Genomic DNA, 55,525 nt, shown 5'->3' with positions numbered 1-55,525 from the left:
GCGTGGCCGCTCTGCTGGGCACGCTCGTCGGGCTGGGTGTCTACCTGGTTGGCCGCGACCTGCTGCACCGACCGGACGCGCAAGGTCAACTGGCCCTGCCCACCGATGTGCTGCCGTCGACCGGCGCGCTGGCCGGCGTGGTGTTCGGTCTGCCGGTCGTGGCGGCGCTGGCCACCGCCCTGATGCTGCGTACGGTCACCACCAGCCCGCTCGGGGTGAGTCGTAAGGCCGCCCGCGAGCGTGGTCCGGGTCCTTGGGCGGGGCTCCTGATCGGGTTCGGCGTGGTCTCGTTTGCGCTGATCCGCCCGGTGGTCTACCGGTTCGCCGACGACGACGAGTTGATGGCCTGGCTGGTGCCGGTGTTGTTCGCGGTGGGCGCGCTCGCGGCGATGATCGGGGTGGTGATCGGCACCGGCTGGTTGTCGTACCACTGCGGGCGGTTGTTGCGTCGGCACGCCCGCGGTCCGGCTGCCCTGCTCGCGGCGGGCCGGCTGATGGCCGACCCGTGGGCGGGTAGCCGCACCTTCGCGGCGCTGCTCGCCGCCCTGATCTTCGGCGGGGGCGCGGCCGCCCAGCGGGCCTACTTCGGGACCAAGGACCAGCTTGAGCGGGAGCAGAGCCGGTTCGCCGGACTGGATGGCGGCACCAACCCGTTCTATCTGTCCACGATGGATTATGTCGATGGCGCGATCGCCGTGGCCATCCTGATCGCGACGGGCGGGCTGATCGTCGCGCTGGTCGAGGGGATCGTCGCCCGTCGACGCGCCTACGCCGCGTTGGTCGCCACCGGGGTGCCCCGCGCCACGCTGAGCCGTTCGGTGGCCTGGCAGGCGTTGGCGCCGGCCGTGCCGGCGATCCTGCTCGCGCTCACCGTGGGCACGTTGCTCGGCCGAGGTCTCGTCGCGGAGGTGTCGGCGGGCGGCGGGTCGGCGACGATCTGCGAGGCCACGGCAGCGCTCTGTGAGGACCCTGCCACCAGCGCACAGTACAACCGGATCGTGTACTACCCCGAGGTGCAGCGAGCCGTTCCCGTACCTCTGGAGCACCTCGCGTGGCTCGGTGCCGGCGCCCTGGCCGCGGTGCTGGTGACGGTCGGTGTCGGCCTGCTCTTCCTGCGCGCCAGCACAGCCCTGGACGAGCTACGGACGACCTGATCCGAAACTGCCCCGCCGGCTGGCCTGACCCACGAGGCCGGGTCAGGCGGCGAGCAGGCCGGAGGAGAGTGCGATCAGGGTGCCGACCACGGCCGAACAACAGCAGACCAGCAGGCCGGCGACCACCGCGAGGATCAGCCAGACCCGGCGGTCCCGTGCCACCGCCGCCACGCTCGGTCGGCGGACCTCCTCGGCGGCGTCGCCGTCACCATCCGTAGCCCCGGTCACCCCGGAAGTCTAGGCCGTGACATCCGCCGCAACCCCGAAAGGCCAGGCCGCGCATACGCGACCCGGCCATGATCGCGCCCGATCACGGGTGGTCTCCTCGAGCCGCCGAGGGGACCACTCCCACCACCGGGCGCGATCATGGCGAGCCGACGGTCAGGCGTGGCCGATGCGGTCCAGGATCCAGGCGTTGATGAACGCCTCCTCGCGCCAGGAGTCGTAACGACCGCTCGGGCCGCCGTGCCCGGCACCCATCTCGGTCTTCAGAAGGTAGTCGCCGCCCGGGGCCACCGCCCGCAGCCGGGCGATCCACTTCGCCGGCTCCGAGTAGAGCACCCGGGTGTCGTTGAGGCTGGTCACCGCGAGGATCGCGGGATAGTCCACGGCGGCCACGTTCTCGTACGGCGTGTAGGACTTCATGTACGCGTACACCTCGGGGTCCTCCAGTGGGTTGCCCCACTCCTCCCACTCGGTGACGGTCAGCGGCAGCGACGGGTCGAGGATCGACGTGAGCGCGTCCACGAACGGCACCTGCGCCACGATCCCGGTGAACGCGTCAGGTGCCAGGTTGGCCACCGCGCCCATCAGCAGGCCACCGGCCGAGGCGCCCCGGGCGACCAGCCGGTCGCTGGCCGTCCAGCCGGCCTTGACCAGGTGCCGGGCGCACGCCACGAAGTCGGTGAAGGTGTTCTTCTTGGCCAGCAGCTTGCCCTGGTCGTACCACCGTCGGCCCAGCTCACCGCCGCCCCGGGTGTGCGCCACCGCGAAGACCACGCCCCGGTCCAGCAGGGACAGGCGGGCCACCGAGAACCACGGGTCCATGCTGGCCTCGTACGAGCCGTAGCCGTACAGCTCGCAGGGTGCCGAGCCGTCCCGGGGGGTGCCGACGCGGCAGACCAGTGAGATCGGCACCCGGGTGCCGTCGTCGGCGAGCGCCCAGTCGCGGTGCTGATCGTACTCGGCCGGGTCGTACGGTCGCCCGTCCGGCCCGGGCAGCACCGGCTTCTGCTTGAGCAGCACCATCTGCCGGGTGACCAGGTCGTAGTCGTACACCGAGTCGGGGGTGATCAGCGAGGAGTAGCGCAGCCGGACCTGGCCGGTGCGGTACTCCGGGTTGGCGTCCAACCCGACGCTGTACAGCGGCTCGGGGAAGTCGATGTCGTACCCGTCGTCACTGCCCACCGGCAGCACCCGCAGCCCGGTGAGCCCGTCGGTGCGCAGCGACACCACCAGGTGGTTGGCGAAGGCGTCGACGGCCTCCAGCCGGGTGCCGGGGGTGTGCTCGATCAGCGGCACCCAGTCGCCCGGTACGTCCGCCGAGGTGAACGCCAGCGCGAAGTCCTCCGCGCCGTCGTTGTGCAGGATCAGGAAACGGTGGCCGTGGTGCTCCACCGTGTATTCGACGCCCTGCCGGCGAGGGGCGATCACGGCCGGCGCGCCGGTCGGGTTGCCGGCGGGGATCACCAGCACCTCGCTGGTCACCTTGCTGTGCACGTCGATGAGGATGAACTTCTCCGACCGGGTCAGCTCCACGCCAACCCAGAACCGCTCGTCGTCCTCCTGGTGGACCACCACGTCGTCGGCGGCGGCGGAGCCGATGGTGTGTCGCCAGACCCGGTTCGGCCGCCAGGCGTCGTCCACCGTCACGTAGAACAGGACCGAGGCGTCCGAAGACCAGGCGGTGCCGTAGAACGTGTCCGGCACCTCGTCCGGCAGCAACTCGCCGGTGGTCAGGTCCTTCACCCGCAGGGTGAAGCGCTCGTCACCGGAGAAGTCGGTGGAGTAGGCCAGCCAGCGACCGTCCGGGCTGACGTCGAACGCACCGAGCGAGAAGAAGTCGTGCCCCTCGGCCAGCAGGTTGCCGTCGAGGAGCACCTCCTCGCCGTCGAGCGGGGCGCCGTCCGCGCTGACCGGCGGGTCCGTCTCACCGTCGCGGACCGCCCGGCGACACTGCACTCCGTACTGCTGTCCCTCGACCGTCCGGGTGTAGTACCAGTGCCCGCCCTTGCGGGTCGGCACGGACAGGTCGGTTTCCTGGGTGCGCCGGCGGGTCTCCTCGAACAGGTCGGCGCGCAGGTCTGCCAGGTGGGCCGTACGCGCGTCGGTGTACTCGTTCTCGGCGGTCAGGTAGGCGATCGTCTCCGGGTCGTCCTTGGCGGCGAGCCAGGCGTACTCGTCGATGACGGTGTCGCCGTGGTGGGTGCGCTCGCTGGGCACCCGCTTCGCCGCGGGCGGGGCAGTCTCGGTGGTCACGGCGGCCACGTTACCGGCCGGCAGGCGCAGCGCGCCGGACCAGCGGCATCCCGATACTCACCACCACCGCTTTCGAACACATGTACGATGGCCGGCATGGCGGCAGCAGCGAGTTCCCTCGGCCGGTCCGGAGCCCTCGAGATCACCCGGCGGTTGGCGGCGATCTGCGGTCCACCGTTCTCCCGGCTGGCCGGGCCGGCCGACGAGGTGGCGGGGCGACCAGCGCGTTGGGTGGCCGTTCCGGGCGGCCCGCACGCCGCCGCCGAGGTGCTGCGGCTGGCCGCCGTGCACGATCTGGCGGTGGTGCCCCGAGGTGCGGGCACGAAGATCGACTGGGGGGCCGCCCCCGTTCAGGTCGACATCCTGCTCGACACCGGCCGGCTGGCCGGCATCGGTCACGAGCCGGTCGACTCGCTGGTGACCGACGTGGGGGCCGGCACTCCACTGCGGGCGGTGCAGGCCACCCTGGAGCGCACCGGGCAGCGGCTCGCGATGGACGCCCCCTCGCCCGGCGCCACAGTGGGCGGCGTGCTGGCCGCTGGCGAGGCCGGCCCGCTGCGCCACCGCCACGGCAGCCCCTGCGACCAACTGCTCGGTGTGCGTTACCTCGCCGCCGACGGCGAGCTGATCAGCGTCGGCGGTGGCGCGCCCGGGCTCGACCTGGCCCGCCTGCTCTGCGGCTCCCAGGGCGCGCTCGGCGTGCTGGTGTCGGCGAGCCTGCGGGTGCAGCCGGTGCCGGCGAGCAGGCTCTGGGTGTCCCGCCCGGTGTGGACGCCGTTGGAGGTGCACGACCTGGTCCGGACGATCCTCTCCGCTCGGCTGGAGCCGTCGGCCATCGAGCTGGACCTGCCCGGAGGCACCCCCCGCCCACGTACGCCGTACCCGCCCGGTCATCCGGCGGCCGTCGCCCGGGAGCGTCATCCGTCGATGTCCGGCCGAGCCGGTGCCCCGTCCCGGGCCGGCAGCCTGGTGGTGCTGCTGGAGGGCGGCCCCGCCGACGTCACCGAGCGTGCCGAGCGGCTGGTCGGCCTGCTGCACGGGGAGGCGACGATCGCGCACTCCGCGCCGACGTGGTGGCGCCGCTACCCGTTCGCTCCCGGTGACACGGCGCTGCGCCTGGAGGTGCCGATCGGCGACCTGCACGCCGCCGTCTACGCGCTACGTGACGCGGCCGGAACGCCGGTGCCGGTGCGTGGGTCCGCCGGGCTGGGCGTGGTGCACGCGGCGCTGCCGGGGGCACTGGCAGCCGATCGGGTGGCGTCTATTCTGGCCGCCGTCCGAGGGGTGCTGTTGGCCCGGCAGGGCCGCTGCGTGGTGGTCTCCGCTCCGGCGGCGGTCCGCCAGGCGGTCGACCTCTGGGGAGAGCTGGCCGGCCTGGCCCAGTTGCGGGCCGCGAAGCGGCACCTGGATCCGGAGCACCGCCTCGCGCCCGGGCGGCTTCCCGGCGGCCTGTGAGGCCTGGCAGCCATATGAGCCGTCGGAACGGCCGGGTGAGCCCGTCGGCCGGTGCGGCCCGGCCCAGGTCAGTCCAGCCACCACCGGTGCATGTCCAACAGTGGCGGGGTGAGACGGGCCACCAGCACCAGCAGGCTGCCGACCGCGCCGGCCAGCAGCAGTGACCGGGTCGCCCGGGGCAGGGCCTCGCGCTCCCGGGCGACCAGCACCACCGCGACGATCGCCAACGGCAGCCCGAGCGCCGCACCCGCCAGGTAGAGCACCGCCACCACGGGGTGCAGCACCCCGAAGAAGGCCACGTCCTTCGGGTCGTACGCGCCGGTCAACATCTCGGCCGGGCCGACGCCGGCGCTCGTCATCCGACCGACGTAGAGCAGCAGCACGGTGAGGAAGGCGCCGATGGTCGCGAACTGCGCGACGATCAGGGCCCGGACCGCCCGCCGGGGGTACGACGTGACCTGCGCGACGCTCGTCATGGCCGTCAATGTACCGAGCGGACCCGATGGCCGGGGGCCGCGCAGCGCTCAGGTCGCGTCGTTGCGGAGCACCAGGACGGCGATGTCGTCCCGGGGTGGCTCGACCGAGAAGTTGATCGCCGCGGCGCGCAGCCGTGCCGCCACCACGTCGGCCGAATATCCGGCCAGGGGCGCGGCGGCGTCCCGCAGTCGGTCGGTGCCGAACAGCTCCCGGCCACGCCGCCGCTCGGTGACGCCATCGGTGTAGAAGATCAGCGAATCGCCCGGTGCGAGCGTGATGTCCGCCGCCGGCGAGGTGATCGTGTCGAGCAGGCCGAGCGCGGTGCCGCCGGTGCCGACGAACCCGGCGCCGCCCGCCGCGGCCAGCAGCACCGGCCGGTCGTGCCCGGCGAGGTGCAGCGAGACGTCCAACTGGTCACCCCTGCCCTGCCCGACCGCTGCCAGCGCCAGCGTGCAGTAGCGGCCACCACCGCGCTCGACAAGTGTCTCGTTGAGTCGCGCCAGCGCCTCCGGTAACGGTTTGCCGTCGCCGACCAGCACCCGGATCACGTCCCGGACCAGCCCGGTCACCGCGGCGGCCTGGACACCCTTGCCCGAGACGTCACCGATGACCACCAGCCAGCGCCCGTCGGGCAGCGGCACCACGTCGTAGAAGTCGCCGCCCACCTCGGCGTCGTCGCCGGTCGGGACGTACTCGGCGGCGAAACCGATCCCGTCCACCAGTGGCAGCACCGGCGGCAGCAGAGACTGCTGGAGCGTCTGCGCCACCCGACGGCGTTCGGCGTGGATGCGGGCGTTCTCGATGGCCAGCGCGGCCCGCCGGGCCACGTCCTCCAACACGGCCACCTCGTCCGGGTCGTGCCGGTGCCGCTGGTGCCGCCCCACCGCCAGGGTCCCGAGCCGCTGCCCGCGGGCGATCAGCGGGACGGCGAAACCCTCCATCGGCCCGCCCAGGGGAATCTGCGCCGCGCTGCGGGACGCCTCGCGGAGGCGGGCCTGGATCGAATCCGGCCCGGTCTCCGCCAGCACCTTGTGCAACTGCGGAAGCATCGACTCGTCGGCGTGGCTGGCCGCCGACAGCCGGAGCCGGCCCCACTCGTCGGTGGTGTGCACCGCGCACCACTGGCCGAGTCGCGGCACCACCAACTGCGGCACCAGCGCCATGGTCAGGTCGACGTCGAGCGACTGGGCCAGCAGTTCGCTCGCCTCGGCCAGGAACGTCAGCCACACCTGCCGGCGGAGGTCGGCCCGGCGCAGCCGGTCGTTTTCCAGGTGCAGCGACAGCCGCTCGGCGGTGAGCACCGCCAACGGTTGGGCGTACGCCGACGGCGCGGCGTCCAACTCCAACTCCCCGGCGTACGGGCGTTGCACCGTCAGTGGCACCCGGAGCAGGTCGCTGCCGGGGCGGGGCGGCCGACCGAAGCGGGCCAGCACCTGACTGCCCTGCCCGTCGCCCCGGTCCAGGCGGATCGTGCCGCCGGCCGCGCCCACCATTTCGGCGACCCGGCTGAGCAGGCTGGTGGCGAAGTCGGGCAACGGGTCGTCCCCGTACAGGTCGGGGGCGGTCTGCATGAGTTCGCTCATCGCGCTGGCGCTCGGCGCGGACCCGTCGGTGCTCGTCCGGGGGCCGGCGTTGGCCGGTGTCGATTCGCCGATGGTCCCGCTCAAGGGCTGGTCGGCGCCGGGGCGGTCCAGCCGGAACCAGACGCCCTTCCCGGTGGGCAGGTACGTGGTGCCCCAGCGGCTGGCGAAGTGGTCGACCAGCAAAAGGCCCCGGCCCCGCACGGAGACCTCGTTGATCTCGGTGGAGTCGTTGCGGTCGCCGACGGTCAGCTCGTCGCCGGAACCGGGGGCGAAGTCGGAGACGGTGACGGTCAGCCCGACCTCGTCCGCGACGACCTCGATGTCCAGTTCGGTGCGGGCGTGCTCGACGGCGTTGGTGGTCAGCTCGGTGGTGAGCAGCAGCGCCTCGTTGGCCAGTTCGTCCAGGTGTGACTCGGTCAACACCGAGCGGACCACGGCGCGGGCGGCGGCCGGCGTACGGCGGTCGGCGGGCAGCCGGACACGCCGGACGGCCCCGTCCCGGGCCCCGGCCGTCGCGGGCCCCGCCTCGGCTGACACCCCCGTATCCTCCACCGTCCCCCTGCCGGGTGCCAAGCCGATCACCGATCGTGGGCTGTCGCGTCGGTCAGCGGCACCGGCGGCAGGAAGCGGGTCGACGCATCGAAACGACCGGTCTGTGAGCCCGGCGAGGTTTGCGGCGGGCCGTGTCGGCTCGACGCCGATCGGGCGGGTCGACGGGCCGATCGATGCCACCTGGCGGGTCGCGCACCCTGGCACCACGGCGCGCGCGGGCACAATATGGGGTGCCGGTGTGTCCGCACGGACCGGCGCCCCCGAGTTGAGCGAGGAATGATGACCACGTCGAAGCAGTCGGTGGCGGATCCGTCCGCGTCCGACCACGAGGCGCTCCTCGGTGAGTTGGCCGAGGCACTGCGACGGATCGGGCGCGGCGACCTGAAGGTCCGGCTTCCCCGCCGGGCCGGCGCAGCCGGTGAGGTGGCGGACGCCTTCAACGAGGTGGTCTCGCTCCAGGAGCGGCAGTACCTGGACCTGCGGCGGATCAGCCGGATCGTCGGTCGGGACGGCCGGCTCACCGAGCGGCTCGACGACGAAGGGCTGGACGGCTCCTGGGCGGAGGGGCAGCGGGCGATCAACTCGCTGATCGACGACCTGGGTCGACCGACCACCGAGATCGCCCGGGTGATCGTGGCGGTCGCCGACGGTGACCTGTCCCAGCACATGGCGTTGGAGATCGACGGTCGGCCGCTGCGTGGTGAGTACCTGCGCATCGGGCGCACCGTGAACACGATGGTGGACCAGCTGTCGTCGTTCTCCAACGAGGTGACCCGGGTGGCCCGTGAGGTGGGCACCGAGGGCAAGTTGGGTGGCCAGGCCGACGTGCGGGGCGTCGCCGGCACCTGGAAGGACCTCACCGACTCGGTGAACACCATGGCGTCGAACCTGACCGGCCAGGTGCGGTCCATCTCGCAGGTGGCGACGGCGGTGGCCAAGGGCGACCTGTCGCAGAAGATCACGGTCGGCGCGCGTGGTGAGGTGGCCGAGCTGGCCGCCACGATGAACTACCTCACCGACACGCTGCGTCTCTTCGCCGAGCAGGTGACCCGGGTGGCCCGCGAGGTGGGCACCGAGGGCAAGTTGGGCGGCCAGGCCGAGGTGCCGAACGTGGCCGGCACCTGGAAGGACCTGACCGACAGCGTCAACTCGATGGCGTCGAACCTGACCGCCCAGGTCCGTAACATCGCGCAGGTCTCCACGGCGGTGGCGCGCGGCGACCTGTCGCAGAAGATCACGGTGGCGGCGCAGGGCGAGATCCTGGAGCTGAAGGACACCGTCAACACGATGGTGGACCAGCTGTCGTCGTTCGCCGACGAGGTGACCCGGGTCGCGCGTGAGGTGGGCATCGAGGGCAAGCTCGGCGGTCAGGCCCAGGTGCGCGGCGTCTCCGGCACCTGGCGGGATCTCACCGAGAACGTCAACCAGTTGGCCGGCAACCTGACCAGCCAGGTCCGCAACATCTCCCAGGTCTCCACCGCCGTGGCGAAGGGCGACCTGTCGCAGAAGATCACGGTGGACGCCCAGGGCGAGATCCTGGAGCTGAAGAACACCGTCAACACCATGGTCGACCAGTTGTCGTCGTTCGCCGACGAGGTGACCCGGGTGGCCCGCGAGGTGGGCACCGAGGGCAACCTGGGCGGTCAGGCGCAGGTGAAGGGCGTTTCCGGCACCTGGCGGGACCTGACCGACAACGTGAACTCGATGGCGTCGAACCTGACCAGCCAGGTCCGCAACATCGCCTCGGTGACCACGGCGGTGGCGAAGGGTGACCTGTCGCAGAAGATCACGGTGGACGCGCGGGGCGAGATCCTGGAGCTGAAGTCGACAGTCAACACGATGGTCGACCAGTTGTCGTCGTTCGCCGACGAGGTGACCCGGGTCGCGCGTGAGGTGGGCACCGAGGGCAAGTTGGGCGGCCAGGCGCAGGTGCGCGGGGTCGCCGGCACCTGGCGGGACCTGACCGACAACGTGAACTCGATGGCGTCGAACCTGACCGCCCAGGTGCGCAACATCGCCCAGGTCTCCACGGCGGTGGCGAAGGGTGACCTGTCGCAGAAGATCACGGTGGACGCGCGGGGCGAGATCCTGGAGCTGAAGTCGACAGTCAACACGATGGTGGACCAGCTGTCGTCGTTCGCCGACGAGGTGACCCGGGTGGCCCGCGAGGTGGGCACCGAGGGCAAGCTCGGCGGTCAGGCGCAGGTGAAGGGCGTCTCCGGCACCTGGCGGGACCTCACCGACAACGTGAACTCGATGGCGTCGAACCTGACCAGCCAGGTCCGCAACATCGCCTCGGTGACCACGGCGGTGGCGAAGGGTGACCTGTCGCAGAAGATCACCGTGGACGCCCAGGGCGAGATTCTGGAGCTGAAGTCGACAGTCAACACGATGGTCGACCAGTTGTCGTCGTTCGCCGACGAGGTGACCCGGGTGGCCCGCGAGGTCGGAATCGAGGGCAAGCTCGGCGGTCAGGCGCAGGTGAAGGGCGTCTCCGGCACCTGGCGCGATCTCACCGAGAACGTCAACCAGCTCGCCTCGACGCTGACCACGCAGTTGCGGGCCATCGCCCAGGTGTCCACCTCGGTGACCCGGGGCGACCTGACCCAGCGGATCGCGGTCAAGGCACAGGGCGAGGTCGCCGAGCTGAAGGACAACATCAACCAGATGATCGTCACCCTCCGGGAGACGACCAAGAAGAACGCCGAGCAGGGCTGGCTGGACTCCAACCTCGCCCGGATCGGCGGCCTGTTGCAGGGCCAGCGCGACCTCGGCGAGGTGTGCCGCATGATCATGACGGAGGTGACTCCGCTGGTCGACGCCCAGCTCGGTGCCTTCTTCCTGGCCGACGACGCCGACGGCAGCATGCGGCTGCGGCTGACCTCCTCGTACGGGTACGTGGCGCGGGGGCACGACGTCACCTTCGGGCCGGGTGAGGGGCTGGTCGGGCAGACCGCGCTCTCCCGTCGCACGATCCGGGTCAGCGCCTCCCCGAACAGCCGGCTCACCCTGCGCTCCGGCCTGGCCGAGACACCCCCGTCCGACCTGGTGGTGCTCCCCGTCCTGTTCGAGGGCGAACTGCTCGGGGTGATCGAGTTCGCCAGCGTGTCGGCCTTCTCCGAGCTGCACCTGTCGTTCCTGGAGCGGCTGGTGCTCACCATCGGCATCGCTGTCAACACCATCCAGGCCAACCGGCGTACGGAGGAGCTGCTGGCCCAGTCGCAGCGGCTGGCGCACGAGATGCAGGAGCAGTCGGCGGAGTTGCAGCGCACCAACGCCGAGCTGGAGGAGAAGGCCACTCTGCTGTCCGAGCAGAAGGGCAACATCGAGACGAAGAACCGGGAGATCGAGCTGGCGCGGCTGGGCCTGGAGGAGAAGGCGCAGCAGCTGACCCGGGCGTCGGCGTACAAGTCGGAGTTCCTGGCCAACATGAGCCACGAGCTGCGGACTCCGCTGAACTCGTTGCTGCTGCTGGCCCGTCTGCTGGCCGAGAACTCGGAGCAGAACCTCAGCCCGAAGCAGATCGAGTTCGCCCGGACCATCCACGGGTCCGGCTCCGACCTGCTGCGTCTGATCGACGACATCCTCGACCTGTCCAAGATCGAGGCGGGCCGGATGGACGTCGAGCCGACCGAGATCCGTTTCACCGAGCTGCGCGGCTACGTCGAGCAGGCGTTCGCGCCGCAGGCCGAGGAGAAGAACCTGGACTTCCAGGTACGGGTGAGCAAGGATCTGCCGCCGGCGTTGGTGACCGACGCGCAGCGGTTGCAGCAGATCCTGCGCAACCTGCTCTCCAACGCGGTGAAGTTCACCGACAACGGTGCCGTGACGCTGCGAATCGCCCCGGCCGCGGAGAACGCGGTCTTCGACGTGCCGGCGCTGACGAACGCCCAGCAGGTGATCGCGTTCACCGTGATCGACACCGGGATCGGCATCTCCGACGACAAACTGTCGATCATCTTCGAGGCGTTCCAGCAGGCCGACGGCACGACCAGTCGCCGGTACGGCGGCACCGGCCTGGGCCTGTCGATCAGCCGCGATCTGGCCCGACTGATCGGCGGCACCATCACCGTCTCGTCCGCGCCCGGTCAGGGCTCGACCTTCACCCTGTTCGTGCCGCAGGTGCTGGCCCCGGACGCGGTGGTCGCGCCGCAGACTCCGTCGCCGCAGCGCGCCGGGCTGCCGTCGTCGCTGCTGATGCCGCCGCTGGAACTGCTGCCGGAACGGCCGGAGGCACCGGCCACCCGTCAACTGGACGGCGCCACGGTGCTGATCGTGGACGACGACGTACGCAACGTCTTCGCCTTGACCAGTGCGTTGGAGCTGCACGGTATGACCGTGCTGTACTCGGACAACGGGGCGGACGGTGTCCGTCTGCTGGCCGAGCATCCGGAGGTGGACATCGTGCTGATGGACGCCATGATGCCCGACCAGGACGGTTACGAGACCACCCGCCAGATTCGCCGCAACCACCGGTTCGCCGACCTTCCGGTGGTCTTCCTGACCGCGAAGGCGATGCCGGGTGACCGTGAGTCGGCGCTCGCTGCCGGTGGAAGCGACTACATCACCAAGCCGGTCGACCTCGACGACCTGATCGAACTGATGTCGTCCTGGATCAACGGCAGCCGGACCGAGGAGACTTCGTGACCCAGTTGGCCAAAGCGCTGCTCGTGGACGACCGGCGGCAGAACCTGACGGCCCTGGAGGCGATCCTTCAGGGCCTGCCGGTCCAGTCCGTGGCGGTGGAGAGCGGTGAGGCGGCGCTCAAGCAGTTGCTGGTGGACGACTTCGCGGTGATCCTGTTGGACGCGCAGATGCCGGACATGGACGGCTTCGAGACGGCGAGCCACATCAAGCGACGCGAGCGGACCCGGCACGTGCCGATCATCTTCCTCACCGCCGCCGACCGGGACGCCCAGCTCGCCCTTCGGGGTTACCAGGTGGGCGCGGTGGACTACCTCACCAAGCCGTTCGACCCGTGGGTGCTCCGGGCCAAGGTGTCGGTCTTCGTCGAGCTGTGGGTGAAGACCCGGCAGCTCGCCACCCAGTCGGATCTGGTCCGGGAGCGCGACACGCAGTGGCGGCGGCTGACCGACGCGGTCGACGAGGCGACCGCCCAGCTCCGCTCGGACGACCCGGAGGTCCGGGACCGGGCGGTACGGCTGCTCGAACAGGCCCGTTGGGGCAACACCGCCTGACGCGGCGGGGCGGCTCAGCCGGTGGGCTGGTCGTTGCGGATCATCAGGGCGCTGCGCAGGCCGGTGATGTCCAGCACGCGGATCAGGAAGTCGCCCACGTGCGTCAGCATCAGCAGGCTCTGCGCGTGGCTGGCCTTGCGGCTGAGCACGACCAGGGTGCCCAGGCCCTGCGAGTCGCAGAAGGTGACGCCGCCGAGGTCGAGGACGATCTTCGGCGGCGGGTCGGCCAGCACTTCGTTGACCACGGTCGAGAGCTGCGCGGCCGTGAGCATGTCGATCTCACCGGCCAGGCGCAAGACTGCTTCGTCGCCCGTCCGGTGTAGCGTGATGGACAGTTCGGCACGATCCACCCGGTCAGCCTAGCGCGATCCGACCGACCTGGCCTGTCGAGGCCGCGAGCCGTCGCCGTCCAGGCCACGAGGCCCCCGTGTCGGCGCTGCTGACCGGCGCGGGTCACAGGTGAGCCGGGTAACCCCACCACGGGGTGGCTGCTGGTTGACCGTCCGGCGCTGTCACAATGGCGGCATCGTGACCGACATCTTTCCCGCCGGATCCGGCCGCTACCCAGCCGACGCGCCGGCCTCCGAGGCCCTGTTCGACCGCGCCCGCGCCATCGTGCCGGGCGGGGTGAACTCCCCTGTGCGCGCCTTCCAGGCGGTCGGCGGCACCCCGCGTTTCATGGTCCGTGGCGAGGGCCCGTGGCTGTACGACGCCGACGGTCGCCGCTACGTCGACCTGGTCTGCTCCTGGGGCCCGCTGATCCTCGGGCACGCCCACCCGGAGGTGGTGGAGGCCGTCCAGGCAGCCGCCGCCCGGGGCACCAGCTTCGGCACGCCCACCCCCGGTGAGGTGGAGTTGGCCGCCGAGATCGTCGCCCGGACCCCGGTCGAGCAGGTCCGCCTGGTCAACTCCGGCACCGAGGCGACCATGTCGGCGATCCGGCTGGCCCGTGGCTTCACCGGCCGCTCGAAGATCGTCAAGTTCGCCGGCTGCTACCACGGCCACGTCGACGCGCTGCTCGCCGCCGCCGGCTCCGGCGTGGCCACCCTGGGCCTGCCCGACTCGCCCGGTGTGACCGGCGCGGCGGCCAGCGAGACGATCGTGCTTCCGTACAACGACATCCGGGCCGTCGAGGAGGCGTTCGCCGCCGAGGGCCAGCACATCGCCGCGGTGATCACCGAGGCCGCCGCCGGCAACATGGGCGTGGTGGCCCCCCGCGACGGCTTCAACCAGCAGCTCGCCCGGATCGCGCACGCACACGGCGCCCTGCTCGTGGTGGACGAGGTGATGACCGGGTTCCGGGTCTCCCGCGCCGGGTGGCACGGCCTCGACGCCTCCGACGCCGACCTGTGGACGTACGGCAAGGTCATGGGTGGCGGCCTGCCCGCCGCGGCGTTCGGCGGGCGCGCGGACATCATGGCGCGGCTCGCGCCGGCCGGCCCGGTCTACCAGGCCGGCACCCTCTCCGGTAACCCGCTCGCCTGCGCCGCCGGCCTGGCGACCCTGCGGCTCGCCGACGACGCGCTGTACCAGCGCCTCGACGAGACGGCCGCCGTCGTGGGCAAGCTGGCGTCCGACGCGTTGGCCGCCGCCGGGGTCCCGCACCGGCTGTCGTACGCGGGCAGCATGTTCTCGGTCTTCTTCACCGACGCCGACGTGGTCGACTACGACAGCGCGCGCACCCAGCAGGTGCCGGCGTTCAAGGCGTTCTTCCACGCGATGCTCGCCGCCGGCGTCTACCTGCCGCCGAGCGCGTTCGAGTCGTGGTTCGTGTCGGCGGCGCTGGACGACGCCGCTCTGGAACACATCGCCGACGCGCTGCCCACGGCGGCTAACGCGGCGGCAGCGGCCGGCAACGGGGGTTGGCGTGAGCGCGAGGAGTGAGCCGATCTTGCGAGCCCCGCAGTCGGGAACAGAGGGGGCGCAACCTTGAGCAAGACAGTGGTCCACGTGCTTCGGCACGGCGAGGTGTACAACCCCGACCAGATCCTCTATGGCCGGCTGCCCGGTTTCCGCCTCTCCGAGTTGGGTGTGCAGATGGCCAAGGCCGCCGCGCAGGGCCTGGCCGAGCGGGAGATCGTGCACGTGGTGGCCAGCCCGCTGGAGCGCGCCCAGCAGACCGCCGAGCCGATCGCCGCCCAGTTCGGGCTGCCGGTCGGGGTGGACGAGCGGCTGATCGAGAGCGCCAACTGGTTCGAGGGCAAGAAGGTCTCCCCGGGTGACGGGTCGTTCCGCGACCCGCGCAACTGGTGGGTGCTGCGCGACCCGGTGACCCCGTCCTGGGGTGAGGCGTACCGGGTGATCGCCGAGCGGATGTTCGCCGCCGTGCACGCCGCCCGGGTCGCCGCCGAGGGACGCGAGGCGGTGCTGGTGTCGCACCAGCTCCCGATCTGGACGTTGCGTCGTTACGTCGAGCGCAAGCGGCTCTGGCACGACCCGCGCAAGCGGCAGTGCGGGCTGGCCAGTCTCACCTCGTTCCACTTCGACGGCGCGAAGGTGGCGGGCATCGGTTACAGCGAGCCGGCCGCGCACCTGATCGCTCTCTCCGCGACAGCCCGGACGGCCAAGGGGGCCTGATGAACGCCCGGAGGTGGACCGCCGGTCTGCTCGCCACCGCCGCCGCGGTGGCGCTGGTCGGCTGCACGTCGTCGAAGGCGCAGGAGAAGACCTGCACGACCACCACCGACGGGATCTTCGAGTGCGCACCGGACCAGCGCTCCGCACCCCCGAAGGTCGCCGGTGAGCTGCTGCTCGGCGGCAGCTACGACGTCAGCGAGGCGCGCGGTCAGGTCGTGGTGGTCAACTTCTGGGGTTCCTGGTGCGCGCCGTGCCGCGCCGAGGCGGACGACCTGGAAGCCGTCTACCAGGCCACCAAGGGTTCCGGGGTGAACTTCCTCGGCATCAACGTCCAGGATTCGCGGGACAAGGCCAAGGCGTTCGAGAAGGGCCGGGTCACCTATCCGAGCCTGTTCGACCCGTCCAGCAAGACCGCACTCGCGCTGGACATCCCGCCGAACAGCGTGCCGGCGACGGTGGTGCTCGACCGGGACGGCCGGATCGCGGCGGTGATCCGGGCCGCCGTCAAGCAGGAGGGCCTGCAACCGATCGTCGAGCGGATCGCGGCTGAGAAACAGGCCCCCAACTGATGGGCGAGACCTTCCGGGAGATGGCCCTGAGCGGGCCGCTGCTGCTCGCCATCGGCGCGGCGGCGCTCGCCGGCCTGGTCAGCTTCCTCTCCCCGTGCGTGCTCCCACTCGTTCCCGGCTACCTCTCGTACGTCACCGGCCTGGCCGGTTCCGACCTCGAAGGTCGTGCACGGCAGGGCACCTCGTCGATTCCTGCGGGAGCGGAAGCCTCCGGGGCCGGCGACCGCGGAGGCGTCGCGGTCCGGGAGCGGATCGCGCGGGTCGGTGCCGTCAAGGGCCGGGTGCTCGCGGGCACGCTGCTCTTCATCGCCGGCTTCACCGCCGTCTTCGTCGCCACGGCGATCCTGTTCGCCGGCATCGGCCAGGTCTTCTTCGAGTACGAGCGGCAGCTCGAAATCGTCGTCGGCGCGTTGATCATCGTGCTCGGGTTCGGCTATCTCGGGATGATCCCCGCCCTGCAACGGGAGTTCCGGATCTCCCGGTTGCCGTCGGCCGGGCTGCTCGGCGCACCGGTCTTCGGGGCGGTCTTCGCGCTCAGTTGGGTGCCCTGCACCGGCCCCACGCTCGGTGCGGTGATGGGCATGGCCACCGCCAGCGGCCAGAGCGACCGCGCCGTGGTGCTCGCCGTGGCGTACTGCCTCGGGTTGGGGATACCGTTCATCGTCTTCGGGCTGGGCTTCGAACGCCTGCTCGGGGTCTTCCGCGCCGTCCGGCGCAACAGCCGCTGGGTCACCCGGGTCGGCGGCGCCCTGCTCATCCTGATCGGTCTGGCCCTGGTCACCGGCGGATGGCAGAGCTTCGTGATCTGGCTGCAGACCACCGTCGGGGTGGGCGAGGTGAGCATCTGATGACGGTCGTCGACGACCGACCGGAGACCGCGGCGCCCGCGCCACGCCGCCGGCCGAACCGGCTGCTGGCCCTGCTGCGCAACTCGTGGCGGCAGCTCACCAGCATGCGTACGGCGCTGATCCTGCTCTTCCTGCTCGCGATCGCCGCCATTCCCGGCTCGGTGCTCCCGCAGCGCGGGATCAGCCCGGAGAAGGTCAACGAGTACTTCGTCGACCACCCGGACTGGGCCCCCCGACTGGACCGGATCGGCGCGTTCGAGGTCTTCGGGTCGGTCTGGTTCTCCGCGATCTACCTGCTGCTGTTCACCTCTCTGATCGGTTGCATCACGCCCCGGCTGCGCGACCATGTCCGCACGCTGCGGTCCCGGCCGCCGGCCGCGCCGAAGCGGATGGCCCGGCTGCCGCAGCACACCGTGCTGCCCGCCCCGCCCGGTGGGGCGGCGGCGATCGCGGAGGTGCTGCGCAAACGCCGCTGGCGCGTCGAGGTGCGCGGCGACGAGGTCTCCGCCGAGAAGGGCTACCTCAAGGAGACCGGCAACCTGCTGTTCCACACCTCGCTGATCGCGGTGCTGATCGGGGTGGCGCTCGGCTCCTGGTACGGCTGGAGCGGCAACCGACTGCTGGTGGCCGGCGCGGACAACGCGTTCTGCAACACCCGCCAGCAGTACGCCGAGGCGAAGCTCGGCCCCCAGGTGGACAGCGCCGACCTGCCCCGCTTCTGCCTGCGGCTGGACGACTTCGAGGCCCGGTTCCTGGCGTCCGGCCAGCCGGAGTTCTTCAACGCCACGGTCACCGTCGACGGCCCGGACGAGCCGACCCGCAGCGCCGACTTCTCGGTGAACTCGCCGCTGCGCCTGAAGGACGCGAGCGTCTACCTGCTCGGCCACGGGTACGCCCCGGTGATCCGCTACACCGACCGGTTCGGCAACAGCCAGATCAGTGACGACCCGTTCCTGACCACCGGCGACATGGGCCTGACCAGCGAAGGGCTGGCGGCCTTCCCGGACGCGAACGTCGACCCGGCGACCGGCCAGCGCGCACCGGATCAGCAGATGGCGTTCACCGGCATCTACCTGCCCACGGCGCCCGAGCAGGCGCCGTTCGTCCGCTCGCAGTACCCGACCGAGCGCAACCCGGCGCTGAACCTGGTCGCCTACCGGGGCAACCTCGGCCTGGACGCCGGTATCCCCGGCTCGGTCTACCAACTCGACCAGCGGCAGGTGCGGGCCGGCAAGGTCAAGGAGGTCGGCACCAAACTGCTCCGCAAGGGCGAGACCTGGAAGCTGGACGACGGCACGACCGTCGAGTTCCTGGGCACCGAGCGGTACGTCACCCTCTCCATCCGGCACGATCCCGGCTCGACGATGCTGCTGGTCAGCTGCGGCGTCCTGTTGGTCGGGCTGATGGGTTCGCTGTTCGGCAAGCGCCGCCGGGTGTTCTTCCGGGTGGTGCCGGCCGACCCCGGGGAAGGATCTCCGACGAGCGGTAGTAGCTTGATGGAGGTCGGTGGGTTGCCGCGTACCGACTATCCAGGGTTCGCCGACGAGTTCACCCAGCTGGTCGCCGCCGTCAGCGGTGCCGAACGGGCTGGTGATGGCGCTGACTCCGCTGAGCGGGCCGGCGTGCGAGAAGGAGCCGAGTGATGTCCGCACTCTCCGACAATTTCGTGACCTTCGCGATCCTGGCGTACCTGGTCGCGATGATCGGCCACGCCGTCGAGTACGCGCTGGGCAACGTGCGTACCCAGGTCGCCACGGCGGCTCCGGTTCGCGAGTTGGTCGGTGCCGGCGGCGGTGTCGTCCCGACGCCGCCCGCGCCGGTCCCGTCGCCGCCCACGGTCGACCGTTCCGCAGGGCGGGCCCGGCTGGCGGGCCTGATCGGGGTGGGGGCCACCGCGGTCGCCGCCGTGCTGCACCTGGCGGCGCTGGTCACCCGTGGGCTCGCCGCGGACCGGATGCCCTGGGGCAACATGTACGAGTTCGTGCTCACCGTGACGTTCATCGGGGTGGCCGCCTGGTTGGTGGTGCTCTGGAAGCGACCGTCGCTGCGCAAGCTCGGGCTGTTCCTCACCCTGGTGATGGTGCTGCTGGTCGCCACCGCCGAGCTGGTGCTGTACGTGCCGATCGTGCCGCTGGTGCCGGCGCTCAACTCGTACTGGTTCATCATCCACGTCTCGACGATCGTCTTCGCGTCCGGCATCTTCCTGTTCGGCGTGGTGCCGGCGGTCGGCTTCCTGATGCGCAGCGGGTACGAGCAGGGCAAGCGGAGCTTCCCGTACACCCTGGCCAAGCGGCTGCCCGGCGCGGCCGGCCTGGAGCGGCTGACCTTCGCGCTGCACGCCTTCGCGTTCCCGATCTTCACCTTCGCGGTGATCGCCGGTGCCATCTGGGCCGAGGCGGCCTGGGGTCGGCCGTGGGGCTGGGACCCGAAGGAGACCTGGGCGTTCATCTCCTGGGTGGTGTACGCCGGCTACCTGCACGCCCGCGCGACGCCCAGCGTGAAGCGCAACGTGGCCACCTGGATCGCGGTGCTCGGCTTCCTCACCGTGCTGATGAACCTGTTCGGCGTGAACATCTTCTTCACCGGCCTGCACTCGTACGGTGGGCTGGACTGATCCTGGCAACGCGGTACGGGCCGGTCACGGATTCCGTCAGTGACCGGCCCACGTCTACCGGGTGGGTCGCCAGGCCCGCATGGCCCGCTCGACCTGGACGGTGACCTGGTAGGACACCTCCGGTAGATCGGCCAGCTCGATCCGCTCACCGCGCATCGCCAGTTGGGCGTGCAGCTCCCGGGCAACGGCGTCACGAAGCTCGACCAGCAGGGGCGACAACCCGTCCGGGTCGCCGACGACGTACGCGTCCGACATGAATCCACTCTGCTCCCGCGTCCCGCCGTTCGGCCAGGCGCGGTGAGATGTGTCTGCCGGGCTTGACCCAGCCCTGGGCGGCGGTATGGCGGTGTCCCGCGCGTGGTCGCCCGTTGATCCACTCGGCTTTCAGGAAGTCGCTGTGTCCTGCGTCCCGGGACACCGCGACGTCGCGAAACCCGAGTGGATCTTGCGCTTGCCGGGCCACCCCCGGGTCGGGTCGCAGCTCGCGTTACCCCGATATGCGCGTCACGGCATGACGCAGCGTTGAGTGCTCGCTACCGTGCGGCAGGTGGGGTTGCACGACCCCGACAATCGCGGCGGAAGGTGGGGTGCGGTGACCACAATGGTGTCCACGGCGGCGCTGATCCGGGAGCAGCTCCGGCGGTCGCGGCTCGCGGCCGGGCTCACTCAGGAGGAGTACGGCAGACGCGCGCACTAATCGCCGTCCATGGTGTCGGCCGTCGAGTTGGGGCAGACGGCACCCAACGAGGCGTACCTGAAGCGGGCCGACGAGGTGCTCGACACCGGTGGCTTGTTGACCTCGCTCCGCGACCTGGGCCGCCGCGACGGCGAGCCGGTCTGGTTCCGCCCGTGGCTGGGGGTCGAGCGGGTCGCCACCCAACTGCGCTGCTTCGGCGCGACGATGATTCCCGGGCTGTTGCAGACCGCCGACTACGCCCGGGCGGTGTTCCGGCTCGACCTGGGGCTGACCGCCGACCGGGTGGAGGAGTTGGTGGCGGCCCGGCTGGAGCGGCAGACGATCCTCGACCGTGAGCACCCGCCGCAGCTCACCGCCGTGATCGACGAGGCCGCGTTGCAGCGCTTCGCGGAGGGGTGCGCCGGGGTGCTGGCCGACCAGTTGCGGCACCTGGTGGCGTGCGCCCGCCGCCCGCACATCAGGGTGCACGTGCTGCCACAGGGTGTGGGCCTGCACGCCGGCCTCTTCGGGCCGTTCATCCTCGGCCGCACCGCCGACGGCAGTTGGCTCGGCTTCCTCGACAACCAGACCGGTGGCACCGCCGTGGACGACATCTTCGAGGTGGCGACCCTGCTCGGAAGGTGGGAGAGTCTGCGCAGTGACGCGCTGCCCCGGCAGCAGTCGATCGACCTGCTCGAGGAGATCGTGAAGCCATGGATCTGACCGGAGCCCGCTGGCGCAAGTCCACCCGGAGCGGCAACGACGCCGGCGCGTGCGTCGAGGTCGCCGACAACCTGGCCGGCCGGGTGCACGTCCGCGATTCCAAGGACCGCGACGGCGGCCTGCTGACCTTCACCCCCGCCGCGTGGCGGGCCTTCGTCGAGCTGGCCCGCACCCACTGACCGGCCACTCAGCCGGGTAGCCGCAGGCGGCCCCGCACCCGACCCGGGCCACCCATCAGGATGGCCCCGGAAGTCTCGCTCGCCCACGCGTCCGCGATCAGCCGCCGAACCAGCCGGGCACGTCGAGCCGGAACCAGTTGGCCGAGGCCATCGCGCGCAGGTCGTCCTCCAGGGCGGTGACCCGTTCCGGGCCGAGCGTGTCTGCCCACTGTGCTCGCAGCCGGTCGAAGATCTCGGCCGAGCGGCGTAGCCCGTCGGCGCCGCGCGGGGTCACCCGGACCAGCCGCCGTCGGGCGTCGGAGGGGTCGTCGACCCGCTCCAGGTAGCCGACGGCCACCAACCGGTCGACGGTCTTGCCCGCGGCCTGCTTGGAGATGCCCAGCCGCTGGCCCAGCTCGGTGGCGGTGGTGCCATCCGCCCCGACCGCCTGGAGCACGAAACCGTGCAGCGGTCGCAGCTCCGGATGCCCCTCCCGGGCCAGCTCGGTGTGCAGATCGTCGATCAGCGTCCGGAAGCCGGCCAGGAGCAGCAGCGGTAGCGCGAACCCGGGGCGCGCGGGATCAGCGGTTGCCATGTTCGACAACCACGTTTACTATTTCGTCAACCACGTTGACCATCTTACGTCGTCCGATCCAAGCTCTGGAAAGTAGGCAGCCATGCCCGTCTTCACCGCTCACACCGCCGAGACCGCACCCGCCGCCGCCCGACGAGCCATCGAGGGCGTACGCGGCCGGTTCGGCTGGCTGCCCACCCCGGTGGCGCTGATGGCCGATTCGCCGCAGTTGCTCACCGGCTTCCTCACCGCCAGCGCGGGCTTCGAGCAGACCGATCTCACGCCGCTGGAGCGGGAGGTGGTCATCCTGACGGTCTCCACCAGTCACGAATGCCATTTTTGCGTCGCCCTGCACAGCGGCAAGCTCACCCAACTCGGCGCGACCGCCGAACTGATCAGCGCGCTGCGTGCCGGCTCGGCGCTGCCCGAGCCGCGACTGGAGGCGCTGCGCCGCTTCACGCTGGCCGTGCTCGACCACCGGGGCGCAGTGCCGGACGACGAGCTGGACGACTTCCTGGCCGCCGGCTACCAGCCCCGGCACGCGCTGGACGTGGTGCTGGGCGTCGGCGCGTACACGATGTCCACCTTCGCCAACCGGCTCACCCGGGCACCGCTCGACCCGCCACTGGCCGCCCACGCCTGGACGCCCGCTGCCTGACCGGGGACACCTGCGGGCCCCCTGCTCAGGCCGCCTGAAGGAAGTCCCGCAGCAGGGCGAGCATCTCGTCCGGGCGCTCCTCGTACAGCCAGTGCCCGCAGTCCTCGATCACCTCGCCGCGGACCGTGTCGGCGTACCGGCGAACCTGCTCGGCGACCTGCCCACCGAGACTGGCCGCCGCCCCGACAGCCAGCACCGGCATGGTCAGCTTCGTGCCCCGGTACGCCGCGTTGTCCGCGATGTCCTGCTCGAACGCCCGGAAGTAGGCGAAGCTGGCCCGCAGGTGCGCGGGGTCGCGCAGGTGGTTGGCGAACTCCTCGATGTCGTGCGCGGCCATGCTGCCCTTGCGCACCATCAGCGCGTCGGTGAACTTGTCCACCCAGAGCGACTCCCGCCCGTTGACCAGCGCCTCCGGAAGCCCGTTGCCGAGGGAGAAGTAGCCGAAGTTCCACACCCCGGGCCCGGCCGAGGTGAGCGCGGGGAACGTGTAGATGCTCTCGTCGGGGATCGGCGCCTCGCTGAGCACCAGCCGACTCACCCGCTGCGGATGGGCGGCGGCGTACGCGTACGCCACCATGGTCCCCAGGTCGTGCCCGACCAGCCGGAGGTCACCGGTCAGGCCGAGCTGATCGAGTAGTCCGTGCAGGTCGGCGGCGACCGTCTTCTTGTCGTACCCGCCGTCCGGGGCGTCGCTGCCCCCGAAGCCGCGCAGGTCGGGCGCGACCACGTCGAAGGAACGCCCCAACTCGGGCAGCAGGTGCCGCCACATGTGCCAGCACTGCGGATACCCGTGCAGCAGCACCAGTGGCGGGCCGGCACCCCCACGGACGTAGTTCATGGTGATCTGGCCGACCCGAGCCCGCTGCTCGGTGAACCCCGCCGGAACCCGTTCCACGCCCATCGCCGCCTCCGCCCGCCGTCCGCCCGCCCGTGCCCTATGCCGTCCGCCCGCCCATGCCCTATGCCGTCCGCCCCGTGGGCGTCCGGCCCGCGTGCGTCCGCCCCGTGGGCGTCCGCCCCGTGGGCGTCCGGCCCGCGTGCGTCCGGCCGGTTCCGCCCGCGCGCCTCCGTCCGCCCGCCGCCTGCCCGGCTACCCGCTCAACCGCCCCCCATGCCCGCGAGGTTCGGGTCCTGCCGGTTGATCCACTCGCCTTCCTTGAAGTCGCGGTGTCCGGCGGCCTGGGACACCGCGACTTCCTGAAAGCCGAGTCGATCTAGACCCGCCGCCCGCCGCCCGTCGCGCCGCCTGCCGCCTGCCGCTGACAGGGGGCGATCGCGAGCGTCACAGCACCCGGCTTGGGGCGTGGGGGAGCCGGTGCGGGAGACTGGGTGACATGGCGGCTCGTGGCTTCCCGTACACCGATCTCAAGGACTTCCTCGCGGCGCTGGAGCGCGCGGGGGAGTTGCGCCGGGTCGACGTCCCGGTCGACCCGACTCTGGAGATCAGCGAGGTGGTCACCCGCACGGTGCGGGCCGGCGGCCCGGCGCTGCTCTTCGAGCGTCCGACCCGGGGCGAGATGCCGGTGGCGATCAACCTGTTCGGCACCGAGAAGCGGATGGCGATGGCACTCGGGGTGGAGAACCTCGACGAGATCGGCGCGCGGATCGGCGAGATGCTCAAGCCGGAACTGCCGCAGGGCTTCTCGGGCATGATGGGCGGGCTCGGCAAGGTCATGCAGCTCAAGTCCATGCCGCCGAAGAAAATCAAGACGGCCCCCTGCCAGCAGGTGGTCTACCGCGGCGACGACGTCGACCTCAACCGGTTGCCCGGGCTACAGGTTTGGCCGGGCGATGGCGGGATCTTCCACAACTTCGGGCTGACCCACACTAAGCACCCCGAGACGGGCAAGCGCAACCTCGGGCTCTACCGCCTGCAGCAGCACTCGCACAACACCATCGGCATGCACTGGCAGATCCACAAGAACTCCACCGCGCACCACGCGGTCGCTGAGCGGCTCGGGCAGCGCCTGCCGGTCGCGATCGCCATCGGTGCCGACCCCGCGGTCGCCTACTCGGCCAGCGCGCCACTGCCTGCGGACATCGACGAGTACCTGTTCGCCGGTTTCCTGAGCGGCGAGCGGGTGGAGATGGTCGACTGCCTGACCGTGCCGCTGCAGGTGCCGGCGCACGCGCAGATCGTGCTGGAGGGCTACATCGAGCCGGGCGAGCGACTGCCGGAGGGCCCGTTCGGTGACCACACCGGCTTCTACACGCCGGTCGAGCCGTTCCCGGTGATGCACATCGAAGCGATGACCATGCAGCGCAACCCCGTCTACCACTCGATCGTCACGTCGCAGCCGCCGCAGGAGGACCACGGCCTCGGCAAGGCCACCGAGCGGATCTTCGCACCACTGCTGCGCTTCCTGATCCCGGACATCGTCGATTACAACCTGCCCGCCGCCGGGGTCTTCCACAACTGCGCGATCGTGTCGATTCGTAAGCGCTACCCGAAGCATGCCCAGAAGGTGATGAACGCGATCTGGGGCGCGCACATGATGTCGCTGACCAAGCTGATCGTGATCGTCGACGAGGACTGCGACGTGCACGACTACAACGAGGTGGCCTTCCGCGCCTTCGGCAACGTCGACTACTCGCGCGATCTGCTGCTCACCGAGGGCCCGGTGGACCACCTCGACCACGCGTCGTACCAGCAGTTCTGGGGCGGCAAGGCGGGCGTCGACGCGACCCGCAAGCTACCCACCGAGGGCTACACCCGCGGCTGGCCAGAGGGGATGAGCATGAGTCCCGAGGTCACGTCCCTGGTCGACAAGCGCTGGAAGGAGTACGGAATCTGATGGCCGTCCTCGACGCACCGGCCGCGACGCCGGGCCGGACCAAATCCTTCCTGAAGCTCGTCGCCGTCGAGCACTCCGTCTTCGCGCTGCCGTTCGCGTTCCTCTCCGCGCTGGCCGCCATGCAGATCAACGGCGGCCGGGTACGGTGGCTCGACCTGCTGCTGATCACCGTGGCGATGGTCGGGGCGCGGACGTTCGCGATGGCCGCCAACCGGATCCTCGACCGCAAGATCGACGCGCGGAACCCGCGTACCGCCGGTCGGGAACTGGTCACCGGAGCGGTGAGCGTGCGGACGGCCTGGACCGGCGCGGCCGTCGCACTTGTGGTCTTCCTCGCCGCCGCCGCCCTGCTCAACCCACTCTGCCTGGTGCTCGCGCCGCTCGCCGTGGTGCCGCTGGTCGTCTACCCCTACGCCAAGCGGTTCACCAACTGGCCGCACGCCATCCTCGGGATCGCCCAGGCGGTCGGCCCGGTCGGCGCGTGGCTGGCGGTCACCGGCACCCTGGACGGCTCCGGGCCGGCCTGGCTGCTCGGCGTGGCAGTGGGGCTGTGGATCGGCGGCTTCGACCTGATCTACGCCTGCCAGGACTCCGAGATCGACCGGGAGATCGGCGTGCACAGCGTGCCCGCCCGGTACGGTCGGCGCTTCGCGCTGCACGCGTCCACCGTCGCGCACGTGGTGACCTTCGCCCTGTTCATCTGGTTCGGTGCGCTGATCGGTCTCGGCTGGCTCTGGTGGATCGGGCTGGCGCTGACCGCTGTGGCGTTCGGCTACCAGCACCTGGTGGTCACGCCGACCGACCTCAGCAAGGTCAACCGGGCGTTCTTCACCGCAAACGGGTTCGTCGGCATCGCGCTGTTCCTCTTCGCCCTGCTCGATCTTGTGGTGCGGCTCGGCCTGCGCGGCTAGTCCTGGCCGCTGTGGCGGCGGCAGACGGCGGCGGTGCGCTCGGCACCGCCGCCGTCGGCGTTCCGTCCGGGCATTTGTTCTATCAACACTAGAACAAGTAACCTTTACGCATGCTCTTCCGCATCGACCCCTCGCTGGATGAGACGCTCTTCGCCCAGCTCGTCACGCAGGTACGCCTCGCCGTGGCCCAGGGTGTGCTCCAACCCGGTGAGCGGCTGCCCGCCGCCCGCGAGCTCGCCGCCTCGCTCGACCTCAACGTGCACACCGTGCTCCGGGCCTATCAACTGCTCCGGGACGACGGGCTGATCGAGCTCCGACGGGGTCGCGGCGCGATCGTCACCGCCCGACCCGCGGCCGACCACGCAAAGCTGCTGGCCGCCATCGACGAGGTGGTGCGCGAGGCGCGTGCCCTGCGCTTCTCCCCGGAAGCCACCGCCACACTCCTCAAGGAGGCGTTCTCATCATGACCACCGGCACCGAGCCTGCCCGTGCCCAGCGCCAGCGGATGCGTCTCGTCGGCCTGGCGGTCACCACCTGCGGGCTCGCTATCCTCGCCTTGGCCGCCGCCGTCGCCCTCTCCTGGCGTGGCGACCTGCCCGATCCGGTCGCGACGCACTGGGGAGCCCAGGGCAGCCCCGACGGCTCCATGTCCCTCGGTGCCTTCCTCTGGGCCGGCTTCGGTTCGGGCGCCCTCCTGGTGCTCGGCTTCGGCGCGGTCACGACGCTCTGGGGGCAGTCGGCGGCGAGCCGCCGCATCGGCGCGGGGACCACCATCTGGTTGGCGCTCTTCCTGGCACTCCTCCAGCTCGGCACACTGCACGTGCAGCTCGGTCTGGCCGACGCGCGCGAGGCCGGCGGAATCGGCGGCGCACTCACCCTGGGGACCGTTGCCTCCCTCGTCCCCGCCGTGCTCGTCGGCCTGCTCCTGCCCGGCGACCCGCCTCAGCCGGCCGACGCCCCCGTCTCGCCCGAGGCTTCCCGCGTCCCCCTGGCACCGAACGAACGGGCGGTCTGGATCGGGCACACCGGCGCCGGGCCGGGGATCGCCCTGGGCGCGGTGGCCATCGTCGTCCTGGTCGCGCTCGCCGTCGTCAGCGGTGTGTGGGGTCTGCTGATCGTCGCGGCGCTGCTGGTCGGGGTCTTCGTGGCGATGTTCGCCTTCACCGTCCGGGTCGACGAGACCGGCCTGCTGGTCCGGTCGTCGGCCGGCTGGCCGCGCACTCACGTCCCCCTCGACGAGGTGCTCCGCGCCAGCGTTGTCCAGGTTCACCCGCTGCGCGAGTTCGGCGGTTGGGGCTGGCGGGTGGGCCGCGGCGGCCGGGTCGGCATCGTCCTGCGTGCGGGCGAGGGTCTGCTCGTCGAGCGGACCGGCGGGCGCTCGATCGTCGTCACGGTCGCCGACGCCGGCACTGCCGCCGCCCTGCTCAACACCCTCGCCGACCGTCACCGGCGGACCCTTTGACCCGGTAGCCCACCTCCCGGGGTCAGCTCCGGGACGCCGAATATCGATTGCTCTCCAGCGACCAGTCGATCGTGCCGCGCACCGAGCGGGCGATCCCCTCCACGTGCGCGGCCACCGCCGGATCCAGTTCCGGGCCGAAGGACGGGATCGTGGCCCGCAGCTCCGTGAACCGCCCCATCGTCGTGCGCCAGCGATCCACCGCCGCTTCCACGGCCCGCTCGTCCGGCAGGCGCTGCTCCCTCGCGATGGCCAGCACCAGGTTGTGCCCTCCTGAGATGACGCGGTCCTTCTCCAACGACACCAGGTCGTTGAACCAGGAGAGCAGGTCGTTGCCGGTTGCGGCCAGCGCCCGTAGCGCCGGGTGGTGGTAGACGGGGTCTGGCAGCGCGTGACCGGTGACGAACTCGATCATGGTGTACGACACGTACGCCGCCGAGGTCGCCCGGCGCAGCGCAACGTATTCGGCGACAGAAGGGACGTGGCTCCTGATCTTGTTCTCCGCCTCCGTCCGGTCGCCTTCCAGGTGGTGGGCGACCGCGTCGGCGAAGCGCTGCTGCCAGGGCGGGGGCATCCGGGCACGCGGCGCTTGCCACGCGTCCGCGAGCATCCGGCGCAGCGGTCCCCGAAACCCCGCCGTGCGGGCGCCAGGGCCGTGGCGCAGCACGCGGAGCACGCCGTCCCGCAGGGCAGCGACGTCCGCGCCGCTCGCGCCGTGCGGTCCGTCGCAGGCGTCGTCGAGCAGGAAGAACCAGGTCCAGAGGGCGGCGACCGTACGCAGGTCGGCGGCGCCGGCGTCAGGGTAGAGCCGACCCGCGTACCAGGCGATGCGACCGGCGTCCAACCGACACAGCTCGTCGTCGTCCAGCGGCAGGTCGAAGCGGCGCACCCAGCCCGCCAGCCACTCCTGGGTCGCCTCGGCATGCGGCGAGCACCGCGAGGGAAGGGGACATTCGGCACGTAGTGTGCGGGCTGCCGCCACCGTCATGGGTCGTACCGTCCCTCCGGTCGCTGCACAGAGGTTTCCCCCATCCGAGCATGTCAGAGATCGGCTGTCGATGATGTCCGTCGTGGGCCGGGAGGACGACGGACGGGCGAGGGCGGGGGCCACGGCACGGCGCCCGGCCGGACCAGGCAGGCTGGGGGCATGCGGGAACCATGGGTGGTCGGGGTCTCCGGTGCCTCCGGTACGCCGTACGCGGCGGCCGTCATCGGCGGACTGCTCGACGCGGGCGAGCCGGTCGACCTGATCGTGTCCCGGGCGGCACGACTCACAGTGCTCGACGAGACCGGCCGGCCCTTCCGTGACGGGCACTGGGCCGAGGACCTCGCCGCCTGGCTGGATCGGGACCTGACCACGGCGGATGTGCGGCACTGGCCGGCCGGCGACCTGGCCGCCGGGCCGAGCAGCGGCTCCTACCGGGTACGCGGGATGGCGGTGGTCCCGGCCAGCACGGCCGCCTGCGCGGGCATCGCGATCGGGCTCTCCAAGGACCTGTTGCAGCGCGCCGCCGAGGTCAACCTCAAGGAACGCCGTCCCGTGGTGCTGGTCCCCCGGGAGACACCGGTGACGCGCAGCCACCTGGAGCACCTCATCGCCCTTCACGACGCGGGCGCTGTGGTGCTGCCGGCCAGTCCCGGCTTCTACGGTGCCGGCGCGGCGGCCAGCGCGCAGCAGCTGGTCGACTTCGTGGCCGGCAAGGTGTTGGACGCGCTCGGCGTCCAGCACACTTTGTTCCGGCGGTGGTCCGGCCAGCTCGGCGCAGCCCGAAGCTGAGCCGTCCCGCTCGTGCTGGGTCGTTCGCTCGCGCTGGGCACCGCTGTGCTGCTCAGCACGAGCGGTGCTGTCCGCCGGAGCGGGACGCGGACCGGACTGGTGTCCGGTCCGCGTGGCGTTGTCCGCACCAGTTCAGTACATGCCGGCGTTGGCCGGACCCGGCCCCGTGGACGCCGCCGGCCCCACGTTGCGTGGTTTACCGACCTCATCCACCTCGTCCAGCATGCCCTCCCCCTCAAGCAGGGCTCGCACCTCGGATTCCCGAAACCGGCGATGCCCGCCTGGAGTCCGGATGCTTCCTATCCGGCCGGCCGCCGCCCATCTCGTCACAGTTTTCGGGTCTACCCGAAACAGCGCGGCGACCTCACCCGGTGTCAGCAGGCGATCTCCAGTGTCCACAGCCCCCTCCTCGCGTCGACGAAGCCCCCGGCTGAACACACTGCCCCCGGCTGGTGCGTAGCCCAGAGCCGTCATGAGGGACGTATGGCAATTACAGCACCAGGGACATGGCCTGTCCGCCCAAACGCGAAAAATGCACTGAGTGGGGAGTTAGTAATGTTACTGGTGCTACCTCTGCCCTGACCGGCGGTTTATGAACAGTGACTCACCGCTCAGTCCAACGGGTGCCGAAGGCCGCACGTTACGTGTGAACGGTTAAGGTCACTCTCTGTGGATGCCATCGACCTGAGCCTCGTCGACCTGCTGCGCGGCAACGCACGCCTCTCGTACGCCGAGTTGGCCCGACAGGTGGGCCTCTCGGCCCCGGCCGTGCACGAGCGGGTCGGCAAGCTGGAGAGCAGCGGTGTGGTCCGGGGCTACCGGGCGGACGTGGCCCCGGAGTCGATCGGGCTGGGTGTCACCGCGTTGATCGGCATCGTCGAGGACTCCGGTGCCGACAGCGACGACATGCTCGAGTCGCTGCGGGTGCTGCCCGAGATCGAGTCCTGCTACTTCATGGCCGGCGTGGAGTCGTTCCTGCTCAAGGCGCGAGTCGGCACGATCGCCGAGTTGGAGCAGTTGATCGTGCGGCTGAACCGGACGCCCGGGGTGGCCTCCACCCGTACCGCCATCGCGCTCTCCACCAAGTGGGAGAACCGCCCCCAGCCGGTCGGCCCGCCCGCGGCCTGACCGCCGCGTACCCCTGGTGTCGCCCCGGCGGCCGGCGGTAGCGTGCGCCGATGACCCCGCCAGCGCGTCCCGTGGCCGTGGTGACCGGCGCTGCCGGCGGCCTGGGCCGCGCCATCGCCACCGCCCTGCACACCGACGGTTGGTCGGTGCTGCTCACCGACCTCGACCCGGTGGCAGTGCAGAGCGCCGCGGCGCCGCTCGGCGGCTGGTCGGCCGCCCTGGACGTCCGGGACGAGGAGGCCTGCGCCGCCATCGCCGCGAACGCGGCCGGCCGGGGTGAGCTCGCCCTCTGGGTCAACAACGCCGGCATCCTGGTCACCGGGGCGTCGTGGGAGCACGACGCCGCGACCCGCCGTCGGGTGCTCGACGTGAACACCCACGGCGCCATGAACGGCACCCTCGCCGCGCTGACCGTGATGCGCGGGCAGGGCCACGGCCACGTGCTCAACGTCGTCTCGTTGGCCGGGCTGGTCGCCGCGCCCGGCGAGACGGTGTACGCGGCAAGCAAGCACGCCCTACTGGCCTTCAGCCTCGGCACCCTGTCCGACCTGCGGATGGCCGGGTACCGGCGGGTGCACGTCTCCTGCCTCTGCCCGGACGGCATCTGGACCCCGATGCTGCACGACCGGCTGGACGACCCCGGGGCGGTGGCCTCGTTCACCGGATCGATGCTGACCGCGCAGCAGGTGGCTGCCCGGGCGGTCCGGCTGGCCCGCCGGCCACGTCCGGTGGTCAGCCTGCCCCGCTGGCGGGGAGCGCAGGTGCGCCTGTTGGACGCCCTGCCCAGGTTGGCCGTCGCGCTGACCCCGCTCATCCGAGCCGCCGGCCGGGCCGGTCAGCGCCGCCAACACCGCAGGTCAACGCCGCCGGACCGGCGCTGACCACCGCTGGCCCGCTTGCTAGGTTTCCGAACGTGACTCATCTCGACCGGTGCGACGAATCCAGCCGAACCTGGGTGACCGAGGCGATCGCCGCCGTCGAGGCAGACGCGAACCGGTCCGCCGACACCCACCTGCTGCCGTTCCCGCTGCCTCGGGAATGGGGGATCGACCTCTACCTCAAGGACGAGTCGTCCCACCCCACCGGCTCGCTGAAGCACCGGCTGGCCCGCTCGCTGTTCCTCTACGGGCTGTGCAACGGCTGGATCGGGCCGCGCACCACGATCGTCGAGGCGTCGTCGGGTTCCACGGCGGTCTCCGAGGCGTACTTCGCCCGGATGCTGGGCCTGCCGTTCATCGCGGTGATGCCCGCCTCCACCTCGCCCGAGAAGATCACGCAGATCGAGTTCCAGGGCGGCCGGTGCCACCTGGTGGACGACCCGGCGAGCGTGGTGGTCGAGGCCCGCTGGCTCGCCGAGGACTCCGGCGGGCACTTCATGGACCAGTTCACCTACGCCGAGCGGGCGACCGACTGGCGGGGCAACAACAACATCGCCGAGTCGATCTACGCGCAGTTGGAGCTGGAACGGCACCCGATCCCCGCCTGGGTCGTGGTGGGCGCCGGCACCGGGGGCACCAGCGCGACCATCGGCCGCTACGCCCGGTACCGCCGGCTCGCCACCAAGCTCTGCGTCGTCGACCCGGAGAACTCGGCGTTCTACCCGGCCTGGCTGGCCGCCGACTGGTCGGTACGCACCGGGAAGGGCTCCCGCATCGAGGGGATCGGCCGACCCACCGTGGAGGCGTCGTTCCTGCCCTCGGTGGTGGACCGGATGGTCCAGGTGCCGGACGCGGCGTCGCTGGCCGCGATGCGCGCCGGATCGGCGGTGCTCGGCCGCCGGGTGGGCGGGTCCACCGGCACCAACCTGTGGGGCGCGTTCGGCCTGATCGCCGCGATGCTCGCCGAGCGTCGGACCGGCTCGGTGGTCACCCTGATCTGCGACCCGGGCGACCGGTACGCCGACACGTACTACGCCGACGACTGGGTGGCCGCCCAGGGCCTCGACCTGACCCCGCACCTGGCCACCATCGACCGCTTCCTGGCCAGCGGGACCTGGCCCGCCTGAACCGGTCAGAGGGATCCTGGTCCGCCTGAGGCCCATCGGCCGGCCCTGGCCCGCCGGGCCGGGGTGCTGATCAGCGCGGGTCGATCCGTTCGGCCAGCCCGGGGTAGCGCACCACGTAGCCACTGTCGTCCAGATCGATGTCGGCCGTGAAGGTGCCGCTGGCGAAGCGCACCCGACCCGGCCCGAGCCCGGTGTAGATCTGCTCGGCCGGCACCACCTCCAGGCCGGGCAGCAGCACCCAGGCAACGGTGATCCGGTGTGCCACATCGGCCGGCTCGGCCGCCATCCGAAGCCGGTGGACCGGCAGGGTGTTGAACAGCGGCGAACCGCTCAGGTCGACGTCGAGCGCGTCGGCCAGCCGGTCCGGGTCGTCCGTACCCGGCAGACCGGCCCGGCGATGACCGGCCGCGACCAGGGCTGCGTCCAGGTCGCCCTGCTCGGCGGTGGTCACCCGCCAGCGGCCGGCGGCCCGCTCCAGGGTCACCCGGCGCAGCCAACCGAGACCCTCGGCCTCGACCTCGACCCGGGTGGTGGCCCAGTCCGGCGTGGTGGTCAGCTGGTAGCGGGCGGTCCACGGGATCGGGTCCACGGCGAGCAGAGTGCCCCGGGCCGCCAACCCGTGGCCGTCGTCGAGCAGGACCTGCTCGCTGCCGGCGGTGTCAGTCCGGGACCAGAAGATTGACTTCGGCATGGTCGGCATGAGCCGGACGTTACGCGACCTGCTCGGTATCGGCAGGGCATGCGCGAACGCCGCCGCGAAGCCTGGGCTTCACGACGGCGTTCGGTGGATCAATCAGTGGGTACGCGCTGCCGGTCGCCCGCCGAAACCGCGCCGGTCGTCACGCGGGCGGTCCTCGCGGGGCCGGTCGTCGCGGGGCCGGTCGTCCCGGACCCGGCTCTCCGGGCGGAACCCACCCCGAGCGTCCCGGTCGCCGAAGCGCCGCTCGCCGGTCGGTCGGTCGCCCCGACCGTCGCGGTCACCGAACTGCGGCCGGTCGCCGAACCGACGCTCGCCCTGCGGCCGGTCGCCGTAGCCCCGGGTGTCCCGGTCGCCGTAGCTCCGGTCGCCCTGCGGCCGGTCGCTGTGCTGCCGGTCGCCGAAGCGGCGCTCACCCTGCGGGCGGTCGCTGTAGCTCCGGTCGCCCTGCGGGCGGTCGCCGAAGCGGCGCTCGCCGGTGGGCCGGTCGCCGTAGCGGCGCTCACCCTGCGGGCGGTCGCTGTAGCTCCGGTCGCCCTGCGGACGGTCGCCGTAGCTCCGGTCGCCCTGCGGACGGTCGCCGAAGCGGCGCTCGCCGGTGGGCCGGTCGCCGAAGCGGCGCTCACCCTGCGGGCGGTCGCTGTAACTCCGGTCGCCCTGCGGACGGTCGCCGAAGCGGCGGTCTCCGGTGGGCCGGTCGCCGAAGCGCCGGTCGCCCTGCGGACGGTCGCCGTAGCGGCGCTCGCCTCCCGTGCGGTCACCGAACCGGCGCGGGCCGCCGGAGCGGTCGCCGTAGCCCCGGGGCTCCGCCTCGACGCGGACCGGGACGCCGCTGGGCTCGCGGGCGCCGACCAGCTCGGCCAACGCCGCGTCCCCGACCCGGACCCGGGTCTCGGCCGGCGCGACGCCGGCCTTCTCCATCATCGCCAGGGTGGTACGGCGCTGCTTGGGCAGCACCAGCGTGGCGACCGCGCCCGACTCGCCGGCCCGGGCGGTACGCCCCGCGCGGTGCAGGTAGTCCTTGGGGTCCTTCGGCGGGTCGACGTGCAGCACCAGGGTGACCCCGTCGACGTGGATGCCTCGCGCCGCCACGTCCGTGGCGACCAGCACGTTCATCCGGCCCTCACGGAACTCGGCGAGCGTCTTGGTGCGCATCCGCTGGGTCTTGCCGCCGTGCAGCCCACCGGCGCGTACGCCGACGGCCGCGAGCTGCTCGACCAGCCGGTCCACCCCGAGCTGGGTACGGGCGAAGACCATGGTCCGGCCATCCCGGGCGGCGATCGAGGCCGCCACCGGGAACTTCTCGTGCGGCGGGATCAGCAGCATGTGGTGGTCCATGGTGGACACAGAGGCGGTGGACGGCGCCGTGGAGTGGGTGACCGGGTCGGTCATGAACCGCTTGACCAACGCGTCGACGTCACCGTCCAGGGTGGCCGAGAAGAGCAGCCGCTGACCGTTCGCGGGCGTCTTCGCCAGCAGATCGGTCACCTCGGGCAGGAAGCCCATGTCGGCCATCTGGTCGGCCTCGTCGAGCACCGTGACCTCGACATCGTCGAGCTGGCAGATGCCCCGCTCGATGAGGTCGCCGAGCCGGCCCGGGGTGGCCACGATGATCTCCACGCCGCGGCGCAGCGCGTCGATCTGACGGTCGTACGGAACGCCGCCGACGGCGGTCTTGAGGAAGATGCCAACGGACTTGCCCAGCGGCACCAGGGCGTCGTTGACCTGCATGGCCAGCTCGCGGGTGGGCACCAGGACCAGGGCGCGCGGACGCATCGGCCGGGCCCGGTTGCGGTTGGCCAGCCGGGCGATCATCGGCAGCCCGAAGGCGAGCGTCTTGCCCGAACCGGTCTGCCCGCGGCCCAGCACGTCGCGGCCGGCGAGCGCGTCCGGAACGGTGGCCCGCTGGATCTCGAACGGGCTGGTGATGCCCTGCTGCGCCAGCGCGCGAACCAGCGGCTCGGGCAGGCCGAGGGAGGCGAAGCTGATCGGTTCGGCGGTCTCGGTCGGCTCGGCCTGCGCGGTCGCCACCGGCGCGGTGTCGGCCTCGATCGACGGGACGTCGAGCTGCTCCCGGGCGGTGTCGGTCGCCGGGACTGAGTTGAAAACGGACGTAACGGTGCTGGGGTCAGCAGAGGTGGTCAACAAAAACCTTTCGAGCGGGGCGCATCTTCGCGATGGCCTGCCGCGGCTGAACCGCCGGATCGCCCGCAAGATCGCCCAGGGGCGCACACCACGCGCGCCGGGTCAGTGATCTCAACCAGTGTACGGCGGTCTGGCGAAGCCGCCAGCCGGTTGACCGACCGTAGTGGGCGGACTCACCATCGCTGGCACTCGCTGGCTCACCCCTTGAGCACGCTGCCCACCAGACCGTCCAGGGCGTCACCAGCCAGCAGAACGACCATGACACTGATCGCCACCAGCAGCCCCAGAGCGGCGGCAAGGACGATCATCACCCGGGCGTTACTGGACCGCTCGGCCGGCGTGTCGGACCAGCCCTGGGCCAGGATGTGCCCGGTCAGCGAGCCGGAGTTCTCCACCGCGTTGGCGGGTATCGCGACAGTGGTGAAGCCGGCGCCCTCGCCGTTGCCGTAGACGGTGCCGGCCAGGTCGGTGCGACCGTCGTGCCGCCCACCACGGGCGCCGGCGGCCTCCCGTCGAGCGGAACCAGCCGGTGGGCGGCTCGGTGACGCGGTCACCCGGGAGTTTCCGCTGTTGCCTGTCGACGAAGGGGCCCCGGCGGTGGACGGTGGCCAGCTCGGCAGCGCTGGTGCGGGCACCACCGGCGGCGCGGAGGCGGGTGCCCCGGCCCATCCGGCACCGGACGTCGGGCGGGTCGCCCCACCGGGGGACGGCCACCCGGCCGGTGGTGCGGAAACCGGAGCGCTGGCCCGTACGCCGGGCGTGTCGGTCATCGCCGGCGGCGGCGGAAACGGCGGTGCGGGCATCGGGCCGGGCGGGGCCGGTGGTGCCGGCACCGGAGGACCGGGTGGCGGCAGCGGCGGGCTCGGGACGGGCGGCGTCGGCGGGCCGGGAATGGGCGGCACCGGCGAGGGCGGTGGGATGGGCGGGCCGGGAACGGGCGGAACCGGACCGGGCGCCGGCGTGGGTCGAGGACCCGGCGTCGGCACCGGATCGGGCGGGTACGGACCCGGGGCCGGCGCGGGCTCCGGTTCCGGTGGCGACGGCTCGGTCGGCCCGGGACCGGGTGGCGTGGGGTCCGGCTCCGGCTCCGGAGTCGACGGCGTCGGAGGTTGGGCCGGCTCGGCACCCACCGGCGCGGCTCGATAGACGGCGGGTGCGCTCTCGCGACGGTCCGGGGTGCCCAGGGCGCTGGCAGTGCCCCGGCTGCTGCTCGGAACCGTGGCGCTGGCCCGGGCCGGCGCGGAGGAATCGCTTCGCTGGCCCGGCAACGACACGTCGGCTGGGCTGGCCGAGCCGGTCGCACGGTAGGTGGTCGCGGTGACCGGAGCGCTGGCCGGCAGGTCACTGCGGAGAGCACCGGCGGTCACGACGCTGGCGCGTGCGCGTACCGGTGCGGCCGCCGGGTTCTGGCGCTCGTCGCCGCCGGCGGATGCGTCGTCGTCGGCCTCGGTCGAGGCGTCCGCGACGACCGCTGCCGTGCCACTGCCGACCGGGCCGCTGACAGCCGGGGCGGCGTCGCTGTCATCGGAGTCGGCGTCCGCCGAACTGGTGTCGCTGCCTGTCGAGCTGGTGGCCGGGCTGGCGTCGGTGGTGGCCACCGGGTCGGCGGTGTCCGGCCCGGGTGGGCCGGCCTGGTCGACCACGGGGTCGACAGTCTCCGCCGGATCTCTCTGCTCGGCCATTTCCGCCCTCCGCGCCATGCTCGCACCCGGACTCGTGACGTCGAGTCGGATGTGCCTGGTTGTCACGGTGCCACAGATCGCCCCGAGCGGACAGCCGGAGCCGGTCGTGGCGGATCAGCCTGCGGTGCTGGGGCTGGTCGTCGCGCTCGTGCTCGCCTTCGGCGTGGTCGTCGCGCTCGTGCTCGCCTTCGGCGTGGTCGTCGCGCTCGTGCTGGCCTTCGGCGTGGTCGGCGGAGACGTGCTGGCCGGCGCGCTGGTCGGCGCCGGGGGCAGGGTCGTCGGAGTGTTGCTCGGGGTGTCGGACGGCTTCGGCGTGGTGCTGCCGGTCGGGGTGGGCGTCGGGGTGGTCGTCAGCGTCGGCGTGGGCGTCGGCTTCGGCGTGGTGGTCTTCGTGGGCGAGGGGGTGGGCGTCGGCTTGGTCGTCTTCGTGGGCGACGGGGTGGGCGTCGGCTTCGGGGGCGAGACGGGCGGCGTCGGATTGGTCACGACCGGTGCCGACACCGCGCCGATCACCCGGGTGGCGGCGTACAGCCGGGACCAGCGGACGACCGAGATCTTGACGACGTCCCCCGTGGTGGGCGCCTGCACCATCTTGCCGTTGCCGATGTACATGCCGACGTGGTGGATCGTCGTCCAGCTGCTGCCCGAGGCGAAGAAGAGCAGGTCGCCCGGGAGCAGCGCGCTCTGCGGGACCGTGCGGCCCCGGGTGGCGGCGTACTGGTCGCGGGAGACCCGGGGCAGGTCGAAGTAGTCGGCGCCGGGGGACCGGTACGCCGCCCACATCAGGCCGGAGCAGTCGAACTGGTTCGGCCCCTCCTCGGACCACTTGTAAGGGTCGCCGAGCTGGGCGAGCGCGTACCGGACCGCGGCCAGTGCCCGGGGGTGTGCGGCCATGCCGCTGATGCTCTGGTTGGAGACGTAGCCGGCGCCGATCTGCTGCTCGGCGGCCTCCTGCTGGCGTTCGATCTCGATCAGCGCGGCGGCGTTGTCCCGGCGCAGCTTGAGCAGGCTCGCCTCGGCGGTGCGGAGCGCCGTCTCACCGGCGGTGAACTCCGCCGCGGCGGCGGCGAGCTGATCCTTGGCCTGGGTGTGCTTCTGGTACGCGGCCTGCTCACCGGCGCGGGCCCGGGACAGCTCCCCGGCCACGCCGGTGGTGCCGCCGTCGACCTTCTCGCCACGGGTGATCGCCTGGAGGCGGCTCAGCCCACGGATGTCCTGGGCGAGGTCACCCGGCGGCAGTGCGGCGGCTGCCTTGACGGCCTCGGAGGCGGCGGTGTCAGCCGCCTGCTGGGCCCGGAGCAGGGTGTCCTGCGCGGTCGCCAGCGCCTTGCCGGCCGCGTCGACCTGCGCCTGCGCGTCGACGCGTTTCTGCCGGCTCACCAGCAACGCCTCGCCGAGCGCGCCGACCTGAGTCTCTCCGGCGGAGATCGCGGTGGCCAGTGGACCGTTGCCGATGTTGACCACCGGCGTGGCGGGCACGCCGGCGACCGGCGCGCCGCCGGGCAGCTGAAGCGAGCCGGTGACCGCCGGGCGCGAACCGGTGTCCGGCACGGTGGTCGGCACGCCGGGCTCCGCGTACGCGGGGGTGGCCAGCACGGCCGCGGCGATCGCGCCGAGCAGGGCGGCCCAGAGCTTCGGACGCAGGACCGGCGAGATCACCGGGCTCCGTCGTCGCTGCCGTCGCCCGCGCCCGCTGTAGACCATGCCGCTCCCCGTCCAACCGCTCGTCGTCGCGCTCGGTGGGCGCGACCGCCGGGACGGTACCAGTGTGTGTGTTCCGCCCCACCTTGTTACTACCGCACAGCGCCACTCATGTCGATGCGTTGTCGGGTTACGGGAGGCTGAGAGTCTGGTGAAGTGGGTCGCTGCCGGCGACCGTGCCGCCGGGCCCGTCGGCACCGCGACGTACGCTCGATCCGGACCGCAGGTGGAAGGGACGTGCCATGGACGCCGGACTCAAGCGTGAGCTCGAAGCGAAGGTGTACGCCGGTGAGCGGCTGACCCGGGAGGACGGGGTCGCCCTCTACGAGAGCGACGACCTGACCTGGCTGGGGCGGCTGGCGCACCACAAGCGCACCGAGTTGAACGGTGAACGGGTGATGTTCAACGTCAACCGGCACCTCAACCTGACCAACGTCTGTTCGGCGTCCTGCGCGTACTGCTCGTTCCAGCGCAAGCCGGGCGAGAAGGACGCGTACACGATGCGCATCGACGAGGCGGTCCGCAAGGCCAAGGAGATGGAGGACGAGCAGCTCACCGAGTTGCACATCGTCAACGGCCTGCACCCCACGCTGCCCTGGCGTTACTACCCGAAGGTGCTGCGCGAGCTGAAGGCGGCGCTGCCGAACGTCAAGCTCAAGTGCTTCACGGCGACCGAGGTGCAGTGGTTCGAGAAGATCAGCGGCCTGAGCGCCGACGAGATCCTCGACGAGCTGATGGACGCCGGCCTGGAGTCGCTGACCGGTGGTGGCGCGGAGATCTTCGACTGGGAGGTCCGGCAGCACATCGTCGACCACGCCTGCCACTGGGAAGACTGGTCGCGCATCCACGCGCTGGCACACAGCAAGGGCATGAAGACCCCGGCGACGATGCTGTACGGCCACATCGAGGAGCCCCGACACCGCGTCGACCACGTGCTGCGGCTGCGCGAGTTGCAGGACGAGACCGGTGGCTTCGCGGTCTTCATCCCGCTGCGTTACCAGCACGACTTCGTCGACTCGGCGGACGGCAAGATCCGTAACCGGATCCAGGCGCGCACCACGATGGCCTCGCCGGCCGAGTCGCTGAAGACGTTCGCCGTCTCCCGGCTGCTCTTCGACAACGTGCCGCACCTGAAGAACTTCTGGGTGATGCACGGGCTGTCGGTGGCCCAGCTCTCGCTGAACTTCGGCGTGGACGACCTGGACGGCTCCGTCGTCGAATACAAGATCACCCACGACGCCGACTCGTACGGCACCCCGAACACCATGCACCGCGACGACCTGCTGCACCTGATCTGGGACGCCGGCTTCCAGCCCGTCGAGCGGGACACCCGCTACAACGTGGTCCGGGAGTACGACAAGGCCCCGTCGCTGGCTGAACGGCGTGCCGAGCCGCAGCAGGTCTGGGCCTGAGCCACCACGTACCCTCGCAGTCGATGACCGAGCAACGAGGACCTGAGCAGCAGAGCGGCTTTCCCCGCCGGGACGCCGAGGGCCGCATCCGTACCCTGGGCGACCTGCTCGGGGTGTGCCTGGCCGGCCTGGTCATCGGCGTGCTCGCGCTGGTGCTGTTCGACTGGGCGTTCGCCTCGATCGGCGCCGGCGACTTCGGGCACACGAACGGTTGGCTAGCGGTGATCCTGCCGGCCTGGCTGTTCTGGGACGACTTCCGGGCCTGGGACTTCGGCGCGGCCCGGGTGGTGGCGGCGGTGGTCGCCGCCGCCGTCGGGGTGTTCGCCGGGCTGCTGATCGCCGGGCTGGGCGCGGGGTTGCCGCCGCTGCTCTCCGGCGCGTTGGCGGCGGCGGCGTTCACAGTGGCGTACGCGGCCCTCTGGTTCCCGGGTGTCCGCTGGCTCGCCCGCCGGACCGGCTGACCACGACCGCCCGCCGGGCGGCTCGACCCTTCCGCCGGCAGTGGCGGGCGACGGAGAGAACGGAGTGGTGCAGGTGAGCGCCGCGCTCAAGTACACGCTGGGCCGGATCGGGCTGTTCGTCGCCGTGCTGGGCGGCCTCTGGCTGGTCGACATGAACGTGTTCCTGAAGCTGATGCTGGCGTTGGTGTTCTCCGCCGCGCTCTCCTTCTTCCTGCTGCGCGGTTGGCGGGACGAGATGGCCGGGGAGATCGCCGAAGCAGCCGAGCGCCGCCGCACCGAGAAGGAACGCCTCCGCTCCGCCCTGGCCGGCGAAGACCAGACCCCCGACCCCGACTCAAACCCCACCCCCGACCCTCCCACCCAGGCCCCCGACTCCCAGCGTTGATCAAGAGGTTTGCGTCACCGGAAGCCGTCCTGGTGACGCAAACCTCTTGATCAACCCGCTCGTCTGGGGGTGTTACCAGTTGGTGGAGCCGGGGACCTTGGGCCAGGGCTTTGCGATGGGCTTGATCAGGTACGCGATGCCGCCGGAGCCACCGGAGACGCCGCCGCTGGCGTTGGTGCGCTTGGTGCGCAGCCAGATCTGCTCGAACTGCGCACGCTTGTAGACGTTGCGCACCACGTCGTTGCTGGACGAGGCCGGGTCGTTGACGATCACGTCGCCGTCAGCGGTGAAGCCGACCACCACGAACAGGTGCCCGGAGGTGCCATAGTTCGCCCCGTCCAGCTCGCTGGCGAGGAAGGACTGACTGGTCACGACGGGGATGCCGGCGGCGATGAAACGCTCCAGCTCGTCCAGCGAGTGCAGCCGGGTCACCCGGCCCTCCAGCCCGGGGAAGCTGGCCGCGTACGCGGTGTTGAACGGCCAGTTGCCCGCGCCGTCGTACGCGTAGTCGTAGGTCATCCGCGCGGCGTGGTTGACCGTCGGGTCGGGGTAGGTCGGGTCCACCCAGGAGGTGTCGGCCGTCGACGGTTTGCGTCCCCAGTACTCGACCACCATCTCCGTCGAGGTGGGTGAGCACCACGCCTCGCCGCCGCCGTCGTACTCGGGGTAGTGCCCGGAGTGCACGTTCTGCGAATAGCGCGGCACCGGCAGTTCCCGGCCCCAGGCGATGTGTCCGGCGCTCGGCGGCACGGTGAACCGGTCCGGCACTGTGCTGCTCATCGCGCCCAGCATCCGGACCACCGGGGCGGCGCTCTGCCCGGGTGCGCGGTAGAGGGTCAGCTTGAGCTGGTACGACCGCAGCAGCACCCCGGCGGTGGCGTCGTCGATGCTGAAGGTGTCGGTCCAGATCGTCGACCAGGGGTCGCCCTGCCGGTTGACGCTGGTCCGCTTGATGTCGGTGTCGCCGGACGCCCAGCGACCCAGGACGTACCACGGAGTCTGGTCGCCGCTGGTGTAGCTGCCCTGCATCTCCACCTGGATCCAGGTGCCGGCGGGGGTCTCCGCGTTCCAGGAGGCGATCAGCTCGGTGGCGTCGAACCCGACCCGGGTCACCGGCGAGGTCCAGGTGCCGTACTCCCAGGTGCGGGTGGCGCCGGTGTGCGGGTCCGCGTACTCGATGGTGCCGGCCGGACGGGCCAGGGTGACGCCCGCTCGGGCGCCGGGCACGACGCGGGTTCCGGCCCGGCTGCCCCGATGCCAGTCGGCGGGCCCGGACCAGTCCTGGTAGGTGATCTGCTCGTCGTGGGCGGGGGCGGGCGGGTGGGCCGCCAGCGCGGGCGCAGTGCTGGTGAGCAGGGTGAGCGCGGTGACGCCGGCGAGGGCGGCCGCGCGCAGGCGGGATCTGGCCATGGGTGCTCCGCGGTGTCGAGGGGGCATCGTCGCTGGTCAGTTTTCCGCTTGGAGGGAAGTTTCGCCAGATGTTGATATGTGGAAAATCATTGCCGCCATGATGATCCGCCTGGGATGGCCAACGCAGCGATCAATGTTGATATGACCATGTGACAGGTGGTGAAGTGTCCTTCACCGAGCGGGATCTCCCGCCCATCGAGGAGGTAGTCCATGGCCCTCCGCACGCCCATCCCCCTCCGCCGTGTCCTGGTGCTCGCTGTCGTCACCGGGCTGGGCATCGTCACCGTCGCCGCCGGTCCGGTCGCCGCCCGACCGGCACCGGACCGCACCGCTGAGCAGGCTGCCGCCGGCTACCGGGTGCTCGGGCCCCGGACCCTCGCCGACCGCAACGCGGTGGCCCGCACCGGAGCCGCCATCGACTACTCCGAACACGGCGTGCTGCACATCTCGGCCACCGCGAGCGAGGCCGCCGCGATCGGCAAGCTCGGCTTCCGGCTGGAACCGCTCGCCCCGCCACCCAACGCCGAGCGCGGAGCCGACGACTTCGGCACGCTGGCCTTCCCACCGGCCGACTCGAACTACCACGACTACGCGGAACTGACCGCCGTCGTGAACCAGGTCGTCGCCGACCATCCGGCGATCGCCCGCAAGATCAGCATCGGTTCGTCGTACGAGGGCCGCGACCTGATGGCAGTGAAGATCTCCGACAACGTCGGCACCGACGAGAACGAGCCGGAGATCCTGTTCAACTCCCAGCAGCACGCCCGTGAGCACCTGACCGTCGAGATGGCGATCTACCTGCTCAACCTCTTCACCGACAGCTACGGCAGCGACTCCCGGATCACCAACATCGTCAACGGCCGGGAGCTCTGGATCGTGCCGACGGTGAATCCGGACGGCAGCGAGTACGACATCGCCACCGGGTCGTACCGGTCCTGGCGCAAGAACCGGCAGCCCAACAGCGGCTCGTCCAACGTCGGCACCGACCTGAACCGCAACTGGTCCTACAACTGGGGATGCTGCGGCGGCTCGTCCGGCACCACCTCGTCGGAGACCTACCGGGGGCCGTCGGCGTTCTCCGCGCCAGAGACGCAGGCGCTGCGCAACTTCGTCAACGGCCGGGTGGTCGGCGGGGTGCAGCAGATCAAGGCCAACATCGACTTCCACACGTACTCGCAGCTGGTGCTCTGGCCCTACGGCTACACCACAGCGAACACCGCGACCGGGATGAACGCCGACCAGTACAACACCTTCGCCACCATCGGTCAGCAGATGGCGGCCACCAACGGCTACACCCCGGAACAGTCCAGCGACCTCTACATCACCGACGGGGACAGCCTCGACTGGATGTGGGCCACCCACAACATCTGGGCGTACACCTTCGAGATGTACCCGGGCTCGTCCGGTGGCGGCGGCTTCTACCCGCCCGACGAGGTGATCCCGGCGCAGACCTCACGCAACCGGGAGGCGGTGCTGCTGCTCAGCGAGTACGCCGACTGCCCGTACCGGGCCATCGGCAAGCAGGCGCAGTACTGCGGCGGCGGTGGCGGCACCACGGTCTGGTCGGACACCTTCGAGACCGCCACCGGCTGGACCATCAACCCGGGCGGCACCGACACCGCCACCCTCGGCGCGTTCGAGCGGGGCGCCGCGCAGGCGACCACGTCCTCCGGAGCCAAGCAGCTCACCCCGTACGCCGGGTCCAACGACCTGGTCACCGGCCGGCTCGCCGGCTCGGCGGCCGGTGACTACGACCTCGACGGCGGCGTGACCAGTGCCCGGTCCCCGGCGGTGACCCTGCCGTCGTCCGGCACGCTGACCCTCTCGCTCGCCTGGTACCTGGCTCACGGCTCGAACGCCTCGTCGGCGGACTACCTGCGGGTGAGCGTGGTGCACAACGGCGGCACCACAGCGCTGCTCACCCAGGCCGGCGCGGCCAGCAACCGCAACGGGAGCTGGGCGGTCGCCAACCTCAACCTCACCCCGTACGCCGGCCAGTCGGTCCGCGTGCTCGTCGAGGCTGCGGACGCGTCCGGGGCCAGCCTGGTCGAGGCGGCTGTGGACAACGTCACCATCACGTCCTCCTGATCGGGTGGGGCCCCGTCCCGCCCCGGCGGGGCCCCACCACCCGCTCCTGAGCCTCCAGATCCGGGACATATCCCTCGTGCGCCACGGCTCCGGCGAGCGACCGACACTGACCGGCCCTTGATCGATCCGGCACGTCCTGGCGGTGCGCTACCGTCTTAGCGACCAGTCCGCAGCGAAGCCGGTGCGAAACCCGGCGCTGTCCCGCAACTGTGATGCCCCACCGGTAGGTGGGGACGAGCCAGGTCGCCTACGGATCGGTCGCGAAACGCGCTCTCGAGGAAGGGCGCCTCGTGGGCGGGCGTACGAAAGTCCCTGTCGGCGAAGCACCACACTCCTCGACCGACAGGAGGCCCCCATGTTCAGACGTACCCCTCGGCTCTTCGCGGCGACCCTCGCGGTCACCGCACTCGCCCTCGGCGCCTGCGCCGAGAAGGCCGACGACCAGCCGAGCGCCGGCACCGCGGCCGCCGCCTACCCGGTCACGGTCGGCGCGCTCACCCTCGACAAGCGCCCCGAGAAGATCGTCGTGCTGTCGCCCACCGCCACCGAGATGCTCTTCGCGATCGGCGCCGGCCCGCAGGTGACCGCCGTCGACGACCAGTCGAACTACCCGGCCGACGTGCCCAAGACCGACCTCTCCGCCTTCCAGCCGAACGCCGAGGCGATCGCCGGTAAGAACCCTGACCTCGTGGTGCTCTCCGACGACCGCAACAAGATCGTCGAGCAGCTCGGCAAGCTGAAGATCCCGGTTTACCAGACCCCGGCGGCGACCACGCTCGACGACTCGTACCGGCAGATCACCGAGCTGGGCACGCTGACCGGGCACGCCGACCAGGCCACCGACGTCGCCACCCGGATGAAGGACGACATCGCCAAGCTGGTCAAGGACCTGCCACAGCGCGCCGAGAAGCTCACCTACTTCCACGAGCTGGGCCCGGAGCTGTACAGCGCCACCAGCAAGACGTTCATCGGCTCGCTCTACAGCCAGGCCGGCCTGACCAACATCGCCGACCCGGCCGACGCGGACGGTAAGAGCTTCGGCTACCCCCAGCTGTCCCAGGAGTTCATCGTCAAGGCCGACCCGGACTTCGTCTTCCTGGCCGACGCCAAGTGCTGCCAGCAGAACGCCGACACGGTCAAGGCGCGCAGTGGCTGGGCCGGCCTCACCGCTGTGAAGAACAACCAGGTCGTCGCCCTGGACGACGACGTCGCCTCCCGCTGGGGCCCCCGGGTCGTGGACCTGCTCCGGGTCATCATCGACGCGGTCGCCAAGGTGCCCGCGTGACCGTCGTCCGTCGGTGACCGGGCCGCGAAAGGTGTCCGATCCGGCACCAACCGGCCGGCCGGCCGAGCCGCCGCCGCCGTCGTCGCCGTCGTCTGAGCGGGCCGAGCCTCCTGCCGAGGTCCGGCCCGCCGGGCTGGCGTCCGGGGCCCGGCCGGCCGGGCTGCGCATGCGGTGGTTGGTCGCGGGGTTGGTCGCGGTGCTCGTCGCGCTCGTCGTCGGGGTGTCGCTCGGCCCGGTGAGCCTGCCACCGGGCAGCGTCGCCGCCGAGCTGCTCAACCTGTTTCCCGGCGTGCACCTCGACAGCGGGCTGACCGAGCGTGAGATCGCGATCGTCACCGAGCTGCGCCTGCCCCGGGTGGTGCTGGGCCTGCTCGTCGGCGGTCTGCTCGCCCTCGCCGGTGGTTGCTACCAGGGCGTGTTCCGCAACCCGCTGGCCGACCCGTACCTGCTCGGTGTGGCCGCCGGTGCCGGCCTCGCGGTCACCGCGGCGATCGCCCTCGGCGGCGCCGGCCAGCAGGGCACGCTTTCCGGCTTGCCGATGACCATTCCGCTGGCCGCGTTCGCCGGTTCGCTGCTCGCCGTCACGATGACCTACGTGCTCGGCGCGGCCGGTGGGCGACGCGGGTCACCGGCCATGCTGATCCTGGCCGGGGTGGCGGTCTCCGCGTTCCTCTCCGCCGGGCAGACGTACCTCCTGCAACGACACGCCGACAGCATCCAGCCGGTCTACTCCTGGTTGCTCGGCCGGCTGGCCACCGCCGGTTGGCACGACGTGCTGCTGGTGCTGCCGTACGCCGCGCTGACCACGGTGGTGGTGCTGCTGCACCGCCGCGAACTGGACGTCCTCGCGGTCGGCGACGACGAGGCGCGAAGTCTGGGCCTGCACCCGCAGCGCACCCGGTACCTGTTGATCGCCGCCGCCTCGCTGGGCACCGCGGCGGCGGTCTCCGCGACCGGCCTGATCGGCTTCGTGGGCATCATCGTGCCGCACACCGTCCGGCTGCTCGCCGGGTCCAGCTACCGGGTGATCCTGCCGATGTCGCTGCTGTTCGGCGGCGCGTTCCTGGCGCTGACCGATGTGGTGGCCCGCACCGTCGCCGCTCCGTCCGAGCTGCCGATCGGAGTGGTGACCGCCCTGCTGGGCGGCCCGTTCTTCGTCCTCGTGCTGCGGACCGCCCGGCGAGTGCTCACGTGAGCCGCGAAACCGCCGCCGGCACGCCGGCCGTCGAGGTGCGCGGGCTGCACGTCGCCCTCGGTGGCACGCCGATCCTGACCGGCGTCGACCTCACCGTCGCCGTCGGCGAGTGGGTCACCGTGATCGGCCCGAACGGCGCCGGCAAATCCACCCTGTTGCGCGCCGTCGGCGGCCTGCTGCCCGCGCCGAAGGCGATCACCCTCTTCGGTACGCCGAGTGCCGCGCTGCGCCGTCGGGACCGCGCCCGGATAGTGGCCACGGTGGCACAGTCCCCGGTGGTGCCGCCCGGCATGTCGGTGCTGGACTACGTGCTGCTCGGCCGCACCCCGTACATCCCGACCCTGGGCCGGGAGTCGACCGCCGACGTTGACGCCGTGCACGAGGTGCTGGGGCGGTTGGACCTCGCCGGCTTCCACCGTCGCGAACTGGCCACCCTCTCCGGCGGCGAACGGCAGCGGGTGTTCCTCGCCCGCGCGCTCGCCCAGGGCGCGACGCTGCTGCTGCTGGACGAGCCGACCAGCGCGCTCGACATCGGCCACCAGCAGGACGTGCTCGAAGTCGTCGACCAGCTACGCCGCGAGCACGGCCTGACCGTCCTGGCCACGATGCACGATCTCTCGCTGGCCGGTGAGTACGCCGACCGGATGGTGATGCTCGCCGCCGGTCGGGTGGTGGCCGCCGGGACTCCGCGCGAGGTGCTGACCGAGGAGTTGCTCGCCACCCACTACCGGGCCAGCGTCCGGGTGGTCCCCGGCGCCCACGGCCCGTTGGTGGTCCCCGTCCGCCCCACCCGCCCCTGAACACGCAGGCGCTGGGTCAGGGGCCCAGGTCGATGACGGAGAAGAGGGCGCCCTGGGGGTCGCGCAGGGCGGCGAAGCGGCCCGCCGGGATGTCGCGGGGCGGGACCAGGATCGTTCCGCCCAGCTCGGCGGCGCGGGCCGCGGCGGCGTCCGCGTCGGCCACCGCGAAGTAGACCGTCCAGTACGCGGGCAGGTCGGCCGGGAAGTCGTCGGCCAGCGGCGGCATCATCCCGGCGACGATCTGCGTCCCGAGCCGCCACCCGGTGTACGTCATCGCGCCCACCGCCTGGTCGTCGGGCTGCCAGCCGAACACCAGCTCGTAGAAGACCTTCGCGCCTTCGGGGTCGGGGGTGACCAGCTCGTTCCAGCTCATCGCGCCCGGCACGTTGAACACCTCGGCACCGGCCATGGCCAGTGGCTGCCAGACGCTGAACGTGGCGCCGGCCGGGTCGGCGAAGACCGCCATCCAGCCCCGGTCGAAGACCTCGAACGGGGGTACGACGACCTGCCCGCCGGCCCGTTCGACCCGGCCGGCGACGAGTTCGGCGTCGTCGGTGGCGAGGTACGTCGACCAGATCGGAATCTGGTCCGGGATCGCGGGCGGGCCGGCGCCGGCCACCGGCTTACCGTCGAGCAGGAAGACCGTGTAGCCGCCCGCCTCGGGCTCCGGGGTGACCCGACCGGTCCACCCGAACAGCTCCGGGTAGAAGCGTCGCGCGTCGGTCAGGTCCGGGGTGGCCAGGTCGGCCCAGCAGGGCGTACCCGGCGGGACGGTGCTCACGTCAAGACCCCTCTCGGCCCGGGCGGCCACGGCGGCCCCCTGCCGGAATCCTGGCACCGTCCCGCCGCGGCCCGGGGCGAAAACGGACGAATCGTCAGCTGAACCGGCGACCCTCGTCCCGCCGGTACGCCCAGCCGGCGAGCGCGGCGAGCAGCACCACCCAGACACCGAGCATGATCAGTGCCAGCGGCTCGACGCGGTAGTCGCCCACCGCCGCCCACATCAGTTCGGCCGCTCCCCGGGTGGGCAGATACGGGGCGATCGTCTCGATGAACCCGGGCGCGTCGCCCGGCGCGGAGAGCAGGCCGCCGCCGAACGCGAGCGGCAGGAAGAGCACCTGCGCCACCACGATCGCCGCCTTGCTCGGCAGCGAGTAGCCGATGGCGAGCCCCATCAGCGTGAACGGCACCGAGATGACGGCCACGGTGCCGAGGGCCAGCAGGAACGCCGCCGGGGTGAGCTGGGCCGCGGTCAGCGTCGCGCCGATCACCACGACCGGGATCAGCGAGAGGTAGGTCAGCGCCAGGCCGGCCAGCACCCGGCCTGCGAACCGCGGCGCGGAGCCGGCCGGCAGGGTCCGGGTGTACGGGTTCCAGGGCTGGTCGCGGTCCTCGGCGACACCGACGCCGTACTGGAAGATGTTGGCGCTCATCACCGAGAAGGTGACCATCGACGCGGTGGCGTAGGTGGCACCGACCGCGTCGTCACCGGCGAACGGCACCACGAAGAAGATCATGGCGGCGGCCGGAAAGAAGGCGCTGCCGAAGACGGCCACCGGAATCCGGATGATCTCCAGGAGTTGGTAGCGGGCGTGGACCAGGGCGAGCTGCACTGTCGCCTCCTCAGACGGTGGTGGGTCGGCCGCCGGCAGCGGCGGTGGTGGGTCGGCCGGTGCCGGAGGGCTCGTCGCCGCTGGTGACGTTTCCGCTGGTGATGGCGAGGAACGCCTCCTCCAGCGAGGTCGGCCGTACCTCCAGGTCGGTGAACGGGGTCTGTGCCGTGACCAGCGCTCGGACCAGCTCGTCGGCGTCGGTGGTGAGCAGGTGCAGCCGACCGTCGACCCGTTCGCTGCGGACCACCCCGGGCAGGTCGGGCAGGTCATCGGCGACGAGGCTGACCCGGCGTACGCCCACGATGCCGCGCACCGCGTCCACTGTGTCGTCGGCGAGCACCCGGCCCTGCCCGATGACCACCACCCGGTGGGCGAGCGCCTCCACCTCCTCCAGGTAGTGGCTGCTCAACAGCACGGTGCCGCCGTCGTCGTGGAATGCCCGGATCGCGTCCCACAGGGTGTGCCGGGCGGCCACGTCCAGGCCCGTGGTGGGTTCGTCGAGCAGCACCAACCGGGGTCGGCCGACGAACGCCAACGCCACCGCCAATCGGCGGCGTTGCCCGCCGGAGAGCCCACCGGTCTGCCGTCGGGCCAGGTCGGCGAGACCGAAGCGGTCGAGCAGCTCGGCCCGGGGCACCGGGTCGGGGTAGTGCGCGGAGACGAAGTCGACGACCTCGCCGACGCGCAGCGTGCCCGGCAGACCGGTCTCCTGCGGGGTGACCCCGATCTGCCGCCGGCTCGCCGGGTCACGGGGGTCGCCACCGAACAGCTCCACCCGCCCGGAGCTGGGGCGGCGCAGGCCCACCAGCAGGTTCATCAGGGTGCTCTTGCCGGCGCCGTTCGGCCCGAGCAGGCCGACCAGCTCACCGGCCCGGACCTCCAGGTCGACACGGTCGAGGGCGAGGACGTCGCCGTACCGGCGGCTGGCCTGTTCGGCGCGGGCAAGGGTCATGGCTGCTCCTTCGGCGGGGCGGGGTCGAGCAGGGCGCGGATCGCTTCGGTGTACTCCTCGAACGCCAGCCGACCTCGCCGGCTGAGCCCGACCAGGGTCGCCGGGGTGCGTCCACGATGGGTCTTGCTGATCTCCACGTAGCCGGCGTCCTCGAGTTTGCGCAGGTGCACCGAGAGGTTGCCGGCGGTCATAGCGAGCAGCTCCTGTAGGCGGGGGAACGCGATCTTGTCGCCGACGTTGAGAGCGGAGAGGCTGGCGACCACCCGCAGCCGGGCCTGCGCGTGGATGACCGGATCCAGCTCGGTCACGGCTGCTGCCGCTGTCGCTGTCGCCGCCGGGCGAGCGCGCCGGCCACCAGCATTCCGCCACCGCCGGCCACCGCCACGACGAGCGGGTGCCAGCCCGGCCCGGCGAACGCCCCGACCAGGTTGATCACGCTGATCCAGACGCCGAGGCGGAACAGGTCCTGGTCCAGCCAGACGGCCCCGCCGGCCATGTGCAGCGCACCGGTCAGCCCGACGGCGGTCGCCGACCAGAGCAACGCCGCCAGGTCGTGCGGCAGGTGCTCGGAGATCCGGCCGAGCCCCGCGTAGACGCTCACCGAACCGAGGGCCCAGGCGTACCCGTACCACTGCCCACGTCGGGCGGAGTCACCGCTCACCTGGCCGTAGGCCCGCACGCTGACCACCGCCTGGATCGTTCCGGCGGCCGCGAGCAGTACGAAGAGGACGGTCAGCGGCAGCCAGCTGGGCAGTGGAACCAGAGCCCGGTCACCGGGGGCGAACCGGAGGAAGAACAGCCCGAAGCCGACCAGCCAGGCGACACCCCATGGCCAGTAGAGCAGTCGGGCGTCGGGATCGAGCCGGCGTGCCGTCGCCGACCGCTGGTCCTGGATCAGCCGGAGCGCCGCCGCGGCATCGGTGGGTGGTGAATCATCGTCGGGGTCCACGCAAACTACTTTACGACACAAAGTCGAGATGGGTGGACCCGTCATCACCGACGGGCCCCCCGATCGCGGCGAGCAGTGCCTATGGTGGTCAGTCGTGGCGACTGATCCGTCGCACAGGCCACAGGGGAGGGTTCGTGTCAAGCCCGAGCAATGAGTTGGAGGTCCAGCCGGAGGCTCTGACGGCGTTCGCCGCCGGGTCCAGGGATCGGGCGGCCCGTTTCCGCGAGCTGCACCGCGCCTTCGGCGACGGGCACGTGCCACGGCACGCCTTCGGGGTGATGCCGGCGTCCTTCAACCTCGCGGCGACGTACGCCGAGCAGTTCGAGGCGTGCCTTCAGGGGCTCGCCGACGGTGCCGAGATGATGGCGGACATCGCCGAAGGGCTCACCGACACCGCCGCCGCCTACACGGGCACCGACGTGGCCAACACCGATCTCTTCGTGCCCGGCCGCCCGCCCGCTCCCGACGTCATCGCGCCCGGCCCCTGGTCGGGTGGCACCGGCGCTCCGAACGGTTCGGTGCCGGCGTGAGCACCGAGGCGTTGCAGCGCAACAAGACCTACTTCGAGCAGATCGTCTCGGGCACCCCCGAACCCTTCAAGCCGCTCTCCAACGCGGTGCTCTGGCCGTTCGAGCAGCTGTTGGAGCTGGTCGCTGGCGAACCGGACGACCTGATGCGGGCCGCGCAGCTCTGCCTGGACACCGGCGCGGCGGTACGGGAGATCGCCGGTGACCAGATCGCCGACCGGGCCAGGCTGCGCGGCGCGTGGACGGGCGACGCGGCCGAGAGCTTCCATGCCTCGATGGAGTCGGTGGAAGCGGCGATCGAGGAGCTGGCCGAGGGGCTCGACGGCACGAAGGACGTGCTGGTCGAGGCGGCGAACGCGGCGGTGGACGCGTTCAATCTGCTGGTCGAGCTGATCCTCGAGTTCCTGCTCTGGTTCCTCACCGAGGTGATCATCGCGGCGGTGGCCGCGGCGCTGAGCGCCGGCGTCTCGTTGGCCGCCACGGTGGTCCGGGTGCTGGCCCGGCTGGCCACCACAGTGGGTCGGATGGTGAAGATCGTCGCCCGGTTCGCCGAGGTGCTCACCCGCCTCGCCGCCCGGCTGGGCAAGGTCGCCGGGCAGCTCCGCAAGTACGCGGAGACCGTCATGGAGCTCAAGAAGCGGAAGAAGCAGTACAAGCTGCTCAGCAAGGGCGGCTGGACGCCCGAGGGGCGGGCCTTCCAGGTCGAGAAGTTCAAGACTCTCTTTCCGGGCAAGTTCGTCATCAACCAGGTCTCGCCGGTCAACATCCCCGGTTTCGGCGGCGCTCTGCTCGACACCGGCGTGGGCCTGCACGACATCTCCGACGGGCAGAAGGACCGCAACTACCTGGTGGACGGCACGTACAGCGAGGACCTGGGCCCGTACACGGTGGGTGTGCAGAATGTCTTCGACTCCATCGTGAACTGAGAGGCAGCCATGACCTTCCCCGCCCTGGACCGCATCGAGGCGCTGGCCCGCAACCTGGACGGATGGCAGCGGCAACTCGCCGACCGGATGGCGGAGCTGGAGCAGACCAGCGCCGAGGGCGTGAGCGACTCCGGCCTGGTGCGGGTCACCGCCGCGGCCGACGGCAAGATCGTTTCTACGGAGCTGAACGCGCGGGCGATGCGACTGGACTCCTACAGCCTGGCCGAGGAGTTCACCGCAGCCGCCAACCGGGCGCAGGAGGCCGCAGCGGCCCTGGTCCGGGAGTTGGTCGGCGAGGTCATCGGAGACCCAGGCGCCGGTCCGCGCCGACCCGCCGACCACGAGGGGCGCTGATGACGGTCGACGAGAGTCAGGCACGGTACGTCGACGGGATCACCCGGCTGCTGCCGGCCGGGGAGCAGGTGCGCGCGGTGGCCCAGGTTCGAGCGGGCGGCGGGCTGACCCCGGCACCGCCCCCACAGCCGTCGACGCCACCCGCCACGGGTGGACCGGGCTTCCTGGGTGTCCTGCTCAACGTGCTGTCACCGAACATCACCTTCGGTCGGGCGGACAACGCCGTCGACTGGCTCTTCTTCGGTGTCGGAGGTCGAGGCGAGCCAGATTCCCAAGCGTCCGTGCTGCACCATGCCCTGACCGTGGCGACGAAGGGCTCCGGCCTCCGAACCCTCGTGCTGGCGGTCACCGACCAGCGACTGCTGCTCGGCGCGACAGCACCCGTCGGGCTGCTCTCCAGCTCGGCGGCGGACGAACGGGCCCAGGCCGACATCGAACTGCTCGGGTCCGTCCCGCGCACGGCCGTCACCGCCCGGTTCGGCAGGTACAGGTTGAACTGGAAGCGGCTGCGGATCGACTTCGCCGACGGGTCGTGGCTGTCGTTCCACGTGCCGCTGGCCGACTCCGGCCGCCCGCTGCGGGAGGTCGCGGCAGCCCTGTCAGTCGGCTGACCCGTCGACGAGCGGTGCGGGCAGCGCCGCAACGTGCAGCACCGCCAGCCGGGACACCGCCCGGGTGAGCACCACGTACAACCGGTGCAGCCCGCGCGGCTCGGCCGCGACGATCGCGGCCGGCTCGACCACCACCACATGGTCGTACTCAAGGCCCTTGACCAGCGTCGCCGGCACCACGGTGACCCGCTCCGCGGCCGCCACGTCGTCGGCGGTCGCGGTCTCGACACCGGCCTCGGCCAGCGCCGCGCGCAGGCCGTCGACCGCGCCGTCCGCGGCGATCACACCGACCGAGCCGTCGTGCGCGAGCGCCGCGCGCACCTCGGCCACCGTCGCCGAGGGCAGGTCGGTCACCGTACGCACGTCCAGGCCGCCGTCGTGGCGCAGCGACTCGGCCGGCGGTACGTCCACCGCGAGCGCCGGGAGCAGCAGGTTCGCGAATGCGACGACTGCGGCGGGCACCCGGAAACCGACGGTCAACGGCACCACCACCGCGTCCGGCTTGCCCAGATGGGCGAGGGATTCCCGCCAGTCCGTCGCCGCCCACGGCGCGGTGCCCTGGGCGAGGTCACCCAGCAGCGTGACCGAGCCGTGCTCGCTGCGCCGAGCGATGGCCCGACACTGCATCGGGGAGAGGTCCTGCGCCTCGTCCACCACCACGTGCCCGAACCCGGAGAGCCGTTCCAGCAGCCCGGTCGCCTCGTCGATCAGCACCGCGTCGGCGGCGGTCCAACGGGTCGCCTTCGGCGTGCGGGCCGGCTTCGCCCAGATCAACTGCGCCTGCTCGGCGTCGCTGAGCAGCCCGTCCGCCGCGGCGCCGAGCCGGGTCGGGTCGGAGAACAGGCCGTGCACCAGCCCTTCCGGGGTGAGCGCCGGCCAGACCGCGTCCAGGAAGTCGAGCACCGGCCGGCAACGGCTCATCCGGCGCAGCCAGGCATCGCTGGGCGACTCCGCACGCCGCGCCTCGGCCTGCCGTTGCAGCAGACTCACCACCCGCGCCTGGACACGTTCCCGGCCCGTGCCATACGGCAGCCCCTCCCGGCGGGTCTCCTCGACGATCCGGTGCAACGGCTCCACCCCGATCCGCCAGCGGAACGAGCCGTCCGACACGGTGATCGACTCGGTCGGAGTGCCGATCTGCCCCTGCACCGCGCGCCGCAGCACGCTCGCCATCCGTACGTCGTGTTTGAGCGCGGCCACCGCCGGCGCCTCGACCGCCCGAACCGCCACCCGGGAGATCAACTCCTCCACCGTGGCCTGCTCGACCTCGACCTCACCGAGCGCCGGCAGCACCGCCGCGATGTACGACAGGAACGCCCGGTTCGGCCCGACGATCAGTACACCCGCCCGCCGCAACCGCTCCCGGTGCAGGTAGAGCAGGTACGCGGCCCGGTGCAGGCCCACCGCCGTCTTCCCCGTACCCGGCGCGCCCTGCACACAGATCGAGTCCGCGAGGTCAGCCCGGACCAGCTCGTCCTGCTCCGGCTGGATCGTGGCGACGATGTCCCGCATCGGCCCGACGCGTGGACGCTCGATCTCGGCGGTGAGGATCCGACTCGTCGTACCGAGCTCTTCGCCCCGATCCAGCCGCTCATCCTCGAAGCTGGTCAGCACACCATTGCTGAACCCGAACCGCCGCCGAACCGCCACCCCCTGCGGATCCCGCACGCTGGCCCGGTAGAACGAGCGGGAGACCGGTGCCCGCCAGTCCAGCACCAACGGCTCGCCACGCTCATCGGTGACATGCCGCCGCCCCACGTGATACCGCCGACCGTGATGATCGCCGCTGCCGCCGGGTGCGGTCGGGTCGTTGGTGGGCCTGCTGGCTGTGGGCCTGTCACTCGGGGTGCCGCTGCTCGTGGCGCCGCTGCTCGTGGCGCTGCTGCTCGTGGCGCTGCTGCTCGTGGCGCTGCTGCTCGTGGCGCTGCTGCTCGTGGCGCTGCTGTCGGTGGTGCTGCTGTTC

General features: G+C 71.6%; 52 protein-coding genes, 1 pseudogene and 1 riboswitch (1 of these 54 cut by a window edge). Of the genes and pseudogenes, 32 read left to right on the top strand and 21 right to left on the bottom strand.

Features of this window, described 5'->3' with window-relative positions; genetic code table 11:
• A protein-coding gene (locus tag ACFYP0_RS10815) for an ABC transporter permease (RefSeq protein ID WP_356975794.1) crosses the window boundary here: on the top strand, positions 1-1,154 show its 3' portion. 379 nt of this gene lie to the left of the window's left edge; 1,154 of the gene's 1,533 nt are visible here — the last part of the coding sequence; its start codon lies off the left edge, out of view; it ends in the stop codon at positions 1,152-1,154.
• A 42-nt stretch (positions 1,155-1,196) separates the two neighbouring features.
• On the opposite strand, the gene ACFYP0_RS10810 is transcribed toward ACFYP0_RS10815, so the two are convergent.
• Both ACFYP0_RS10810 and ACFYP0_RS10805 read right to left on the bottom strand, forming a co-directional pair.
• Complete coding sequence (locus ACFYP0_RS10810; RefSeq protein WP_112677581.1) at positions 1,197-1,382, bottom strand: hypothetical protein; 186 nt, start codon at positions 1,380-1,382, stop codon at positions 1,197-1,199.
• A gap of 153 nt (positions 1,383-1,535) precedes the next feature.
• Entirely contained in the window at positions 1,536-3,632 is a 2,097-nt protein-coding gene (locus tag ACFYP0_RS10805; RefSeq protein ID WP_356975796.1) for a S9 family peptidase, read from the bottom strand.
• A 96-nt stretch (positions 3,633-3,728) separates the two neighbouring features.
• On the opposite strand from ACFYP0_RS10805, the gene ACFYP0_RS10800 reads away from it, so the two are divergent.
• Positions 3,729-5,087: an FAD-binding oxidoreductase gene (locus tag ACFYP0_RS10800; protein WP_124854181.1), complete on the top strand. Its 1,359-nt coding sequence runs from the start codon at positions 3,729-3,731 to the stop codon at positions 5,085-5,087.
• A 68-nt stretch (positions 5,088-5,155) separates the two neighbouring features.
• Here the strand turns inward: ACFYP0_RS10800 and ACFYP0_RS10795 are convergent, their stop codons facing one another.
• Both ACFYP0_RS10795 and ACFYP0_RS10790 read right to left on the bottom strand, forming a co-directional pair.
• Positions 5,156-5,563 carry a hypothetical protein gene (locus ACFYP0_RS10795; protein ID WP_356975798.1) on the bottom strand — a complete coding sequence of 136 codons (408 nt, stop codon included), beginning with the start codon at positions 5,561-5,563 and terminating at the stop codon, positions 5,156-5,158.
• Positions 5,564-5,611: 48 nt separating this feature from the next.
• Positions 5,612-7,684, bottom strand: coding sequence for a SpoIIE family protein phosphatase (locus ACFYP0_RS10790; RefSeq protein WP_356975800.1), 2,073 nt, complete (start codon positions 7,682-7,684; stop codon positions 5,612-5,614).
• A gap of 291 nt (positions 7,685-7,975) precedes the next feature.
• On the opposite strand from ACFYP0_RS10790, the gene ACFYP0_RS10785 reads away from it, so the two are divergent.
• Both ACFYP0_RS10785 and ACFYP0_RS10780 read left to right on the top strand, forming a co-directional pair.
• Complete coding sequence (locus tag ACFYP0_RS10785) at positions 7,976-12,346, top strand: HAMP domain-containing protein (protein ID WP_373861493.1); 4,371 nt, start codon at positions 7,976-7,978, stop codon at positions 12,344-12,346.
• On the top strand, positions 12,343-12,897 hold the full coding sequence (locus tag ACFYP0_RS10780; RefSeq protein ID WP_124854178.1) for a response regulator: 555 nt from the start codon (positions 12,343-12,345) through the stop codon (positions 12,895-12,897). Before ACFYP0_RS10785 ends, ACFYP0_RS10780 begins: the two co-directional genes overlap by 4 nt.
• A 14-nt stretch (positions 12,898-12,911) precedes the next feature.
• Here the strand turns inward: ACFYP0_RS10780 and ACFYP0_RS10775 are convergent, their stop codons facing one another.
• Entirely contained in the window at positions 12,912-13,247 is a 336-nt protein-coding gene (locus tag ACFYP0_RS10775) for an STAS domain-containing protein (RefSeq protein WP_088951070.1), read from the bottom strand.
• A gap of 178 nt (positions 13,248-13,425) precedes the next feature.
• Between ACFYP0_RS10775 and hemL the strand changes: the two genes are divergently transcribed.
• The 6 genes from hemL to ccsB are packed head-to-tail and all read left to right on the top strand — an operon-like array spanning position 13,426 to position 19,505.
• Entirely contained in the window at positions 13,426-14,781 is a 1,356-nt protein-coding gene (hemL, locus tag ACFYP0_RS10770) for a glutamate-1-semialdehyde 2,1-aminomutase (RefSeq protein WP_355496004.1), read from the top strand.
• 45 nt (positions 14,782-14,826) lie between these two features.
• Positions 14,827-15,474: a histidine phosphatase family protein gene (locus ACFYP0_RS10765; RefSeq protein ID WP_091395739.1), complete on the top strand. Its 648-nt coding sequence runs from the start codon at positions 14,827-14,829 to the stop codon at positions 15,472-15,474.
• Entirely contained in the window at positions 15,474-16,043 is a 570-nt protein-coding gene (locus ACFYP0_RS10760) for a TlpA family protein disulfide reductase (protein ID WP_355496008.1), read from the top strand. The genes ACFYP0_RS10765 and ACFYP0_RS10760 overlap by 1 nt, the downstream gene beginning before the upstream one ends.
• Positions 16,043-16,891, top strand: a complete 849-nt coding sequence (locus ACFYP0_RS10755; protein WP_355496011.1) for a cytochrome c biogenesis CcdA family protein — start codon at positions 16,043-16,045, stop codon at positions 16,889-16,891. The genes ACFYP0_RS10760 and ACFYP0_RS10755 overlap by 1 nt, the downstream gene beginning before the upstream one ends.
• Complete coding sequence (gene resB / locus ACFYP0_RS10750; RefSeq protein ID WP_355496014.1) at positions 16,891-18,534, top strand: cytochrome c biogenesis protein ResB; 1,644 nt, start codon at positions 16,891-16,893, stop codon at positions 18,532-18,534. The genes ACFYP0_RS10755 and resB overlap by 1 nt, the downstream gene beginning before the upstream one ends.
• Positions 18,534-19,505 carry a c-type cytochrome biogenesis protein CcsB gene (ccsB, locus tag ACFYP0_RS10745; protein WP_124854172.1) on the top strand — a complete coding sequence of 324 codons (972 nt, stop codon included), beginning with the start codon at positions 18,534-18,536 and terminating at the stop codon, positions 19,503-19,505. The genes resB and ccsB overlap by 1 nt, the downstream gene beginning before the upstream one ends.
• 54 nt (positions 19,506-19,559) lie before the next feature.
• Here ccsB and ACFYP0_RS10740 read toward each other — a convergent pair whose 3' ends face one another.
• Positions 19,560-19,760, bottom strand: a complete 201-nt coding sequence (locus ACFYP0_RS10740; protein ID WP_355496017.1) for a hypothetical protein — start codon at positions 19,758-19,760, stop codon at positions 19,560-19,562.
• 346 nt (positions 19,761-20,106) lie between these two features.
• On the opposite strand from ACFYP0_RS10740, the pseudogene ACFYP0_RS10735 reads away from it, so the two are divergent.
• Together ACFYP0_RS10735 and ACFYP0_RS10730 are read left to right on the top strand one after the other, a co-directional pair.
• Positions 20,107-20,904: pseudogene (locus tag ACFYP0_RS10735) on the top strand (helix-turn-helix domain-containing protein).
• A complete protein-coding gene (locus tag ACFYP0_RS10730) occupies positions 20,895-21,083 on the top strand; it encodes a DUF397 domain-containing protein (RefSeq protein WP_355496020.1) in 189 nt (62 codons plus the stop codon). Before ACFYP0_RS10735 ends, ACFYP0_RS10730 begins: the two are co-directional and overlap by 10 nt.
• 97 nt (positions 21,084-21,180) lie before the next feature.
• On the opposite strand, the gene ACFYP0_RS10725 is transcribed toward ACFYP0_RS10730, so the two are convergent.
• Entirely contained in the window at positions 21,181-21,657 is a 477-nt protein-coding gene (locus ACFYP0_RS10725) for a MarR family winged helix-turn-helix transcriptional regulator (RefSeq protein ID WP_355496023.1), read from the bottom strand.
• Between the two features lie 82 nt (positions 21,658-21,739).
• Between ACFYP0_RS10725 and ACFYP0_RS10720 the strand changes: the two genes are divergently transcribed.
• The gene (locus tag ACFYP0_RS10720; protein WP_355496025.1) at positions 21,740-22,294 is read left to right on the top strand and encodes a carboxymuconolactone decarboxylase family protein; all 555 of its coding nucleotides are present in this window, start codon (positions 21,740-21,742) and stop codon (positions 22,292-22,294) included.
• Positions 22,295-22,319: 25 nt separating this feature from the next.
• Here ACFYP0_RS10720 and ACFYP0_RS10715 read toward each other — a convergent pair whose 3' ends face one another.
• Positions 22,320-23,195, bottom strand: coding sequence for an alpha/beta fold hydrolase (locus ACFYP0_RS10715; RefSeq protein ID WP_355496028.1), 876 nt, complete (start codon positions 23,193-23,195; stop codon positions 22,320-22,322).
• 433 nt (positions 23,196-23,628) lie between these two features.
• Between ACFYP0_RS10715 and ACFYP0_RS10710 the strand changes: the two genes are divergently transcribed.
• From ACFYP0_RS10710 to ACFYP0_RS10695, 4 genes are all read left to right on the top strand, one after another.
• Positions 23,629-25,089: a menaquinone biosynthesis decarboxylase gene (locus tag ACFYP0_RS10710; RefSeq protein ID WP_355496030.1), complete on the top strand. Its 1,461-nt coding sequence runs from the start codon at positions 23,629-23,631 to the stop codon at positions 25,087-25,089.
• Positions 25,089-26,000 carry a menaquinone biosynthesis prenyltransferase MqnP gene (mqnP, locus tag ACFYP0_RS10705; RefSeq protein WP_355496033.1) on the top strand — a complete coding sequence of 304 codons (912 nt, stop codon included), beginning with the start codon at positions 25,089-25,091 and terminating at the stop codon, positions 25,998-26,000. The genes ACFYP0_RS10710 and mqnP overlap by 1 nt, the downstream gene beginning before the upstream one ends.
• Before the next feature lie 110 nt (positions 26,001-26,110).
• Entirely contained in the window at positions 26,111-26,467 is a 357-nt protein-coding gene (locus tag ACFYP0_RS10700) for a GntR family transcriptional regulator (protein WP_124854291.1), read from the top strand.
• Positions 26,464-27,462, top strand: a complete 999-nt coding sequence (locus ACFYP0_RS10695) for a DUF1648 domain-containing protein (protein WP_355496036.1) — start codon at positions 26,464-26,466, stop codon at positions 27,460-27,462. The genes ACFYP0_RS10700 and ACFYP0_RS10695 overlap by 4 nt, the downstream gene beginning before the upstream one ends.
• A gap of 22 nt (positions 27,463-27,484) precedes the next feature.
• On the opposite strand, the gene ACFYP0_RS10690 is transcribed toward ACFYP0_RS10695, so the two are convergent.
• Complete coding sequence (locus ACFYP0_RS10690) at positions 27,485-28,447, bottom strand: terpene synthase family protein (RefSeq protein ID WP_355496039.1); 963 nt, start codon at positions 28,445-28,447, stop codon at positions 27,485-27,487.
• 159 nt (positions 28,448-28,606) lie between these two features.
• Between ACFYP0_RS10690 and ACFYP0_RS10685 the strand changes: the two genes are divergently transcribed.
• Positions 28,607-29,236 (top strand): UbiX family flavin prenyltransferase, encoded by a 630-nt coding sequence (locus ACFYP0_RS10685; RefSeq protein WP_112677595.1) that lies wholly within the window; start codon positions 28,607-28,609, stop codon positions 29,234-29,236.
• Positions 29,237-29,368: 132 nt separating this feature from the next.
• On the opposite strand, the gene ACFYP0_RS10680 is transcribed toward ACFYP0_RS10685, so the two are convergent.
• Positions 29,369-29,635, bottom strand: coding sequence for a BldC family transcriptional regulator (locus ACFYP0_RS10680; RefSeq protein ID WP_007454516.1), 267 nt, complete (start codon positions 29,633-29,635; stop codon positions 29,369-29,371).
• Positions 29,636-29,905: 270 nt separating this feature from the next.
• Between ACFYP0_RS10680 and ACFYP0_RS10675 the strand changes: the two genes are divergently transcribed.
• Genes ACFYP0_RS10675 through ACFYP0_RS10665 form a run of 3 tightly spaced genes read left to right on the top strand, consistent with a single transcriptional unit; the run spans position 29,906 to position 32,369 of the window.
• A complete protein-coding gene (locus ACFYP0_RS10675) occupies positions 29,906-30,364 on the top strand; it encodes an Lrp/AsnC family transcriptional regulator (protein WP_091395696.1) in 459 nt (152 codons plus the stop codon).
• A gap of 50 nt (positions 30,365-30,414) precedes the next feature.
• Entirely contained in the window at positions 30,415-31,245 is an 831-nt protein-coding gene (locus ACFYP0_RS10670) for an SDR family NAD(P)-dependent oxidoreductase (protein WP_355496043.1), read from the top strand.
• Positions 31,246-31,277: 32 nt separating this feature from the next.
• On the top strand, positions 31,278-32,369 hold the full coding sequence (locus ACFYP0_RS10665; protein WP_355496046.1) for a PLP-dependent cysteine synthase family protein: 1,092 nt from the start codon (positions 31,278-31,280) through the stop codon (positions 32,367-32,369).
• Positions 32,370-32,439: 70 nt separating this feature from the next.
• Here ACFYP0_RS10665 and ACFYP0_RS10660 read toward each other — a convergent pair whose 3' ends face one another.
• The 4 genes from ACFYP0_RS10660 to ACFYP0_RS10645 all read right to left on the bottom strand — a co-directional run bounded on the left by ACFYP0_RS10660 (position 32,440) and on the right by ACFYP0_RS10645 (position 38,597).
• Positions 32,440-33,060 carry a putative glycolipid-binding domain-containing protein gene (locus ACFYP0_RS10660; RefSeq protein WP_124854297.1) on the bottom strand — a complete coding sequence of 207 codons (621 nt, stop codon included), beginning with the start codon at positions 33,058-33,060 and terminating at the stop codon, positions 32,440-32,442.
• A 102-nt stretch (positions 33,061-33,162) separates the two neighbouring features.
• Positions 33,163-35,097: a DEAD/DEAH box helicase gene (locus tag ACFYP0_RS10655; protein WP_355496172.1), complete on the bottom strand. Its 1,935-nt coding sequence runs from the start codon at positions 35,095-35,097 to the stop codon at positions 33,163-33,165.
• A 311-nt stretch (positions 35,098-35,408) separates the two neighbouring features.
• Complete coding sequence (locus ACFYP0_RS10650; protein WP_355496049.1) at positions 35,409-36,893, bottom strand: hypothetical protein; 1,485 nt, start codon at positions 36,891-36,893, stop codon at positions 35,409-35,411.
• A gap of 114 nt (positions 36,894-37,007) precedes the next feature.
• Positions 37,008-38,597 (bottom strand): C40 family peptidase, encoded by a 1,590-nt coding sequence (locus ACFYP0_RS10645; protein ID WP_355496051.1) that lies wholly within the window; start codon positions 38,595-38,597, stop codon positions 37,008-37,010.
• A gap of 239 nt (positions 38,598-38,836) precedes the next feature.
• On the opposite strand from ACFYP0_RS10645, the gene mqnE reads away from it, so the two are divergent.
• The 3 genes from mqnE (at position 38,837) to ACFYP0_RS10630 (ending at position 40,852) form a co-directional block, all read left to right on the top strand.
• A complete protein-coding gene (gene mqnE / locus ACFYP0_RS10640) occupies positions 38,837-40,006 on the top strand; it encodes an aminofutalosine synthase MqnE (protein ID WP_091395685.1) in 1,170 nt (389 codons plus the stop codon).
• Positions 40,007-40,029: 23 nt separating this feature from the next.
• Positions 40,030-40,467, top strand: coding sequence for a hypothetical protein (locus ACFYP0_RS10635; RefSeq protein WP_124853316.1), 438 nt, complete (start codon positions 40,030-40,032; stop codon positions 40,465-40,467).
• A 73-nt stretch (positions 40,468-40,540) separates the two neighbouring features.
• Positions 40,541-40,852: a DUF4229 domain-containing protein gene (locus ACFYP0_RS10630; protein ID WP_355496056.1), complete on the top strand. Its 312-nt coding sequence runs from the start codon at positions 40,541-40,543 to the stop codon at positions 40,850-40,852.
• 72 nt (positions 40,853-40,924) lie between these two features.
• On the opposite strand, the gene ACFYP0_RS10625 is transcribed toward ACFYP0_RS10630, so the two are convergent.
• Positions 40,925-42,262, bottom strand: coding sequence for a C39 family peptidase (locus ACFYP0_RS10625; RefSeq protein ID WP_355496058.1), 1,338 nt, complete (start codon positions 42,260-42,262; stop codon positions 40,925-40,927).
• A 210-nt stretch (positions 42,263-42,472) separates the two neighbouring features.
• Here ACFYP0_RS10625 and ACFYP0_RS10620 point away from each other — a divergent pair, with 210 nt between their 5' ends.
• From ACFYP0_RS10620 to ACFYP0_RS10605, 4 genes are all read left to right on the top strand, one after another.
• On the top strand, positions 42,473-44,350 hold the full coding sequence (locus ACFYP0_RS10620; protein WP_355496061.1) for a M14 family metallopeptidase: 1,878 nt from the start codon (positions 42,473-42,475) through the stop codon (positions 44,348-44,350).
• A 177-nt stretch (positions 44,351-44,527) separates the two neighbouring features.
• Positions 44,528-44,593: riboswitch (cobalamin riboswitch) on the top strand.
• A 112-nt stretch (positions 44,594-44,705) separates the two neighbouring features.
• Positions 44,706-45,635, top strand: a complete 930-nt coding sequence (locus tag ACFYP0_RS10615; protein WP_355496063.1) for an ABC transporter substrate-binding protein — start codon at positions 44,706-44,708, stop codon at positions 45,633-45,635.
• 166 nt (positions 45,636-45,801) lie between these two features.
• The gene (locus tag ACFYP0_RS10610) at positions 45,802-46,830 is read left to right on the top strand and encodes a FecCD family ABC transporter permease (protein WP_355496175.1); all 1,029 of its coding nucleotides are present in this window, start codon (positions 45,802-45,804) and stop codon (positions 46,828-46,830) included.
• Positions 46,827-47,630 carry an ABC transporter ATP-binding protein gene (locus ACFYP0_RS10605; protein WP_355496066.1) on the top strand — a complete coding sequence of 268 codons (804 nt, stop codon included), beginning with the start codon at positions 46,827-46,829 and terminating at the stop codon, positions 47,628-47,630. Before ACFYP0_RS10610 ends, ACFYP0_RS10605 begins: the two co-directional genes overlap by 4 nt.
• A 16-nt stretch (positions 47,631-47,646) precedes the next feature.
• On the opposite strand, the gene ACFYP0_RS10600 is transcribed toward ACFYP0_RS10605, so the two are convergent.
• From ACFYP0_RS10600 to ACFYP0_RS10580, 5 genes are all read right to left on the bottom strand, one after another.
• Positions 47,647-48,411 (bottom strand): VOC family protein, encoded by a 765-nt coding sequence (locus tag ACFYP0_RS10600; RefSeq protein WP_355004826.1) that lies wholly within the window; start codon positions 48,409-48,411, stop codon positions 47,647-47,649.
• Positions 48,412-48,505: 94 nt separating this feature from the next.
• Positions 48,506-49,243, bottom strand: coding sequence for an ABC transporter permease (locus tag ACFYP0_RS10595; RefSeq protein WP_355496068.1), 738 nt, complete (start codon positions 49,241-49,243; stop codon positions 48,506-48,508).
• Between the two features lie 10 nt (positions 49,244-49,253).
• Positions 49,254-50,195 carry an ABC transporter ATP-binding protein gene (locus ACFYP0_RS10590; RefSeq protein ID WP_386995406.1) on the bottom strand — a complete coding sequence of 314 codons (942 nt, stop codon included), beginning with the start codon at positions 50,193-50,195 and terminating at the stop codon, positions 49,254-49,256.
• The gene (locus tag ACFYP0_RS10585) at positions 50,192-50,503 is read right to left on the bottom strand and encodes a transcriptional regulator (protein WP_356975828.1); all 312 of its coding nucleotides are present in this window, start codon (positions 50,501-50,503) and stop codon (positions 50,192-50,194) included. The genes ACFYP0_RS10590 and ACFYP0_RS10585 overlap by 4 nt, the downstream gene beginning before the upstream one ends.
• The gene (locus ACFYP0_RS10580) at positions 50,500-51,144 is read right to left on the bottom strand and encodes a transporter (protein WP_356975830.1); all 645 of its coding nucleotides are present in this window, start codon (positions 51,142-51,144) and stop codon (positions 50,500-50,502) included. The genes ACFYP0_RS10585 and ACFYP0_RS10580 overlap by 4 nt, the downstream gene beginning before the upstream one ends.
• 134 nt (positions 51,145-51,278) lie before the next feature.
• Here ACFYP0_RS10580 and ACFYP0_RS10575 point away from each other — a divergent pair, with 134 nt between their 5' ends.
• The 4 genes from ACFYP0_RS10575 to ACFYP0_RS10560 are packed head-to-tail and all read left to right on the top strand — an operon-like array spanning position 51,279 to position 53,562.
• Positions 51,279-51,674: a type VII secretion target gene (locus ACFYP0_RS10575; RefSeq protein WP_112668760.1), complete on the top strand. Its 396-nt coding sequence runs from the start codon at positions 51,279-51,281 to the stop codon at positions 51,672-51,674.
• Positions 51,671-52,597 (top strand): WXG100 family type VII secretion target, encoded by a 927-nt coding sequence (locus ACFYP0_RS10570; RefSeq protein ID WP_356975832.1) that lies wholly within the window; start codon positions 51,671-51,673, stop codon positions 52,595-52,597. Before ACFYP0_RS10575 ends, ACFYP0_RS10570 begins: the two co-directional genes overlap by 4 nt.
• 9 nt (positions 52,598-52,606) lie before the next feature.
• Positions 52,607-52,951 (top strand): YbaB/EbfC family nucleoid-associated protein, encoded by a 345-nt coding sequence (locus tag ACFYP0_RS10565; protein ID WP_124860822.1) that lies wholly within the window; start codon positions 52,607-52,609, stop codon positions 52,949-52,951.
• Positions 52,951-53,562: a hypothetical protein gene (locus ACFYP0_RS10560; protein ID WP_124860824.1), complete on the top strand. Its 612-nt coding sequence runs from the start codon at positions 52,951-52,953 to the stop codon at positions 53,560-53,562. The genes ACFYP0_RS10565 and ACFYP0_RS10560 overlap by 1 nt, the downstream gene beginning before the upstream one ends.
• Here ACFYP0_RS10560 and ACFYP0_RS10555 read toward each other — a convergent pair.
• Positions 53,551-55,320, bottom strand: coding sequence for a HelD family protein (locus ACFYP0_RS10555; protein WP_386995402.1), 1,770 nt, complete (start codon positions 55,318-55,320; stop codon positions 53,551-53,553). The genes ACFYP0_RS10560 and ACFYP0_RS10555 overlap by 12 nt on opposite strands.
• Between the last annotated feature and the right edge of the window lie 205 nt (positions 55,321-55,525).

The sequence above is a fragment of the Micromonospora arida genome, assembly GCF_042873195.1.
Classification (GTDB): domain Bacteria; phylum Actinomycetota; class Actinomycetes; order Mycobacteriales; family Micromonosporaceae; genus Micromonospora; species Micromonospora arida.
The sequence above is the reverse complement of the archived record's forward strand: the minus strand, read 5'-3'. Positions and strand labels throughout refer to the sequence as shown.

What these genes read in the sequence shown, in the direction of transcription:
- ACFYP0_RS10610 (WP_355496175.1), top strand. Translation starts at nt 45,802, where the DNA reads ATGCGGTGGTTGGTCGCGGGGTTGGTCGCGGTGCTCGTCGCGCTCGTC.
- ACFYP0_RS10700 (WP_124854291.1), top strand. Translation starts at nt 26,111, where the DNA reads ATGCTCTTCCGCATCGACCCCTCGCTGGATGAGACGCTCTTCGCCCAG.
- ACFYP0_RS10635 (WP_124853316.1), top strand. Translation starts at nt 40,030, where the DNA reads ATGACCGAGCAACGAGGACCTGAGCAGCAGAGCGGCTTTCCCCGCCGG.
- ACFYP0_RS10650 (WP_355496049.1), bottom strand. Translation starts at nt 36,893, where the DNA reads ATGGCCGAGCAGAGAGATCCGGCGGAGACTGTCGACCCCGTGGTCGAC.
- ACFYP0_RS10795 (WP_356975798.1), bottom strand. Translation starts at nt 5,563, where the DNA reads ATGACGAGCGTCGCGCAGGTCACGTCGTACCCCCGGCGGGCGGTCCGG.
- mqnP (WP_355496033.1), top strand. Translation starts at nt 25,089, where the DNA reads ATGGCCGTCCTCGACGCACCGGCCGCGACGCCGGGCCGGACCAAATCC.
- ACFYP0_RS10715 (WP_355496028.1), bottom strand. Translation starts at nt 23,195, where the DNA reads ATGGGCGTGGAACGGGTTCCGGCGGGGTTCACCGAGCAGCGGGCTCGG.
- ACFYP0_RS10800 (WP_124854181.1), top strand. Translation starts at nt 3,729, where the DNA reads ATGGCGGCAGCAGCGAGTTCCCTCGGCCGGTCCGGAGCCCTCGAGATC.
- ACFYP0_RS10695 (WP_355496036.1), top strand. Translation starts at nt 26,464, where the DNA reads ATGACCACCGGCACCGAGCCTGCCCGTGCCCAGCGCCAGCGGATGCGT.
- ACFYP0_RS10645 (WP_355496051.1), bottom strand. Translation starts at nt 38,597, where the DNA reads ATGGTCTACAGCGGGCGCGGGCGACGGCAGCGACGACGGAGCCCGGTG.
- ccsB (WP_124854172.1), top strand. Translation starts at nt 18,534, where the DNA reads ATGTCCGCACTCTCCGACAATTTCGTGACCTTCGCGATCCTGGCGTAC.
- ACFYP0_RS10685 (WP_112677595.1), top strand. Translation starts at nt 28,607, where the DNA reads ATGCGGGAACCATGGGTGGTCGGGGTCTCCGGTGCCTCCGGTACGCCG.
- ACFYP0_RS10720 (WP_355496025.1), top strand. Translation starts at nt 21,740, where the DNA reads ATGCCCGTCTTCACCGCTCACACCGCCGAGACCGCACCCGCCGCCGCC.
- mqnE (WP_091395685.1), top strand. Translation starts at nt 38,837, where the DNA reads ATGGACGCCGGACTCAAGCGTGAGCTCGAAGCGAAGGTGTACGCCGGT.
- ACFYP0_RS10725 (WP_355496023.1), bottom strand. Translation starts at nt 21,657, where the DNA reads ATGGCAACCGCTGATCCCGCGCGCCCCGGGTTCGCGCTACCGCTGCTG.
- ACFYP0_RS10615 (WP_355496063.1), top strand. Translation starts at nt 44,706, where the DNA reads ATGTTCAGACGTACCCCTCGGCTCTTCGCGGCGACCCTCGCGGTCACC.
- ACFYP0_RS10560 (WP_124860824.1), top strand. Translation starts at nt 52,951, where the DNA reads ATGACGGTCGACGAGAGTCAGGCACGGTACGTCGACGGGATCACCCGG.
- ACFYP0_RS10710 (WP_355496030.1), top strand. Translation starts at nt 23,629, where the DNA reads ATGGCGGCTCGTGGCTTCCCGTACACCGATCTCAAGGACTTCCTCGCG.
- resB (WP_355496014.1), top strand. Translation starts at nt 16,891, where the DNA reads ATGACGGTCGTCGACGACCGACCGGAGACCGCGGCGCCCGCGCCACGC.
- ACFYP0_RS10730 (WP_355496020.1), top strand. Translation starts at nt 20,895, where the DNA reads ATGGATCTGACCGGAGCCCGCTGGCGCAAGTCCACCCGGAGCGGCAAC.
- ACFYP0_RS10565 (WP_124860822.1), top strand. Translation starts at nt 52,607, where the DNA reads ATGACCTTCCCCGCCCTGGACCGCATCGAGGCGCTGGCCCGCAACCTG.
- ACFYP0_RS10760 (WP_355496008.1), top strand. Translation starts at nt 15,474, where the DNA reads ATGAACGCCCGGAGGTGGACCGCCGGTCTGCTCGCCACCGCCGCCGCG.
- ACFYP0_RS10785 (WP_373861493.1), top strand. Translation starts at nt 7,976, where the DNA reads ATGATGACCACGTCGAAGCAGTCGGTGGCGGATCCGTCCGCGTCCGAC.
- ACFYP0_RS10690 (WP_355496039.1), bottom strand. Translation starts at nt 28,447, where the DNA reads ATGACGGTGGCGGCAGCCCGCACACTACGTGCCGAATGTCCCCTTCCC.
- ACFYP0_RS10625 (WP_355496058.1), bottom strand. Translation starts at nt 42,262, where the DNA reads ATGGCCAGATCCCGCCTGCGCGCGGCCGCCCTCGCCGGCGTCACCGCG.
- ACFYP0_RS10660 (WP_124854297.1), bottom strand. Translation starts at nt 33,060, where the DNA reads ATGCCGAAGTCAATCTTCTGGTCCCGGACTGACACCGCCGGCAGCGAG.
- ACFYP0_RS10740 (WP_355496017.1), bottom strand. Translation starts at nt 19,760, where the DNA reads ATGTCGGACGCGTACGTCGTCGGCGACCCGGACGGGTTGTCGCCCCTG.
- ACFYP0_RS10670 (WP_355496043.1), top strand. Translation starts at nt 30,415, where the DNA reads ATGACCCCGCCAGCGCGTCCCGTGGCCGTGGTGACCGGCGCTGCCGGC.
- ACFYP0_RS10755 (WP_355496011.1), top strand. Translation starts at nt 16,043, where the DNA reads ATGGGCGAGACCTTCCGGGAGATGGCCCTGAGCGGGCCGCTGCTGCTC.
- ACFYP0_RS10620 (WP_355496061.1), top strand. Translation starts at nt 42,473, where the DNA reads ATGGCCCTCCGCACGCCCATCCCCCTCCGCCGTGTCCTGGTGCTCGCT.
- ACFYP0_RS10590 (WP_386995406.1), bottom strand. Translation starts at nt 50,195, where the DNA reads ATGACCCTTGCCCGCGCCGAACAGGCCAGCCGCCGGTACGGCGACGTC.